Genomic DNA, 57,671 nt, shown 5'->3' on the forward strand with positions numbered 1-57,671 from the left:
TCGTCTTCTCCAGCCCCAGTTGATCTGCCGCCACCAGCCAGCGCCGCCAGCCCACCGCGAAGCCTGCGGCATGCAGCAGCGTCATGCCGGCCAAGTCCGCTGCCGTGGTCAGCTGCGCGCTCAGCGCCGGACTCGCCACGACGGTCATTCTCTCCTGCTCTGCCCCGACCTGGATCGCCTCCACCTGCGGCCAGTCGCCCTGACCGTAGCGCAGCTCGATATCCACCTGCTCGCCATCGAAGTCGCTCTGCCAGAAGGCACTGACCAGACGCAACGCGATCTCGGGCTGATCACGGTGGAAGTTCGCCAGCCGTGGCAACAGCCAGGCCTGCTGGCTCATCGGGGTCGCACGCAGGCTGACCGGCGCGGCGCGCGAGGGGCCGAAGACTTCCAGCGTGCCCTCCTGCAGGCGCTGGAAGCCATCCTGCAGCGCCGGCAGCCAGGCCTGACCGGCCGGCGTCAGATTGAGGCTGCGGGCATGCCGCACGAACAATGGCTGGCCAAGGCGGTCCTCCAGCTGGCGAATCCGCTGGCTAATGGCCGACTGGGTGACACTCAGCTCCTCGGCGGCACGCGTGAAGCTCATCAGGCGCGCAGCGGCTTCGAAGGCCTGCAACCAGGCCAGCGGCGGCAGGGGGCGCGGCAAGGCATTCGGCGTCGTGGGGGAAGGTTCGTGCATGGCTATCTCGCATCAGAGCATGAAGGTCAATCGCACACATTAGCTCAGCTAAGTCATGGCCGTCATATTTCGCGTTGGCCAGCCGTGATGACGAGGGGGACAATGGTCTCATTCTCGGGTCACGGCTCAGCGTCACAGCTCAGCCATACGACCCAGCACGCGACACGTGTTGACTCACCTGCTACTGCATACACGATATAGGACAGCACCCATGGAGACTCTCATCGCATCTGCCCCGGACACTCAAGACACTGAAGCGCCACAGGAACGCCATCATTGGGACATGAAGGAATACCTGCCCCATCACGAGGGCGCGCCGCTGGTGAAGGCAGACCACGACGAGACCCTGGCGTCACTGGCATGGGCCAGCGGTGAGCAGACCCAACTGCCGCTGATCTGGCTGCGCGATCACTGCGCCTGCGATCTCTGCCGTCACCCGCAGACCTTCGAGCGCACCTTCATGCTGATGGATGATGCGGCCCTGACAGTGCATCAGATGCGTGTCGAGCAAGGCAATCTCGTCGTCGTCTGGCAGGACGGCCACACCAGCCACTTCGATGCCGGCTGGTTGCTGCAACGTCGTCCGAGTGATGCGCCGCCAGCCACGCCGGTTCCCGCAAGCCAGGCTTGGCAGCAGGCCCATCAACCTCACGTCACCGCCTTTGCCGACTACATGGCCGGTGGGCAGGCGCGCCTGGGCTGGCTGGAAGCGCTGTGCCGCGACGGCTTCGCGATTCTGGATGCCGGCCCGACGGCAGGCGGCGAGATCGACCAGGTGGCCGCGACCATCGGCCCGATCCGCGCGACCAACTTCGGTGGCCGTTTCGAGGTCTTCTCCAAGCAGGCGCCCAACAACGCCGCCTACACGCCGATCGCGCTGGAACTGCACACCGACCTGCCCAACTGGCGTCAGCCGCCGGACATCCAGATGCTCTACTGCCTGGCCAACGAGGCCGAAGGCGGGGACTCCATCTTCGGAGACGGCATGGCGGTCGCCGAAGCCCTGCGCGAGCGAGACCCGCAGGCCTTCAGGCTGCTGGCCGAGACCCCGGTGGACTTCCGCTTTGCCGACGAAAATACGGACCTGGTAGTGCGCGAGCCGGTGATCCATCTGGATGCCAACGACAAGGTCATCGAGGTGCGCTTCAACAACTGGATCCGCGACAGCCTGCGCCTGCCGCTGGAACAGATGCAGGCCTGGTACAGCGCTTATCGCCAGTATTGGAGCATTCTGCGCGAACCGGCCTTCCGTCTGCACCTCAAGCTGGAAGCCGGCCAGATGGTGGCCTTCGACAACCGCCGCGTGATGCACGGCCGCAAGTCCTTCGACCCGACGACCGGTCGCCGCCACCTGCAGGGCTGCTATGTGGACTACGACATGGTGGAATCCGCACTGCGCGTCACGGCGCGCCAGCTGGCCAGTGCCGACCCCACTCAGTCGTGAGCACTACAGCCCGCATGCCGTCGAATGCCTGAAATAGCGTTGAACCGCACGCAAGGGTTGCGGCGGTTCCTCCAGGGCATACCACGCAAGGCAGTGGCATCCTGAGAGTCTGGCAACTCAGGTATCGCCCCATGAATCCCATGACACTCTGCTTTGCGGATGACACTCTGGAACGACGCTATCGTCGTCGACAGATCGAGACTTCGCACAAGCTCAGCCGGATCACCATCCCGCTGAGCTGTCTGCTGTTCGCGTCCTATGCGCTGATCGAGATCAGCACGGACGAGCACTACGAGCCCTTTCTGCTGCTACGCGCCGGTATTCTGGTCAGCGTGCTGAGCCTGTTTCTGCTGTCACGCCTCCCGCGCTTCAGACACCACGTCAACGGCATCCTGTGCCTCGCCTCACTGGTAGCAGCGCTGGGGACGCTGGCGATGTTCCATCTGGGAGATGGCCATGCCGGTGAGCACCTGGTGAGTGGTCATGCTGGAGAATTTCCGGGAGACAGCCACGCTGGTGGGCACCTGGTGGACGACCATGCCGGAGAACATCCAGAAGACAGCCACGCCGACGAGCATGGTGATTTCCCGGTCTATTTCGTCACTCTGTTGCTGCTGGTCTTCTGGACCTACACTCTGCTGGGACTGCAGTTCATCTATGCCATGGCTTGCGGCCTGCTGATATGGATGGGCTGCACCGCCAGCTGCGCGCTGATGCATCATGGCTCCCATGTACTGGTGGAAGCCAACGAGATTTTCTTCATGATGGCCGCCAATCTGCTGGCGGGCATGAGCGCCTACTCGCGCGAGCGCCAGAGCCGACAACTCTTCCTGCATGAATGCCATATCACCGGTGAGCGGGACGATCTGCGCGACCATGCGATGTGCGACTCACTCACCGGGCTGCTCAACCGGCGCGCCCTGCTGACACGCCTCGACCAGATACTCGACATCCAGACCCCCGGCACCGTGCAGGCCGCGTTGTTCATCGACCTCGATGGCTTCAAGCCCGTCAATGACCGCCACGGCCATGCCATCGGCGATGAGGTGCTGCGCATCACCGGCGAGCGCCTGGGCAACACCTTGCGCGGCAACGATATCGTCGGCCGCCTGGGGGGCGATGAGTTTCTGGTGCTGATCAGCCGTGAGGGCAACGGCCGCAAGGGCCCGGAGCAGCTGGCGGAACGTCTGATCGACGCCATCAGCCGCCCCATCACGCTGGAAGTCGATGGCGAGCCGCTGATCATCGCCGTCAGCGCCAGCATCGGCATCAGCCTGTTCCCCTTTTCGGGCGCCACGCCGGAAACGGTCATCGCGCGCGCCGACAGCGCCATGTACGAGGCCAAGCAACGCGGTCGGGGCGTCGTCGTCACCGGCAATCCGCTGCGTCTGGTACTATGACGCTCAACGCTCGACGCCTCAAGCATGTCGCCGCGCACCCTCCCTCTTGAGACAGCGGCAGACGCCCCAATGAGACAAGGATGCCATCTCGTCCTTTTCTCATGACCCGCATCACGCCAGGACGCCCCACGACTCATCAACGGGGCGTCCTGGCGCATGGAGCCTGCCAATGACACGCCTGCCGCATCTTGCCTTCTCTCTCATCGGTCTCGGCCTTCTCGGCGGCTGCGCCGGAGTCCCCTCTGGCACCCAGCCCGTCGAGGGTTTCGAGCTCGAACGTTACTACGGTGAATGGCGCGAGATCGCCCGCCTGCCCAATGGCTTCGAGGAGGGCTTGAGCTGCGTCAGCGCTGATTACTCGCCCCGCGAGGACGGCGGCGTGCGCGTCATCAATCGCGGCTACAACGCCGAGCAAGGGCAATGGAGTCAGGCCGAAGGTCGCGCCTACTTCACTCAGGGCAGCGAGACGGCGGCCCTCAAGGTCAGCTTCTTCGGCCCCTTCTATGGCGGCTACAACGTGCTGGCGCTGGATGAGGACTATCAGTGGTCGCTGGTGGCCGGTGCCGATCGCGACTACCTGTGGATACTGGCACGTAAGCCACAGCTGGATGACGACACCTATCAGGCGCTGGTCGATCAGGCCGCCGAGCTGGGCTTCGTCACCGACGCGCTGATCAAGGTCGAGCAGGGCGATGCCTGCCCTTCTCCTGATGACACCGAACGCTGACTCCGGTCGCTGACACCGAACCCGGTCCCAAGACCCAAGGCCTGACACCAAGGTCTAAACCGGCGCGTGACGTTTATATGGTGCGGACAGCCGCTTTCATCCAACCGACCTCGCCTCTTGTCACGCGCGTGTGGCTCGCCAATGGTGAGCTGACAATCTTCCGGGGTAGCGCCTCGCCGAGTTCGCCACCCTGATGCCAATCGTTTGATGCTGTCGCCCAGTGCCAGTGATGCCTCGCTGCACTGGGCTACTCAGTTCAGAGGGAGCCCGTGCCATGGATATCCAGCAGTTCTTCAGCGCCCTGTGGGATGACTACGTCGCCATGACGCCCCAGGCCCAAAAGATCCAGGATGCCTTCATCGCTGACGGCGAGACCATCGTCAACGACCACGTCGCCTTCCGCACCTTCGATCGCGGGCCGATCACCCTGAGCGCGCTGGAGCCTCACCTGCTGGCGCTGGGCTACACCCGCTTCGCACCCTATGATTTCCGCGAGAAGAAACTGCGCGCCTTCGGCTATCTACCGCCATCTCCCGACATGCCGCGCGTCTTTCTCTCCGAGCTGAAATGCCACGAGCTGTCCGAGCGCGCCCAGGCGATCATCGATGGCCTGGTCAGCCAGATCTCGCCGGATGCCGCCACCCAGCCCTCCGTGCTGTGGTCGGGCCGCCTGTGGAAGGCGCCCAGCTTCGAGCAGTATCAGCGTCTGATGGAAGAGAGCGAATATGCCGCCTGGCTATCGATCATCGGCCTGCGCGCCAACCACTTCACCATCAGCGTCAACGCGCTCGAACGTCACGACACCCTCGACAAGGTGCTGGCGCGTGTCGAGGCGCTTGGCCTTGGCATCAATCCGGCCGGAGGACGCATCAAGGGCTCGCCCGAGGTGCTGCTGGAGCAGGCCTCCACCCTTGCTGACCGCCAGACCTTCACCTTCGCCGGTGGCGAGGAGCATGAGATCTCCACCTGCTACTACGAGTTCGCGCGCCGCTACCCCGATGCCGATGGCGAGCTGTATCAGGGCTTCGTGGCCGCCAGCGCCGACAAGATCTTCGAATCCACCAATGTCCGCCAGGAGCCGACTGCCTCGTGATTGCCGACTGGCTAGACCTGACACTCGAAGGCCACGCCAGCGCCCGTGGCATGGGACGTATTCCCGGCGGCCGCTATGAGATCGTCGCGCCCGGCGTGCTGGAGATCACCCCCGACGTCATGGGGCCCGAGGCGCGCCCGTGCGTGATCTCCGCCGGCATCCACGGCAACGAGACCGCCCCCATCGAACTGCTCGGTGAACTGATCGCAGGCCTGGAGAGCGGTCATCTGATCGTCGGGGCGCCACTGCTGCTGATTCTGGGCAACCTGCCCGCCATCCGCAGTGGCGAGCGCTTCATCACCACCAATCTCAATCGGCTGTTCAAGCGCGCCGAGGCCAGCGTCACGGCCAACGACTGCCCGTCGGATGATGAGCCGGCGCGCGCGCGTCAGCTGATGGCGGCCGTGGACACCTTCTATGCTCGCTTCCCGCTGACCGAGGGCACGCGCCGTCTGCACTACGACATGCACACCGCCATCCGCGACAGCCTCTATCCGCGCTTCGCGGTGGTGCCCTTCAGTGATGGCGATGCCATCAGCGCAGCGCAGTGGCCGATATTGAGCGCCGCCGGCATCCAGGCCGTGCTGCACCAGCATCAGCACAGCTGGACCTTCTCGCACTATTCGCGCCACTACCATGATGCCGACGCCTTCACGCTGGAGCTGGGCCAGGTACGCCCGTTCGGCGCCAACGACATGGCGGCGCTCGCACCGATGAAAGCCCTGCTCGCGGCGCTGGCGACCGGCACGGCGCCCGCCGAAGCGGACCCGGAGGCCATCGACTACTTCACGGTGGAAGTGGAATTGATGCGTCAGTCAGCCGACTTCACGCTGTGCTTCAGCGAGGATGTCGCCAACTTCACCGCCTTCGCCCCCGGCAGCGTGGTGGCCGAAGACGCCGCTGCTGGCCCCTGCATCATCGGCGATACGCCACTGCGGGTAGTCTTCCCCAACGCGAAGGTGGAGATAGGCGCCCGCGCCGCCCTGCTGCTGGCCGAGAGTTCGACACCGACAGACTGAGTTCCCAGACACTGAACTACAAGCGCCGACATTCTGCCCGCCCACTTCCCGCAGGGCGCAGCACGACGGCGCGATTGCACTGACGAAAGCCTTGACTACAACGACAACAGGCGACCTTGATCATGAAGACTCCTCCCCCACTGCCGGACGGCATCCACGTGCGTCCTTGCACGCTCCACCAAAGTCGTAATATTCCTCCACGCCAGATAGCGGTGAACCCTGCGTTGAGCTGGTAGAATCGGCCCCCTTTCCCGTCCACGACATGCAAGCACAGGCATTCTTGGCCTGTTGTAGACGGTCACTGGCAGCGAGAACGACGATCAATCGGACTGATCGTGAGGAACTGGCCATGCCCCTGACGGCATTCTCCGCCACTCCTCCCATGCCACGCCTTGCCGCCTCACCACGTCTGCGTCGCGCAAGTCAGCGAGTGGCAGTGAAGGCAGTGCCAGGCAGCCGTGCCATGTCGGCAACGAACCTGTATCCCGAGCCCGACCGCCCCGCGGCGGACTCGTGGCGTGTCATTGCCCCCAGGGCTGGCAACGTCCGGATTGGAGTAACTGCATGACCATGAGATCTTCCGTGGCCGAGAGCCCGAGCAGCGACGCGCTGCCTCTCGAGGTCCGCAACATCACCAAGTCCTTCGGCACCAATCAGGTGCTCAAGGGCTTGTCGCTGCAAGCACACAAGGGTGATGTCATCACCCTGATCGGTGCGTCCGGTTCCGGCAAGAGCACCTTTCTGCGCTGCATGAACCTGCTGGAGCAGCCGGACGGTGGCGACATCTTCGTGCATGGCGAACAGATCGGCTTCAAGGAAAGCCGCCGTGGCCGTGAACCGATGGACTGGCGTCAGGTCGAGCGCATGCGCGCGCGCCTGTCGATGGTGTTCCAGGGCTTCAATCTGTGGTCGCACATGACGCTGCTGGAAAATGTCATCGAGGCGCCGATCCACGTGCTCGGCAAGCCGAAGAAGGAAGCCATCGCCCACGCACGCAGTCTGCTGGACCGCGTCGGCCTGCTCGAGCGCGCCGACTACTATCCGGCGCAGATGTCCGGTGGCCAGCAGCAGCGCGGCGCCATCGCGCGCGCGCTGGCGATGGAGCCGGAGGTGATGCTGTTCGACGAGCCGACCTCGGCCCTCGACCCGGAACTGGTCGGTGACGTGCTCAAGGTCATGCGTGACTTGGCCGAGGAAGGCCGCACCATGGTGGTGGTGACCCACGAGATGAGCTTTGCGCGGGATGTCTCGAGCCAGGTGGTCTACCTGCATCAGGGACTGGTCGAGGAAGCCGGCAAGCCGGAAGACGTGCTGGGCAATCCCCAGTCGGAGCGCCTCAAGCAGTTCCTGGCGCCCAAGTACTGAGAAAGCGCCCTGATCAGCAGCCCTGATCAGCAGTACTGATGAATGGCCCTTGGTCCATCGCTGAGCCAACCGCTCGGCCTGTGGCAGATCCGGCACGGTGATCCCGTGACCGGCACATGATTCAGCACCGCGAGCGCCACCCCAACGAAAGGCCTCGAGGTGTCCAAGACTTCAGGAATGACAAGCAATGAAACAGTTCGCGACACGTGCCCTGCTGGGCCTCACCCTCGGTCTCTCCAGCTTCGCCATCACCACCAGCGCCGTTCAGGCGGCCGATGTGCCGGACCCGCTGCGCCTGGGCATCGACGTGCCCTACGCGCCCTTCGGCTACAAGCTGCCCAGCGGTGAGCTGACTGGCTTCGAGATCGAACTGGGCAACGCCATCTGCGCCCAGCTCGCCACTCACTGCGAATGGACCGAGCAGGACTTCGACGGCATCATCCCGGGCCTGATGGCGCGCAAGTACGACGTCATCATGTCGGCGCTGACCATCAATCCGGAGCGTGAGCGTCAGGTGCTGTTCTCCGAACCCTACTTCACGCCGCCGTCCGGCTGGTTCGTCGAGGCGGACAGCCCGCTGGCGGGCGCGGACAGCCTCGATGCCGAGGCTCTCGAGGGCAAGGTGATCGGGGTGCAACGCGGCAACCTGCAGGATCACTACGTCACCGACCTCTACGGCCGTACGGCAGAAGTGCGCCGCTACACCAAGCTCGATGACCTGGCGCTGGACATGGACAGCGGCCGCGTCGATGTCGCCTTCCTGGACCTGCCGGTCGGTCAGGACACCCTGGTCAACGCCAATGACGGCAACTTCGTCAACACCGGCAGCGCCATCAGCGAGCCGAAGAAGTACTTCGGCGACGGCTTCGGCATCGCCATGAAAAAGCGCGACCGCGACCTCAAGAAGGCCATCGATGGTGCCCTGGAAGCGCTCAAGGCCGATGGCACGCTCAAGCGTCTCAACGACAAGTACTTCGCCAGCGCCGCCACCGCGTCCGACAACCACCAGTAAGCCGCTGAACGGGTGATTCGGCGCTTCACGGGAGATTTCCCATGATTGACCTACAAGGCTACGGGCCCAGCCTGCTGGAAGGTGCTTGGGTCACGGTGCAGCTGGCCGTGCTGGCCCAGCTGCTGGCCATCGCACTGGGGCTATTGACGGCGACGGCCAAGATGTCGCGCTCCACGCCTCTGCGCTGGCTCGCGATGCTCTATACCACCATCATCCGCGGCGTACCGGACATCGTGCTGATGCTGCTGCTGTTCTTCGGCGGCCAGATCGGCATCAACATGGTCACCGACTGGCTGTACGACAGCTACGACATCGACGTCTTCGTCAATGTCGATGAGTTCACTGCCGGCGTCGTCACCATCGGCTTCATCTTCGGTGCCTACATGGGCGAAACCTTCCGTGGCGCCTTCATGGCGGTGGATGCCGGTCAGATCGAAGCCGGGCGGGCCTATGGCATGAGCAACTGGAAGGTCTTCAAGCGAATTCGCTTCCCGTTGATGATGCGTCACGCCCTGCCGGGGCTGGGCAACAACTGGATGGTACTGCTCAAGACCACCGCCCTGGTGTCGGTGATCGGGCTGGTCGACATGGTGCGTGTCGCCAGTGAGGCCGCCAAGGCGACCCACGAGCCCTTCACCTTTCTGTTGCCGGTCGCGGCAGGCTATCTGCTGATCGCCACCGTGTCCGAGTGGGGGCTGGCACGTCTCAAGCAGCGCTATAACGCCGGATTCGGGGAGGCCAGCGCATGGAACAACTGAATGAGGCAGGCTCCTCAGGCGTCATCGCCCAGCTCGACCGGATGCTCGAGGATGCGCTGAGCGACAACTACATCTTCACCGCGACCACTCTCTGGCACTATTGGGAAGGACTGGTCACCACCGTACAGCTGGTGTGTCTGGCGCTGCTCATCGGCCTGATACTGGCCGTACCGCTGGCGATCATGCGCGGTTCGCGCCGTCGCTGGGTGAAGATGCCGGTCTATCTCTACACCTATGTCTTCCGTGGCACGCCGCTGCTGATCCAGCTCTATCTGATCTACTACGGCGTGGTGTTCTTCGATGGCTTCGACATCTCGCTGGGCGTGACCAGCGTGCATGTGCCCAGCATCCAGGAGACCTGGCTATGGGAGTACTTCCGTGATCCCTTCGTGCCGGCGCTGCTGGCCTTCGTGCTCAATACCGCGGCCTACACCACCGAGATCTTCCACGGTGCCATCCAGTCGACCCCCAAGGGCGAGATGGAAGCCGCCCGCGCCTACGGCATGTCACGCGGCAAGATGATGCGTCGCATCATTCTGCCCAGTGCCTTCCGTCGGGCACTACCGGCCTACGGCAATGAAGTCATCTTCATGCTGCATGCCAGTGCCATCTGCAGTGTGGTGACGCTGCTGGACCTCACCGGTGCCGCGCGTGACATCTACGCACGCTTCTACGCGCCCTTCGAAGCCTTCCTGTTCGTCGCCGCCATCTACCTGTGTCTGACCTTCGCCATCATTGCCATTTTCCGGCAATTGGAGAAACGCCTGCTGGCACACTTGAAACCATTAAGCTGAACGTCAAAAGCGCCCTTTGGAGGGCGCTTTTTTCATATCAGGAGATAACGGCAGGAATTCATCTCGTTTAACGACCGTTTGAATTTGTCCATTGCCCCTCTTCACCACAGCCTCGGTCTGGGCTAGTGTGGAGCCACTGGCATGACACACCCCCCTTATGTTCCCGACTCAGACGACTGGTGTTCAGGAGGGAGTGTGTGATGCCACTGATCAGCCAGTATGACCAACAACAATGATGGATGGGACTGACATGAAGAAGCTTCTGGGAATCTCCCTGCTGGGTGCAGCATTGATGGCCGGTGGCGCTCAGGCGGCCGAATCGCTGCGCATCGGCGTCGATGTGCCCTACGAGCCGATGGAGTACAAGACACCCGACGGTGAGCTGACCGGTTTCGATATCGAACTGGGTAATGCCATCTGCGCGAAGATCAACCGCGACTGCGAGTGGGTCATCCAGGCGTGGGACGGCATCATTCCCGGCCTGATGGCGCGCAAGTACGACGCCATCATGTCCTCGATGACCATCAATGAGGAACGCCGCGAGAAGGTGCTGTTCTCCGACACCTACATCACCCCGCCGTCCGCCTGGTTCGCCCCGTCCGACAGCGAGCTGAGCGCCACCTCCACCGAGGCCCTGGCCGGCAAGGCCATCGGCGTGCAGCGCGGTACCCTGCAGGACAACTACGTCACTGATCTCTATGGCAAGAATGCCGAGGTCAAGCGCTACACCACCGCCGATGACCTGGTGCTGGACATGGACGCGGGTCGCCTCGATATCGCCTTCCTCGATTTCCCGGTCGGCAAGTCCACCCTGATCGACGGCGGCAACGGCAACTACAAGGCCGTGGGTGAAGTGGTCACCGAGCCCAAGAAATACTTCGGCGACGGCTTCGGTATCGCCATGCGCAAGCGTGACAAGGACCTGGCCGAGCAGATCAACAGCGCCCTGGCCGAACTGAAGGCCGATGGCACCTACGACACCATCCATACCAAGTACTTCGGCGAGAAGCAGTAAACGCTCCCTGACAGGCTCATGATATGAGTGCTGACTGATACAGGTGACAGGCAAGACGACAAGCCCCGCAAGCCTCAGGCCGCGGGGCTTGTCGCATCACGCCAGTGCCGGGAAACGGACAGACGCCCCCCTGCGCCATCACCACGGGCGCAGAATGTCCCGTACTGGCACTCAACATTGCGCGTTGAATCACCGCCATCTGCACAATTGGTGCAATTTCAGCATCAAAGCAGTGTGTCTGATGGGACTTATCGATAATGCGCAGTCTCTCTAGGATGCCTTGCAACTCTTTCTGCAACGGTAGATTCCCATGTCGAGACTGAACTCACGTCCGGCGCGCCTTTCTCGTATCGCTTCTTCCCTGCTGCTTACCCTCGGCGGCCTGCTGACGCTCAGCGCCTGCAGTGAAGGCAGTGGTGAGGCGAACGACAGCGCGCAACAGACGCCCCCCACGATGGAAGTCGTCGCTGCCATCTCGCAGCCGGTGGCGGCCTGGCACACCTACACCACGCGCCTGGAATCTCCCCAGCGCGTACAACTGCGCCCACGCGTGAGCGGCGAAGTCGAAGAAGTGCTGTTCACCGAAGGTAGCCAGGTAAGCGCCGGCACGCCGCTGGTACGTCTTGATCAGCGCCCCTTCAAGGCTGAGGTCGAGCGACTGGAAGCCGATGTCGCGCGCTTCAAGGCCGAACTGGCCAACGCGCGCAGCGAGTCCGGTCGTGCCGCCAGCCTGGTCAAGCGCAACTTGATCTCCCGCGAGGAGGCCGATTCGCGCAGCACCAATGCCACCGGTCTGAACGCTCAACTCAAGGGTGCCATCGCTCAGCTGGAGCGTGCGCGCCTGGATCTGGACTACGCCACCATCCGCGCCCCGATCGACGGCCGCCTGTCCAATGCGCGCATCACGCGTGGCAACACGGTACAGGCGGGGGAAAGCGTGTTGACCACGCTGGTCGAGACCCGTCAGCTGGACGCCTATATCGACATCAGCGAGCTGACCTGGAACAAGGACTTCGCGCATGTCACCGCCGAGGACCATCTGCCGGTGGAACTGCAGCTGGCCGGACAGGAAGACTTCCCCTTCCACGGTGAGCTCGACTTCATCGACAACAGTGTCGACATCGATACCGGCACCCTGCGCATCGGCACCACCTTCAATGCCGATGATCCCGCTCTGCGTCCGGGTGCCTTCGCGCGCCTGCGTATCGCCTCACCCGAGATCCGAGATGCCGTACTGATTCCGGAACGCGCCATCGGCACCGACCTGGACCGTCAGTTCGTCCTGGTGGTCGATGAGAACGACACCCTCGCCTACCGTGGCATCAGCACCGGTCCGCGCTTCGGCACGCTGCGCGCCGTGACCGATGGCCTGGCCGCCGGTGACCGCGTGCTGGCGGCTGGCCCCGCCAAGGCAGGTCCGGGCATGCCGATCAGCCCCAAGCTGGTCGACATCGAGGATGGCGGTGCCCTCAAGTCACTGGCGGCGCGCGTCTCCCGACTGCAGGGGGAGCAAGCTGCCCGCCAGCTGAACCAGGACAACGACCAGAAGGCCGCGACTCTCGCCGAGGCTGACCGTCAGGCAGCCGGAGGTCGTTCGTGAACATCTCCGGTTTCTTCATCAAGCGCCCGGTCTTCGCCGCGGTGCTGTCGATCCTGATCGTCATCGGCGGCTTGCTGTCGCTGGTCAAGCTGCCCATCTCCGAGTATCCCGAAGTCGTGCCACCCACCGTGGTGGTGCGCGCCAACTATCCGGGCGCCAACCCGGAGGTCATCGGTTCCACCGTGGCCACGCCGCTGGAACAGGAAATCACCGGCGTCGAAGGCATGCTGTACATGGATTCCCAGGCGACCTCCGATGGCAACCTGACCCTGACCGCGACCTTCGCGCTGGGCACCGATCTCGACAAGGCTCAGGTCCAGGTGCAGAACCGCGTGGCTCGCGCCACGCCGCGTCTGCCGCAGGAAGTGCAGCAACTCGGCATCACCACCGAGAAGGCCTCGCCCAATCTGACGATGGTGGTCCACCTGACCTCCCCGGATGGCCGCTATGACCAGCTGTGGCTGTCCAACTATGCGCGCCTGAACCTCAAGGACAATCTCGCCCGTCTCGAGGGGGTCGGCGACGTACAGCTGTTCGGTGCCGGCGAGTACTCGATGCGCGTCTGGCTCGACCCGGACGCCGTGGCGGCGCGGGGCCTGGCTGCCGGTGACGTGATCAGTGCGCTGCGTGCGCAGAACCAGCAGGTCGCCGCCGGCTCCGTCGGTGCTCAGCCCTCGCCTGACGACAACCAGTTCCAGCGTCTTCTCAATGTACGTGGCCGTCTGGAAAGCACCGAGGAATTCGAGAACATCGTCATCCGTGTCGATGAAGACGGCCGTCTGACACGCCTGAAGGATGTCGCGCGTGTCGAACTGGGCGCCGACAGCTATTCGCTGCGCGCGCAGCTGGATGGCAAGGATGCCGTGGCGATGCCGATCTTCCAGCGTCCGGGGTCAAATGCCATCGCACTGTCGGATTCCGTACGTGAGCGCATGAGCGAGATGTCCGACGCCTTCCCGGATGGCGTCAGCTACGACATCGTCTATGACCCGACGGTCTTCGTGCGTGGCTCCATCGAGGCGGTCATCGACACCCTGTTCGAGGCCATCCTGCTGGTGGTGATCGTGGTGATCCTGTTCCTGCAGACCTGGCGTGCCTCGATCATTCCGTTGATCGCGGTGCCGGTCTCGCTGATCGGGACGTTTGCGGTCATGCAGATGATGGGCGTGTCGATCAATACGCTGTCACTGTTCGGACTGGTGCTAGCCATCGGTATCGTCGTCGATGACGCCATCGTGGTGGTGGAGAATGTCGAGCGCAACATCGAGCTGGGCCACTCGCCCATCGAGGCCACCCGGATCGCCATGCGCGAGGTGACCGGCCCGATCATTGCCATCGCGCTGGTGCTGACGGCGGTATTCGTGCCGACGGCCTTCATCAGCGGATTGAGCGGTCAGTTCTACAAGCAGTTCGCGCTGACCATCACCATCTCGACGATCATCTCGGCCTTCAACTCGCTGACGCTGTCACCGGCGCTCTCCGCCCTGCTGCTCAAGCCGCATGGCAGCAAGCCGGACTGGCTGACCCGTGTCATCGACGGCCTGTTCGGTCGCTGGCTGTTCGCGCCGTTCAACCGTGCCTTCAATGCGATGGCCAACGGCTATACCGGCCTGATCAAGAAGCTTCTGCGCTTCGGTGTCATCGTCGGCGTGATCTACCTGGCGCTGCTCGGTGCCACCGGCAAGCTGTTTGACAGCGTGCCCGGCGGCTTCATCCCGGGGCAGGACAAGCAGTATCTGGTCGCGATGGCCCAGCTGCCGGACGCCGCCAGCCTCGATCGCACCACCGAGGTCATCGACGAGATGCAGGCGCTGGCACTCGATACACCGGGCGTGGCGCACACCGTGGCCTTCCCGGGGCTCTCCGTGAATGGCTTCGTCAATGCTTCCAACTCGGGCATCGTGTTCGCGACCCTGGAAGACTTCGATCAGCGTCAGTCGCCCGAGCTTTCCGGTCAGGCGATCGCCGCCCAGCTGAACCAGAAATTCGCCGGTATCGACGAGGCCTTCGTCGCCGTCTTCCCGCCACCGCCGATTCTGGGTCTGGGCACCACGGGTGGCTTCAAGTTGCAGCTGCAGGACCGCGGCAACAAGGGCTTCGATGAGCTGTTCGCCGCCGTGCAGACCATCACCGCCAAGGGTAACGCTGACCCGCGTCTGAGCAGCGTCTACTCCAGCTTCCGCATCCAGGTGCCGCAGTACGACATCGATCTGGATCGCGAGCAGGCGATGATCATGGGCGTACCGGTGGAACGTGCCTTCGAAACCCTGCAGGTCTATATGGGCTCGCTGTACGTCAATGACTTCAACCGCTTCGGGCGTACCTATCAGGTACGCGCCCAGGCCGAGCAGTCGGCGCGTCTCGACCCGGATGACATCCGCAACCTCAAGGTGCGAAGCGACAACGGCCGCATGATTCCGCTGGGCAGCTTCGTCAAGGTGACACCGACCACCGGCCCGGACCGCGTGATGCACTACAACACCTTCGTCAGTGCCGACATCAACGGCTCACCGGCGCCGGGCGTCTCCAGTGATCAGGCCAAGGCCGCCATCGAGGAAGTGCTGGCCGACAACCTGCCACAGGGCATCGGCTATGAGTGGACGGAGGTGACCTATCAGCAGGTGCTGGCCGGCAACACCATGATCTACATCTTCCCGCTGGTGGTGCTGCTGGTATTCCTGGTGCTGGCCGCCCAGTACGAGAGCTGGTCGCTGCCGCTGGCGATCATCCTGATCGTGCCAATGACACTGCTGTCGGCGCTGGCCGGCGTGTGGCTGACGGGAGGCGACAACAACATCTTCACGCGGATCGGCTTGATCGTGCTGGTGGCGCTGGCGTGCAAGAACGCCATCCTGCTGGTCGAATTCGCTCGCGAGCAGCAGCATGAAGGCCAGAATCGCCTGGACGCCGTGCTGACGGCCTGCCGCCTGCGTCTGCGCCCTATCCTGATGACGTCGGTAGCCTTCACCGCCGGGGTGGTGCCGCTGGTACTCGCCAGCGGTGCCGGTAGCGAGATGCGTCAGGCGATGGGCGTGGCGGTATTCTCCGGCATGATCGGTGTCACCGTGTTCGGCCTGCTGCTGACACCGCTGTTCTATGTCGGCATCCGCCGCCTGGTCGAGAAGCGTGAGTCGGATCAGGACGCTGCCACACCGGACAGCGATGCCGAGTCTGCTCGCCAGGCTCACTGACGGCCTCAGCGTCGAAAAGGCAAGAACGGCAAGATGCCACGGGGCGTCGTGGCTTCAGCAACCGCTGAAGCATTGACTCCCCGTTGGCAACACTGCCATTCCGTTCGTGGCATATTTACTGCTCACGACTCTCGGCATAATCCCCCCTCAATCTTACCCACTCGGGAGCAGGTGCCATGTACGCCGATACCTTCAATGATCTGGCCCTCGAGGCCGAACTCGAAAACTTCGCGCACCGCTGGTTCTCCATGCTCAACCGCATGGCGCCTGCCATCGAACTGGCGGAGCTGCTGGGCGAGGAGGCTTCCATCCAGCTGCTGGATGAAACCCTGACCGGCAGCGAGTACCTGGCCAACTGGGAGCAGCGTCGCAGCGAGCTGCTGGTCAATGGCCATGCACTCGGCTGGGTGCGTGCACAGCGCAACAGCCTCGACAGCGCCACACTGCGCATGGGGGGTGAGCACCGCGCCGCCATGCGTGATGGCAGCGTGCTGCACACGCACTTCGACGCCGAGTGGGTGCTCGACCTGAGCTGGGGCGAGCCGCGTATCCAGAGCATCAAGCTGCTGGATATGCGTACGCTGTAACGCGATAGGCAGACAGCAAAAGGCCCCGTCACCATTGAGTGACGGGGCCTTTTGCTGTCTGGGAGCCTGTTTCCAGCGCACGTGACGTCTTTCAGTTTCAGCCTCTGAGTCTCAGTCCCTCTATCTAAGACCCTCTGTCTCAGTCTCTGATCTTAAGCATCGCTGGCGTGTCGATGTCGTGATGGATACCGACATCACCGACTGCCAACTGACGCAGCGCCTCGCGATGTCGCGTGATCACCTCACGCGCGCCCTCGCCGCCCTCAAGCGCCGCAAGCTCTGCCCACAGCGTCCGCCCGAACAGCACCGGATGCCCGGGCCTGCTGTCCTCGCCTTCAAGCCTCGGTCGCACGATATGCACGCCATCTGCCTGGGCCTCGGCCTGAAGGGCATGAAAGGTCTGCGCCGTGATCTGCGCCATGTCCGCCAGCCATACCGCCGCCACCTGCACATGCGCCAATCCAGCCTCATCACTGAGCTGACGGAAGGCATCGCCGAGACTCCCGCCGAGTCCGTTACCCGCCTGTGGCGCACGCCAGATTCGCCCGGCATGCTCACGTGCGAACGCCTCTCCCAGCAGTGCGGCGGGATCATCGTCCTCACGCAGTAGCAGACGCCAGCCCACCTCACAGGACATGACCCGCGACAGCGTCGCCATCAACAGTGTCTGGCCATTTCCCAGACGCGCCTGACGCTTGTCACTGCCGAAGCGACGACTCTTCCCTGCGGCCATGACCAGGATGATCGACTCATTCATGGACGGCCTCCCTGACTGTCTCCTGAGCGGCTTCACAGGCTCTCGCGAGCGCGGCCTCGGCGGATGCGCACGATATCGGCCATCACCGCCAGCGCGATCTCGGCCGGTGTCTTGCTGCCCAGATTCAGCCCGATCGGCATCACGATGCGCGCGATCTCCTCGGCGCTGAGCCCACCGCTGCGCGCCAGCCGCTCGGCGCGTGCCGTTGAGGTACGCAGCGAACCCATCACGCCGATATAGAACGCGGGCTGGCGTACCGCCTCGATCATCGCTAGATCATCGATACGCGGGTCGTGGGTCAGTGCGACCACGGCGGTGGCGGCATGACAGCCGCCGGCGGCGATGAAGCGTGACGGCAACTCGCGACACAGGCTGACGCCCTCGAGCGGCGCCTTGCGAGCCTCCCAGTCGGCCAGCACTTCCTCGCGTGGCTCACAGATGATCACCTCGAAACCGAGACTGACGGCGAAGGCGGCGCAGGCTTCCGCCACCGGCGAGAGGCCCGCCAGCAGCAGACGCGCCACCGGCCCGACCCGCAGCTGATAGCCGCACGTCTGCCCCGCATGACCCTTGAGCGGCTCGACCCGTTCCCCCAGCCCGCTGTCGCATTCAAGCGTACGCGCGCCATCCCCCTCCAGCATCACCTGCCGCAGACGCGGCGTCTGGCCCTCGAGTACCGCGCGCAGCGCCTCGAGGTGCGCGATGTCCGTATCACAGGCGGTGAAGCGCTCGACCAGTACGTCCAGAATACCGCCGCAGGGCAAGGCGATCCCTGCGCCCTGATGGCCGCCCTCGCCATAGCGGATCACCTGGGCGGACGCGGTGAATTCCCCGTCAGCCAGGCGCGCCAGAAAGTCCTCCTCGACACAGCCGCCGGACAGCGAACCACGATGTTGCCCATCGGCGCGCGCCACCAGCCAGGTGCCCGGCTCACGCGGTGAGGAACCGAAGGTGGCCAGCACCGTGCACAGCCAGATCGGGCGCGCGGATGGCTCGCCATCTGCGGGTGCCAGCCAGTCGATCGCCTGATGGATCACTTCAAGATCAAGGTGTTGCATCAACAATCTCTCATATCAGAAGCCAGCGCACGCTCTGAAGACTCGAAACCCGCCACCCGGGCATGCCGGAGTGGCGGGTTTCAGAGCCATTCGCTGGAGAAGGTCAGGCCTCGCTGAGCGCGGCCTTGAGCGCCGCCGGACGCATCGGCAGGTCACGCAGGCGCACGCCGACCGCATGATGAATGGCGTTGGCGATCGCCGGTGCGACCACCGTGGTGCCCGGCTCGCCGAGACCGACCGGCATCTCGGTGCTGTCGACGAATTCGAGATCCATCTGCGGCACCTGATGCATGCGCAGCGGCTGGTAGGCGCCCAGATTCTGCGCCACAGGACCACCCTCGCGGTATTCGGTGCCTTCGTGCAGCGCCATCGAGACGCCCCACAGGAGCGAGCCTTCCAGCTGCGCCATGGCACCATCCGGATGCGCCAGCGTGCCGGCATCGACCACGCTGGTCAGCTTCTCGAGCTTGACCTCGCCCGTGCCGCGATCGACCTTGACCTGCGCCACACAGGCCACCCAGGTCGGCATGCTGCGTTCCTGACCGAAGCTCAATGCCACGCCCATGCCGGTGTCTGCTGGCAGGCTGTCGCGCTCGCTCCAGCCAGACTTCTCCATCACGCGCGTGAGCACGTTGCGCAGACGGTCGGCGCCGCCGGTGCTGACCGGCGCCTTGCCGGCATTGCGGCCTTCGGCGTCCAGCAGCGCAAGACGGAATTCGGCCGGGTCCTGGCTGGCCGCCAGCGCCAGCTCATCGATATGCTGTTCAACCGCCCACAGCGTCCAGCCCGGTGCGACCGAGCGCAGGTAGCCGGGCACGAAGGCCTCGTGAGCGACCTTGTTCTGCTGCGCCCAGACACGCTGGGTGCCGACGTTGTACCAGTGATCCGCGCCGCTGATGGAGAAGGAGTCCAGCTTGCCGCCGCCCTCGACCGCCTCTGCCAGGAAGGCCGGTATCAGGGCTGCCGTCGGCCAGCCGGCGGCGGCGGCGTGCTCGGAGGCCACGACACGCCCCTCGGCATCGAGACCGGAGCGCAGGCGCTGCACCGAGGGCGAGCGCACGCAATCGAAGCGGCTGTCATCCGGGCGCGTGAAGATCATCTTCACCGGACGCCCCACGGCCTTGGCCGCCAGCGCTGCCGGCACGGCGTAGTCACCGTGCAGACGACGGCCGAAACCACCGCCCAGATACAGCTGGTGATGGGTGACCTTGCCTTCCTCGAGCTCCAGCGCCTTGGTGACCAGTGAGGTCAGCAGGGACTGCTGCTGGTTGCCGCAGTGGATGTGCCAGTGGCCATCCTCTTCGTAGGCCAGCGCATTGGCCGGCTCCAGCGTGAAGTGCAGCACGCTTGAGGTGGTGAAAGTGGATTCCACCGTGGTGGCGGCATTCTCGAGCAGCGGCGCAGGGTCGCCCTGATCCACCAGCAACGAGCCATTGTCACGGCTCGGCGAGCTGACCAGACGCTGGCCCTCGGCCTGGATCGCCGTCTCGTCGACCTGATAGCTGTCGCCCTTGCTCCACTCGACCTTGAGCAGATCGGTGGCACGCATCGCCGCCGAGAAATTGTCGGCGATGACCGCAAGCCAGCCCTGGCAGATGCCGGACGGGTCCTTGAGCTCGATGGTCTGGCGATAGCCGATGACCTTGCGGGCCTCGCTGTCATCGACGGCGGTGACCTTGCAGCCGAAGCGGCTCGGCGGCATTACCGGACGCGCATGCAATGTCTTGCCGACACGCGCCTCGATCTCTGCCGGCAGGGTGTAGTCGATGCCGTAGACGGCCTGACCGTTGGTCTTGGGCGGCACGTCCAGCGCGTTGCCTCTGGTGCCCAGCACGCGACGCTCGGAGGCCGGCTTGAGCTCGATGGCCGCAAGCTCCTCCTCGGAGAAGCTGCGCTCCAGCCCCGCCGCAACGATCTCGCCATAGCCCAGCGACTGATCGCCACTGATGACGTGCCCCTTGCGCGCCTTGCAGCTCTCGACCGCCACGCCCATCTGCCGAGCGCCCGCCTCGATCAGCGCGATACGTCCCGCCGCACCGGCCTGTGACAGCGGCTGGTAGCTCTGGTGAACCGACCAGCTGCCGCCGGTGATCATGTAGCCCCACTTGGGGGCGCTGTCGACGTAATCGACCTTGACGCTGTCCCAGTCGGCCTCCAGCTCCTCGACCACCAGGCGCGCGAGGCTGGTAGCGACGTGCTGACCCATCTCGGACTTGGTGATATGCACGGTGACGGTGCCATCAGTGGCAATGGCGTACCACATGGTCGGCTCGAAGGCCCCGGCGGACAGCGTCTCGCTGGCCGAGCCCTTGCCGTCTGCCCCAGCGGCCAGCGCCGCGCCTGACACGCCGAAGGCCAGCATGGTGGAACCCGCCACACTGCCGATCAGGAAGCCACGCCGCGTGATACCGCCGCGACTGGAGGAAGTCTTGTGCGCGGCAGCAAGCTCGCGCTGATGCGCGGCCAGCTTGTCATCAAACCTTGCCATGAGACGTCTCCTCGACAGCAGAATGGGACACGGTGCCTGCCGTGGCGCGCGGATCGAAGATGCCGACGCCGGCAGTCGTAGCCGTGGCATCGGTCTGCTGACCGTTCACCTGGCTGGTGGCACGCTCACTGGCGATGGTGGCGGCACGTTTCACGGCGCGATGGATGCGCACGTAGGCCATGCAGCGACAAAGATTGCCGGCCATGGCGGCGGTGACCTGCTCATCGGTGGGGTCGGGCGTGTTCTTGAGGAAGTCGGCGGCCTGCATGATCTGGCCGGACTGGCAGTAACCGCATTGCGGTACCTGCTCCTCGACCCAGGCCTGCTGCAGCGGGTGGTCATCGTTCTCGGCCAGCCCCTCGATGGTGACGATGTCACCACCCTCGGCTGCCAGTACCGGCAGGACACAGGTGCGCGCCGCTGTGCCATTCAGGTGTACGGTACAGGCACCGCACTGGGCGATCCCGCAACCGAACTTGGTGCCGGTCAGACCCAGGTGCTCACGCAGCACCCATAACAGCGGGGTCTGCGGATCGACCTCGAGACTGACGGCCTTGCCGTTCAGAGTGAAGTTGGCCAAGGGCTTCTCCTCAGGAGCATGAAGCAGGGGGCAGGGTTCGGACAACGCGTGCAGGCAGTCGTGGCCAGCCATGGCGTCAGCTGACTGACGTGGCGTGGGTTCGGCGTCAGGGACCGACCCCGGGCTGTGGACCTGGCACGATTCGAACCAGTGAATTCTACAGGTCACGATCAGGCATCATGGTGCCATCAAGGAAACAGTGTGGTGTCGCTGAGCTCATCATGACCATGCAGATGCTGTCTTGCATGCGACACAGTATAGCGTTTCACGCCTTGTCATCGGCAGATGTTTGCATGACATCGGTCCGCCTCGGGACAGGGGCGGTAGCGGTAGCGGTAGCGGTCGAGGACGATGGCAACGCCCCAGCACGAGGGCTCCCGCGAAGGCATATGACTGGCTGGTATGGATGAGAGTGTCGCAGACGCGTCTGACAGTGGCGTTTCCGGCATCTGTACTTTTATGAGAATAAAGTGAAATGTAGCGAGAGCCCTAATGTAGCGAGAGCCCTAATGTAGCGAGAGTCCTCAAGCAGGACGTCCCGCCCATGGCCAGCACAGGGTGCAGGAACCGCAAGAACCGCAAGAACAACGACAATAACGATTGCCGGCATGAGGATCTGACATGCAACTGAACTGGAAGGCAGCGATCGCGTTGGCAGCGCTGATTCTCGCCATCAATACCGGGGCGCGCCAGGCGATGGGCTTCATGCTGCCACCGATGGCCAGCGAACTCACCTGGGGCATGGGGAGTCTGTCTTTTGCGCTGGCCATCCAGAATCTGGTCTTCGGGCTGGCCGCGCCCATCGCCAGCAAGCTGTCAGAGCGCGTCGGCACCCTCAGCGTCTTTCTGGTCGGTAGCCTGTGCTACGCGGTCGGCATGGGCGTCACCGCCCTCTGGCCGACCCCGACGGCGTGGATGCTGGGCGCCGGCGTGCTGGCCGGTATCGGCATCGGGGCGACCACCTTCCCGCTGGTGCTGGCCGCCGTCACGCGCGTGGTTCCCCTTCGGCATCGTGGCATCGGGCTGGGTATCGCCTCGGCCGGCGGCTCCTTCGGGCAGCTGATCTACTCGGTCGCGACCCCGATGCTGGTGCTGATCGACTGGAAGATCGCCATGCTGGCGCTCGGCGCCAGCTGTCTGCTGCTGATTCCCATGGCCCTGCCGTTGCTGCGTCGCCCGTCGGCCGGCAGTGAGACACCGGCGGAGGATGTCCCGAGCCAGGGTCCACTGCTGCAGGACCGGCGCTTTCTGGCGCTCGCGGGTGGCTTCTTCGTCTGCGGCGTGCACGTCGCCTTCATTGCTACCCACTTGCCCAATTTCGTGGTCGCCTGCGGCCTGCCCCTGAACGTGGCCGGCAACACGCTGGCGATCATCGGCGCGCTCAATATCGCGGGCACCATCCTGTTCGGGGCCTGGGGCGGCCGCCGCCACCCGCCACAGCTTCTGATACTGATCTACATGTGTCGCGCTGCGCTGGTGATGGCGATGGTGGTCATTCCGCCCAGCAGCGCCCTGCTCTACGCCTTCGGCGCGATCATGGGGGTGCTGTGGCTGTCGACGGTACCGCTGACCAGCCAGGCCGTCGCACTCTACTTCGGTCAGAAGCGCCAGGCCTTCGTGTTCGGCATGGTGCTGGCCGCCCACCAGGTCGGTGCCTTCCTGGGGGCCTGGGGCGGTGGTGTGGTCTATCAGCTGACCGGCAGCTACGACCTGTTGTGGATCACCAGCGCTATCTTCGGCCTGCTGGCCGCGCTCGTGCACTGGCCGGTGCGCCGCGAGCCCACGCGCGTGATCCAGCCACAGCTGGCCTGAGTCGCACCACGGCATCCGCCTCTCACATCTCAGACTTCAGATCTCAACTCTCAGACCACCTATCCACAACGACACAGCCCCCACCGGCGAGACCGATGGGGGCTGTGTCGTTGTGGACTTCAGCAAGGGCGATCAGCGCTGGAAGGCGTAGACATTGCCGACCTTCAACAGCCGCGTCAGCTCATCCAGTGCCACCAAGGTTTCCTCGGCCAGCTGCGGATCGGCAAGATCCGCCGGCGTCAGGCTGTCACGGTAGTGACGCTTGACCCAGTCACCCAGCTCGGCATGCAGCGTATCGCTCATCATCACGCGCCCGGACAGCGCGGCGCGCTCGGCGTCGCTGAGCACCACGCGCAGACGCAGACAGGCTGGGCCACCGCCATTGCGCATGCTCTGCTTCACGTCCTTGACCAGCACTTCACCGATCGGGTTCGGGCCGGCCAGAATCGCATTCTGCAGTGCACTCCATACCGCCTCGTTCTCCTGACACTCGCCCGGCACCACCAGCGTCATGCTGCCATCGTCGTTGGAGAGCAGCTGCGAATTGAACAGATAGGAGGAGACGGCATCCTCGAGACTGACGGCTTCCAACGGCACGCGGATCGGGATCAGCGGCGTGGACAGCTTGGCGCGAATCTCGTCGAGCACCGCCTCCTCATTGCGGAAGGCCAGCTCGTGATAGAACAGCACCGGGCCATTGCCCACCGCGATGACGTCGTTGTGGAAGACACCGGCATCGATGGCCTCCGGATGCTGCTGGGCGAACACCACCTGGTCTTCGCTCAGACCATGCTGACGCGCGACGGCCTGACTGGCTTCCAGCGTCTGACGCGCCGGATAGCGACGCGGTTCGACGCCATCACCGCCGAAGGCCTGGCGGCCGTAGACGTAGAGATGCACGCCAGGACCGCCGTGGCCATCGCACAGCCGCGTATGGTTGGCCGCCCCCTCATCGGAGAAGGCCGGCGTCGCGGGCAGCGCGGGGTGATGCGCGAAGTGGCCATCGTCGGCGAAGATGGCGCCCAGGATGCGCCCGGTGGTCGCGGGTTCCAGGTAACGGTGGAAGCTGGATTGCAGGTTGGCCGGCGTGAAGTGCACGCGGCCATCACCGCTGTCACGCGACGGCGTGACGGTGGCGGCGTTGGCTGTCCACATGCTGGAGGCGGAACACACCGCGCGCAGCAGCTGCGGAGCCTGCTCGCTGGCCGCCTTCAACACCTGGGCGTTGCTGCCGGTGAAGCCGAGGTCGCGCAGTGCGCCGAGGTCCGGGCGTTGCTGCGGCAGCAGAATCCCCTGTGCATACCCCAGGTCCGCCAGCGACTTCATCTTGTCGAGGCCCTGCAGCGCGGCTTCGCGTGGGTTGGAGGCCAGCCCGCCGTGGCGCATCGAGGCCACGTTGCCATGCGCCAGACCGGCGTAGTTGTGGGTCGGGCCGACCAGGCCATCGAAATTGATCTCTTGATACGAAGTGTCGGACATGAAGGTCTCCTGCCACGACGCCTTGCCAGCTCAGCAAACAGGCACGGCGGGCGTCGTGGTCAACAATGGGTAAGCGGCAGCGGTGCCCGAATGGACGGCCTTACAGGCGGATACCGGCCGGCAGGTTCGCGGGCAGCGCCAGCTCCTCGGCTTCCATCGAGGCGACCGGATAGCTGACATAGTCGGCGGCGTAATAGGCACTGGGGCGATGGTTGCCGCTGTCGCCGATGCCACCGAAGGGCGCATCGCCGGAGGCGCCGGTGGTCTGGCGGTTCCAGTTGACGATGCCCGCGCGAATGCGCAGCAGGAAGTCGTCCCAGTCAGCACGATCGCCCCCGATCAGCCCGGCCGAGAGGCCGTAGCGGGTGTCGTTGGCCAGCGCGATGGCGTCGTCCCAATCGGCGTAGCGGTGGATCTTGAGCAGCGGGCCGAAGAACTCCTCGTCCTCGAGCGCAAGGCCGGTGACATCGATCAGCGCCGGGCTGAGCAGACTGGTGCCCTCTTCCACCTGCTGCATACGCACGATGACGTTGCCGCCCAGCGCTTCGAGATCGTCCTGCGCCTTGAGCAGCCCCTCGGCCGCGGCGACGCTTGCCAGGCCGCCATAGAAGGGGGCGTCCTGGGCGAACTGCCCCGCCACCCGCAGCTCACGCAGCGCCGTGGCCAATGTCTCGATCAGACGATCACCGACCTCGCCCTGCGGCACGATCAGGCGCCGCGCACAGGTACAGCGCTGACCGCCCGAGGCGAAGGCCGACTGGATGATCGCCAGTACCGCTGCGGCTTCATCCTGCACATCGCGCACCACCAGCGGGTTGTTGCCGCCCAGCTCCAGCGCCAGCAGCTTGCCGACCTGACCGGCGAACTGGCGGTGCAGCAGCTTGCCGATCTTGGCACTGCCGGTGAACAGCAGCCCATCGATGCCCTCGGACTGGGACAGGGCCTGGCCGACTTCCGCTGCGCCCTGCACCAGATTGATCACGCCGGCCGGCAGGCCCGCGGCCTCCCAGCATTGCAAGGTGAGATCGGCGGTGGCCGGGGTCAGCTCGGAGGGCTTGAACACGCAGACATTGCCCGCCAGCAGCGCCGGTACCATGTGGCCGTTGGGCAGATGGCCCGGGAAGTTGTAGGGGCCGAAGACCGCCATCACGCCGTGCGGGCGGTGGCGCAGGACCGCCTGGGTGCCCGCGACATCCTTGGCGCGCTCGCCGGTGCGCTCGTGATAGGCCTTCACCGAGATCGCGATCTTGCCGATCATCGCCCCGACCTCGGTACGCGCTTCCCACAGCGGCTTGCCGGTTTCGCTGGCGATGCTGACCGCCAGCGCTTCACGATGCTGCTCCAGCTGATCGCGGAAGCGCTCCACCACCGCCAGACGCGCCTCGAAGCCCAGACGCGCCCAGGCCGGGAAGGCCTGACGCGCTGCCGCGACGGCCTGCTCGACCTGCTCGGCCGTAGCCGCGGCGCCCTGCCACAGACGTGCGTGGGAGACGGGGTCGGTCTTGGTGAAGGCCACGGCCTCACCCGCTTGCCACACGCCGTCGATGAAGAGCTGTTGACGCACGTTGAGTGTGGCGGGAGTCGAATTCGTAGTGGTCATGGCATGCCTCATCGAAAGGGCGCGCCGCGCGAGCGACGCTGAGCAAGGTGTAACGGGACAGTTGGCGATCTGCCCCGCTGATGGCAAAAGGACGCAAGGCGGTATACGCCTGCGAGTTGGCACGAGCAAGCAGATGCCCGTGGCGGACGCTTCAGCCGGCCAGCACGCGCAGGGTGTCGCCGCCGGTGACGCCCAGGCGTTCGGCCTCATCACGGTGCAGACGCACATGGCAGGCGCCGGAGTCGTCCCGGGTGACGTCATGGCTGATCCAGCTGGCACGGAAGTCGGCCATGCCGGTGGTAGCGGCCATCACAGAGGGACGCTCGCAGGCCGGGGCATCAGATGCGATCACCTCGACACTCGCCAGCTGGCTGTCACGCACGGCGCGCACATCATCGATATAGGCCTCGACCGTCGGGCCGCCATCGAAGATGTCGACGTAGCCTTCCCAGCGCAGCCCTTCCTTCTTGAGCATCGCCACCGCCGGCCGGGTGTGCTCATGCACCTGCCCGATGGCGGCCCGCGCGGGCTCGGAGAGAAACGGCGTATAGATCGGGAACTTGGGCATCAGCTCGCCGATGAAGCTCTTCTGGCCCATGCCGGTGAGGCGGTCGGCCTCATTGAAGTCCATCGGGAAGAAGTGGCTGCCCAGACACTCCCAGAACGGGCTGCGCCCTTCGGGCGTGAAGACACCGCGCATCTCGGCCAGCACCTTGTCGGGGAAGGCCGCGCGGAACTGGGCCATGAACAGCCAGCGCACCTTGGAGAGCAGCGCGCCGTTGCGGTCCTTGCGCCAGCCCTCACGCAGGAACAGCGAGCAGACCTCGGCATCACCGGTGTGGTCGGAACACAGCGTCAGCGTATCCAGGGTGCGATGCAGATCGAGCTGCACCGAGGAATGCGCCAGCGAACCGAGGCGATAATGATAGAACGGCGCATCGGTGCCCACGCAGGCCTCGATGGCGCAGCAGCCCGCGATGCTGCCATCGCGATCATCTTCGAGCACGAAGAAGTACAGGCGATCATCGCCGGGTTCGCGGCCCTCGAAGGCGGCCAGGGTGCGCTCTATCTTGGCGCTGAGAAACTCATGATTGTCCGGCAGCGAGGTGAAGCCGACACCGGTTTCCCGCGCCAGTACCTTGAGGCCTTCGATATCGTGTCGAGCGATAGGACGAATGCGCATTACAACTCTCCCTCATCCATCGTCGGCAATGGCATCGGCACGGCAAGCACCGCACGCCCCTCTTCCACGCCCAGTACCTCGGCCTGCTGCGGCGTCAGCATCAGCTGGCCGGTTGGCGTCAGGGCGTAGCGCGCCAGCACGCAGCGGAAATCGCCGAGACGCTGGTTGGCTACCATCGCCGGCACCGCATCCGGCAGGCTTTCCTGCGGACGGATACGCACCGGATGCCAACCGCACTGCTTGAAGGTGTGCAGACGCTCGCACTCCGCCAGCAGCAAGGGGCCGGCATCGAAGATGTCGACATGACGCGAGCGCGAGAAGCCCTCGGCGAGCATCTCCTGCATGGCGTACTCATGGCGCGGATTCTCACGCCCGATGGCGGCGCGCGCCTGGGGCGTCAGCAGCGGCAGATAGAGCGGGAACGGCGGCATGACCTCGGCGATGAAGCTCTTGGAGCGCACCCCCGCCATCTGATTGATTTCATTGAAATCACGATCAAAGAAGTGCTGGCCGACGCTGTCCCAGAACGGGCTGACCTGACGCTCGTCGCGCGTTTCCAGATAGCCCGGGAAGGCCACCGCCAGTTCAGTGGCGAAGCGTTCCGGGTACTGGGCGATGAACATCAGGCGTGCGCGGCGCAACAGGCTGTCCGCATCCGTCTCGCGGTAGCGGGCATCCAGTGACAGCGCGCACAGCAGCGTGGCATCCGACACCTCATGCGACAGCGACAGCGTCTGCACTTCGTGGCGCACGTTGAGCTGCTGCGAGGCGTGGATCAGCGTCTCCTGACGATAGGTGTAGTAGGCCTCCCGCGCGCCAGCCTCGGCGCGCAGTGAGGCGGTACCGACCACTTCACCGGTATCGAGATCTTCCAGCACGAAGCAGTAGATCTCGTCGCCCGGGAAGTCGATCTCGGCACGCAGGCTGCGCTGGGAGCGAAGAATGCGCTCCTCGAGGCGGTCACGATGTGCCGGTAGATTGGTCAGGCGCGGCGTGGCCGTGGCCGCGAGCCGCTCGAGAGCGAGCAGATCGCGGCTTTCGGCAGGCCGCACCACCAGCATCGGGGCACTGCTCATGGCGCTGCTCATGCAGATGCAGAGGTGGCGACGAAGTTCGCCACGGCGCGGTCGAGCTTGTCGAGACCGCTCTGGATCTCCTCTTCACTGATCACCAGCGACGGCGCCAGACGCAGCACGTCAGGACCGGCGATCAACACCATCAGGCCTTCTTCCATCGCCAGGTTGAGAATGTCCTTGGCACGCCCCGCGTAGTCCGGCGCCATCTGGGCACCGATCAACAGACCCATGCCGCGCACTTCCTTGAAGACACCGTGACGCTTGGCGATGCCTTCCAGACCGTTGCGCAGCAGCTGGTGGCGGTGGGCGACGCCCTCGAGCACTTCCGGCGTGTCGATGGTCTCGAGCGCCGCCAGACCCACGGCACACGCCAGCGGGTTGCCGCCGTAGGTGGAACCGTGAGTGCCGATGGCCATGGCCGGCGCGATGCGATCGGTGGTCAGCATGGCGCCCAGCGGGAAGCCGCCGCCGATGCCCTTGGCGGTGGTCAGGATGTCCGGCACCACACCGAAGTGCTGGTAGGCGTACAGGTGGCCGGTACGCCCGGCGCCGCTCTGGACTTCATCGAAGATCAGCAGCGCATCGTGCTGGTCGCACAGTTCACGCAGTCCTTCCAGGAAAGCCTGCTCGCCCGGGATGATGCCGCCCTCGCCCTGCAGCGGCTCGACGATGATCGCGCAGGTGTCATCGCCCATCAGCTCGCGCACGGAGTCGAGATTGTTGAATTCGGCGTGCTGGATACCGCCCGGAATCGGTCCGAAGCCCTGGGAATACTTGGGCTGACCACCGACGCTGACGGTGAAGAAGGTGCGGCCATGGAAGGACTGACGGAAGGAGATGATCTTGTCCTTCTTCTCGCCATGGGTGTCGTGGGCGAAACGACGCGCCAGCTTGAGGGCGGCCTCGTTGGCCTCACCACCGGAGGAGCAGAAGTAGACCTTGTCGGCGAAGGTGCGCTCGGTCAGCGCCTTGGCCAGCGCCAGTGCCGGCTCGTTGGTGTAGACGTTGGACAGGTGCCAGACCTTGTCGGCCTGGTCCTTGAGCGCCTTGACCAGCGCCGGGTGGCAGTGGCCCAGCGAGGTGACGGCGATGCCACCGGCGAAGTCGATGTACTCGCGCCCTTCCTGATCCCACAGACGGCTACCCTCGCCGCGTACCGGAATGGCAGCCTGGGGTGCGTAGTTGGGCACCATGGCATGGTCGAAATCGGCACGGGTCAGCTGGGTCATCGTCTCTTCCTCATCGCGGGGTCTTGGCGTGGCCGGCCGATGATCGGCAAGCCACGGGTCATGACACTCGAGTATAGGGAGGCGAGATGACAAAGACTTTCAGCGAAAGGACGACGACTTATGTCAGGAGGCGACTTTTGTCATCCAGGGAAGGTGTCAGGCCTGCAGCATGAGACGTTCGTCGCGGGGGCTGCGTCCGAAATGGTTGCGAAACGCCGTGGAGAAGTGAGCCGCACTGGAAAAGCCGGTGGCCAGCGCGATCTCGCCGATCGGCTGATCGCTCTCGCGCAGTAGCTGGCGCGAACGCGCCAGGCGGAGATCCAGATAGTAGCGGCTGGGCACCGCCTGCAGATGCTTCTTGAACAGCCGCTCCAGCTGACGCCGCGAGATGCCGAGGTGCTCGCCGATCTCGTGGGTAGAGAGCGGCTCCTCGATATTGGCCTCCATCAGCGTCACGGCCTCCACCAGCGGCTGCGGCGCATGGGCGAAACGGTTCTTGAGCGGCACGTGCTGTGGCTCGTCCGCCAGCCGGATGCGCTCGCAGACGAAGTGCTCGGAAACCTTCTCGGCCAGCGCGCGGCCATGCTGCTGGGCGATCAGCGTCATCATCATGTCCATCGCTGCGGTACCACCGCCGCAGGTGACACGATCACGGTCCAGCTCATAAAGCTGATGGGAGACGTTGACCTGCGGAAAGTCGCGGCGGAAGGATTCGGCGCGCTGCCAGTGAATCGTCGCACGATAACCATCGAGCAACCCAGCGCGGGCCAGCTCGCGGGTGCCGGTAGAGATGCCGCCCAGCATCACGCCACGCTCGGCCAGACGCTTGAGCCAGGCCAGCAGCGCGGAATTCGAGGTCACCTCCTGCAGGCTCGCCCCGCTCGCCGGCTGAGCACCGCACACGAACAGGGCGTCCAGATGACGCGAATCACTGGCGACCAGGCTGTCTGGCGAGAGACTCAAGCCCGCCGCGGACGCCACGCCGCGCCCGTCAAGCGCGAAGGTGACGGCCCGATAGAGTGTCTGCCCGGCGAGCTGATTGGCCACCTGCAGGGGCTCCAGCGCACAGGCCTGGGACAACAACGAGAAGCCGGGCAACAGCACGAAACCTATCTGGCGTTGCTGTGCCTGAGGAGTAACCAGTGAATCCACGGGCATGAGTATGGCGCTGAATCCGTTGGGTAGAAGGTGAGTCAAACGAGCGGTGGATGTCGGTGGATATAAAAGTCATGCCACCAGAATGCCATCAGAGTGCCGCCATATTGTGCCATGCCTGCTGCGCCAATGCCTGACCAGCGCCCCAGAGACAGCACCACAAAGGCTGTGCAAACGACAACGCCACCCCGAAGGATGGCGTCGTCGTGTGTGGCGGTCAGTGCTCAGCGGTCAGCTGGCAGCGAGCTGCCCTGACCTCTGCGTGCTTGCTGAAGCGCTCTTACATCTGAACGACATCGAATTCGACGTCGGTGGCGACATCGGCGTCGTAGTCGACGTCGTCACGCGTGAAGCCGAACAGCTTCAGGAATTCCTGCTTGTAGCTGGCGTAATCAGTGATGTCGAACAGGTTATCGCTGGTGACCTGCGGCCACAGTTCCTGACAGGCCTGCTGGACGTCGTCCTTCAGCTCCCAGTCATCAAGACGAAGACGGCCGGACTCGTCGGTGGCGATCTCGCCTTCGCCGTAGAAGCGCTCGGCGTAGAAGCGGTTGAGCTGCTCGATGGTCCCTTCGTGCAGGCCCTTCTCCTTCATGATCTTGTAGACCATGGAGATGTAGAGCGGCATGACCGGGATCGCGGCGCTGGCCTGGGTGACCACGGACTTGAGCACGGCCACGTGGGCACGACCGCCCTTGGCGGACAGCTTCTCGTGGATGCTGCCGGCGGCGCGATCCAGATCTTCCTTGGCGCGACCCAGCGCACCGTGCCAGTAGATCGGCCAGGTGATCTCGGTGCCGATGTAGCTGAAGGCGACGGAGCGGGCGCCCTCCGCCAGCACGCCGGCGTCGTCCAGCGCCTGCATCCACAGCTCCCAATCCTGACCACCCATCACGGTGACGGTATCTTCGATTTCCTGCTCGGTGGCCGGCTCGACCTCCGCTTCGATGATGGTGTCCTTGTTGGTGTCGATGGCGGTCGCGCGATAGGTCTCGCCGATCGGCTTGAGCACGGAGCGCTTCACTTCACCGCTGTCCGGCAGCTTGCGCACCGGAGAGGCCAGCGAGTAGACGACGAGGTCGACTTCACCCATGTTGGCCTTGATCAGCTCGATGGCCTTGGCGCGTGTCTCATGCGAGAAGGCATCGCCGTTGATGGCCTGGCTGTAGAGGCCTTCCTGCTTGGCGAACTTGTCGAAGGCAGCAGAGTTGTACCAGCCTGCGGTGCCGGCCTTCTTCTCGGTGCCCGGCTTCTCGAAGAACACGCCCAGGGTGTCCGCGCCGTAACCGAAGGCTGCCGTGATGCGTGCCGCGAGGCCATAGCCGCTGGAAGAACCGATCACCAGTACCTTCTTCGGACCACCGTCACGCTTGTCACCGACTGTCTTGCGGGTGATGGCGATCTGCTCGGCGACATTCTGCTCGCAGCCCTTGGGATGTGTGGTGGTGCAGATGAAGCCACGAACCTTGGGTTTGATGATCACGTAAAGAACCTCGTTTGCTGTTGGCCCGGCGTGTACCCGCCGATGCGATACTCGCTTCACGCTGATAGCAGGCGATGGCCGTCTCTGGATGGTGAAGCGTATCGTGAAATAGGGCGTTCGAATCCCGTAAAGCAGGCTCAGTGCCAGCTCATGGGCGCTATTCTAGCGGCTGTCGGCGACGCTGTCCGCCCTGCCGTCATGATCCGCCATCTGCCTGCATATCACTGGAGCCGGCCGCGGCGGCTGCCGTATCATATAGGCCTTTTCACGTACTGCCATTCCACTGCCGTCCTGCATTCGCCGCTGGTTGCCAGCCGCACTGTCCGACAGGCTCTGCCCAGGATGTTTTCATGAACGAACAGAACGCTCACCTCGCCCCCGATGTGGCCGCCCTGCTCGAGCGCCGACAGGACATCTGGCTGGCGCTGTCTCCACTGTGGCTGGAACGCGAACCGCGTGAAGCCGAGTATCAGCACATGGCAGAAGTCGTCGAAGCCCAGGGGTTGAGCTTCCAGGAACTGGAAAAGCTCTATCGCCTGGAGATGGCGCCGGTACTGGTGCGAGAACAGGTCAGCATGACACCCAACTTCAAGGGCTTCGATGACAGCCAGCTGCTGTCACGCCTGCTGCAGCATACGCATCGTCTGACGCGTGGCCGGCGCATGTTCTGGCTGCTGTTTTCGGGGCTGGCCACGATGCCGAGTCGCCATCGCTACGGCAATCTGCTCGAGATCCTGCACCTGCGCGGCAATACGCCCCGCTAGCGCCCCGCAATCTGCACGGCGCAGCCTGACGAGAGCGCTGGCCTGCAACGCCCGGATGGCAAGACACCCCGCGACCGGAAGGTCACGGGGTGTCTTGTCGTGCTGTCGTCGTGCTGTCGTCGTGCTTAAGAGTGCTTAGCAGTGCTTGGCAGAGCTCAACCGCCATTCCTCGAGGGGCTGACGCCGCCAGGCTCATGGCCGTTGGTGGCGCGGCACTCTCAGCACCCCTTGTGCGCGGCGCTTCTGCCAGTCAGACAGACTTGAAAGGCCTCGGCTGTCGCTGATGCGCTTGCCCCCTTCCAGACGTTTGCTCATCCACAGCGCACTGCCATTGAAGCTGTAGATAGGCAGCAGGTCCGTGCGCTCACTGGCCGGCAGGATGGAACTGTTCAGGTTGTCCAGTACATCAGGATTGCGCGTATTGGCGCTCTGATAGGTCACGACCATGTGGAACTGATTGAGACTGAGCGCCTTGACGTAGTGCAGACGCAGGCGGTCTTCCGGTACGCCAAGCTCGCGCAGGGTCAGATACTTGGCCATGGCGAAGTCATCGCAATCACCGGCCCCTGCCCCCAGAAACTCCTGCGGCGTCGCCCAGTAATCGGTCGCTCCCCAGACGCTGAGATCATCGGTGAAGTTGAGACGATTGAAGAAATCGTTCACTTCGCTCAACTGACGCCTGACCGGCGCGCCCTCCAGACGCTGCAACAGTTGCTGCCATTGCTGCACACGATTCCAGCCACCTGTCCCGTAGATCTGGATGAACTGGCGGGAATCCAACGCCTGTGCCAGACCCGCACCGAGTGACAACGCCAGCAGCACCCCGACCGCAAGACCCTCCCACCAGCGGCGATGATTCATGTCGAGGCACCCTGAATGTCACTTAGCGAGGCATATCTTCTGCTGGACTGGCAAGCCTTGCCATGACATCGACTGCCGGTGACACGAAGCCCTGATAGCCATCTGCGCCCAGCGACATCGCCCGCTCCTGATCCGCCTCGGACTCGACGCGGGTCACGATGACCTGCGACTCGACCTGATGCGCCGTCATGCACAGACTCTGCAACAGCTCGGTGTCGACATCTTCGCGCTTGAAGAACGCCTGGTCGATCTTGACGTAATCAGGCCGCAGTGCCGACAGATAGCTGAGCTCCTTCAGCTCTCGGGCGAAGCGGTCGATACCGCCCCGCGCACCCAGTCGACGAGCATGTCGGAACAGCATCTTGATACGCTCCTGATGCCTGAGGGCGATGCTTTCGGACACCTCGATATCCAGACGCTTGCTCAGGCGCGGATGCGCCGCCAACCAGTTGAGCAGACCAATATAACTGGCTTCATCGTCGAAGGTTTCTTCGGTCAGGTTGAGCGCCAGTCTTGGCACTTCAATCCTGTCGATATAAGAGGCCAGCCACTCCAGAGCGCGCAGATCGAACTGCGCCCCCATGCGGAAATGGCGGATCACGGGCAGGAAGTCACCCGCGCGATGCAGTTCATTGCCATCGCGCAGACGGGCAAACAGCTCGCGGTGAAGCTCGCCACCATCATTGAGCAACACCGGCTGAGCAACGAAATCGAGCCCCTTGGGGGCATCCAGAGCCTTTTCGATGATCTCGCGCCATTCGCCTCGCGGACGTGCACGTCCACCCGCAGGGGCCAGCTCGACGCCAGATCCTTGCTCGATGGCCTGACGAAGCGTGGCATCTGCAACGGCAAACATCTGGGTACGCTGCATGCCCGGCTCACGCCGAACGGCACCAAGGGCACAGTTCTCCGGCGGAATATCCACCAACGGATTGGCATCCAGCAGGTGGTCGATATCCTCCGCCAGTAGCGTGAGAAATTCCTGAAGTCGAGTCTCATCAGTTTCCGGCAGCAACAGACCGAAATCACTATTGGCCAAGCGCGCGGCGATGATCGCCTCACCCGCCAGTTCACGATCTTCCAGCTTGCGCGCAATGGCTTTCACCAGGGCATCACGCCCCTTGTAGCCCTGCTCGCGATACACCACCTCGATATGCGACACACGCAGCAGCGCGAAGCTGCCGCCCATCGGCTCGCTCAGCCACTCATCGACCGCTCGGTTCAAATAGCCGCGGTTGCCAAGCCCCGATACCGAGTCTTCTTCCGCCTGGCGCTGCAGACGCGCCAGCTGCGCGGCCTGAGCCTCGAACTGGGTCTGAAGGCGCTGTCCCAGACGATTGACCGCCGAGGTAATGCCCTTGAGCTCCGCCACGCTGGTCTCCTCCAGCGGCGCGTCGAAGCGCTGCGTCTCCATCTCATTGAGGCGAGACGAAAGGCGCTCCAGCGGGCGCAGCAGACGGCGCATGACCAACGAGGCAACCAGCAGCGTGATCAGGCCGCCCAGCAGCAGCCACAGCGCCAGACGCTTGGCCAGCTGCCAGAGCTGGTCATAGCCCTGGGCAGATTCGCCGGTCAGGCTGATCGTGCCCAGCGACGCCCAACCACCGGGCAGCTCGCGGCTCGCCGATTCCACCGGCATGGGGATCAGGTCACGAAACCACTCAGGTGCCAGGCTCTCGCGCACGACATTGAAAACGATGGGCGTCGCGACGGCCACGCTCTCCAGCCTGGCATCGCGCACATGGCCACCATCCACCGTGGCACGTATCAAGGCTTCGGCACTGGCGGCATCGCCAAGCTCTACATGTGGCACCAGCGCGAGACTCAAGCTCTGGGCGAGATTCGAGAGTTCGACGCGTTGTCGTTCGGCCAGTGCATCACGGGTGTTGTTGACCTGGATGAAGAAGATACCGAGGGAGAACCCCAACAATACCAGCAACATCAAGGTAAACAGGCGGCGCGAAAGACTCATCTGATTTCCTCATCAACCATCAGCATGGCAACGACGCATCCAGGGTGCGGGAGCGCCGTGGGTGGCTTAGCCCTGTTGTTGGACGGGGACGGCAACACTCATGGAATCCAGCAGAGCACCGGTCGCCGACAGCAGGCGATAGTTGGCGGTTTCCAGATCAAAACGGGCGCGAATCAGGTTCTGTTGAGAGGTGAACAGCTCACTCTCACTATCCAGAAGGTCCAGCAATGTGCGGCGCCCGATATCGAATTGCTTGCGATAACTCTCGCGGGTATCGGTCGCGGCACGCACATAACTTTCCAGGTAATCGATCTGGCGCTTGAGGTTCTCGCGGGCATTCCATGCCAGACGAATCTCGTCACGCACATCGCGTATCACGCGATCATTGTCGTGCTCGACCGCTTCCAGCGCTGCCTGACGACCGCGGATCTCGGATTGATCGCGGCCACCACGATACAGGTTGTAGCGCATGACCAGTTCGACGCTCCAGTCGTCTGACTTGCTCTTGTCCTGGTCATAATCATTGTCCAGCGTGCGATTGCCCTCGAGACTGAACTCGGGGTAGTTATCGCCCTTCTCGGCATTCACTTCATGGCGCGCAGCGTCAATGGAGACCCGTGCCGCCGCCAACAGCGGGTTGCGCTGATTGGCCTGCACGTAGGCGCTCTCGACATCCTCGCTGAGCAGGCTGGTGTCGATACCCGGCATGCTGAGGTCCGACGGCATCTCGCCCACCAGACGCAGATAGGCAGAGCGGGAATCCTCGAGATTGTTGATCGATGACAGTACGCTGGCTTCGGCATTGGCCAGACGACCATCCACCTGACGCACGTCACTGCGCGCACCAAGGCCGGATTCCGCACGCCGCCCGATATCATTCGAGATGCGACGGTGAGCCTCGAGATTGGCTTGTGCATACTTGAGAATCAGCTCATCACGCATGACCTGCAGATAGGCACCGGCCGTATCCAGCGCGATGTCATTGGCCTCGGCCGCGACCTGCAGGCGCTGGTAGTCCGCTTCTGTCTCGGCCTGGCGGATGCGCTCGATTGTCGTGTTGCCGTCCCAGAGCAGCTGACGGATGGTCAGGTCAAGGCGCGTGTAATCGTGCCAGTCGTCATCATCATTGATGCCGTCATCTTCCGAGTCGAACTTTCCATAACCCAGGCGGCCAGTCAGATCCACCGTCGGGCGATACGCCCCGCGCTGGGTTTCCGCTTCTTCGAGTCGCTGGATGTGACGTGAAACCTGAACGCGCGTGCGCGGGTTTTCCATTACCGCTCGGGATACGGCTTCTTCAAGAGTCGCAGCCGAAGCCTGAACGCCAAACCCCATCCCTGCGGCGATGCTCAACGCCAAGAGTGTCTTTTTCATTATGAGTTACCCTCGAATCCATCAAATCCTTGATCAACGTTCACGCAAGGCACCTTGCCTGGCGCGCAGAATCGGCTTCATCAAATATTGCAGTACGGTCTGATTGCCAGTGATCACATCGACGCTGGCCTGCATGCCCGGGATGATCGTGAGCGGATCCGAGTCACTGCCAAGGTGGTTCTGCTCCGTCAGCACCTTGATCTCGTAGAAACTGTTGCCTTCTTCATCCTGCACAGTATCCGCACTGATCTGATCGACCTTGCCTTCCAGCCCACCGTAAATGGTGAAGTCGTAGGCAGATAACTTGACGACGGCCGGCTGCCCGATTCTCAAGAAGCCGATGTCCTTGGGAGCGACTCGCGCCTGAACCAGCAGCTGATCCTCGATGGGAACGATCTCCATCAGGTCTTCCCCGGGCTCGATGACGCCGCCTATGGTATTGATATTCAGCGTCTTGATGGCGCCCTGAACCGGAGATGTCACCAAAGTACGATCGAGTCGGTCCTGAAGACTGGTGCGCCCCTCACGCAAGCGCCCCAGATCCGCCTGGGTCTTGGCGAGCTCTTCCGCGGCACGCGAGCGGAATTCCTGCGCGACGCCGACCCTGTTCGAGATGGCCTCATCCAGCTCCGATTGCTTGCCCGGCACCGCCAGGCGCGCCGACTCAAGATCACCCCGCAAGTCGTTGACCTCACGCTGGATCTTGAGAAGGTCTACCTGAGAGACCACGCCTTCACGCACCAGCGGGGCCGTCATGCCGAGCTCGCGACGTGACAGTTGATAGCTGCGCTCGAGGCTGTTGATGCGCGATCTCAACTCACGCAATTCCTGCTCCTTCTGCAGAATCTGTTCGCGCGCGCCATTGAGGCCACTGTTGAGCTGATTCAGATGCGTGCGATAGGCCGTCATCGCACGCGAGACCAGAGCGGGACTGCGCGCCTTGAATTCTTCATCGAAGGGCAACTCGATATTCTTCACGATCACCTGATCCTTCCAGGCATCCGCGGAGGCGTTGACCTCGATGGACTCAAGCTCGGTGTCGTACTGCATGATGGTGGCCTGCAGGCCATCGAGGGTCGAGACACGCTCACGCAGATCGGAACCTGCACTGGTATCGTCGATACGCAGCAGTGGCTCCCCCGCCGAGACGACCTGACCTTCCTTGATATAGATCTCGCGCACGATACCGCCTTCCAGGTTCTGTACAACCTGCAGGTGCGTCGAGGGTACGACCTTGCCGGAGCCGCGCGTGACGACCTCCAGACTCGCCTGACTGGCCCAGATGATGAAGATGACCACGAATGCGAGCACCATCCAGATCAGGATGCGCGACTTCCAGGGGGTCGCCAGCAAGACGGCTGAACTGACATCGTCGAGATGATGAAGATCACGCTGCTCAATCGGTGCCTTAGCCACGATTCACCTCCTGCTTGCGCCCGGCGACTCGGCCTTCATTCAGGGCGCTCAGCACCTGCTGCTTGGGGCCATCGGCGACGATGCGCCCTCCTTCCATGACGATGACGCGGTCTACCACGTCGAGCATGCTGCTCTTGTGGGTGACCAGCACCAGCGTCTGGCTGCGTGGCAAGGACTTGAGCATTCTGCGCAGCCGCAGCTCGGCGCGGTTATCCATGTGCGAACCGGGCTCATCGAGCAGCAAGAGCGGAGGACGCATCAAGAGTGCGCGTGCCAGCAAGACCGTCTGACGCTGACCGCTGGAGAGCATGCGCCCACCCTCGCCCACCTGACGATCCAGTCCTTCAGGGTGATGACGAGTGAATTCGGTCACACCGGAGGCATCAGCCGCGAGTTCGACCTGTACATCACTGGCGTGTGGTTGGCCGAGGGTGATGTTGTCGCGAATGGAGCCGAAGAACAGTGCACTGTCCTGGCCCGCATGGCCGATATGCCGACGTACGTCGGCGGGATGCAGCTGATTGAGATCCAGCCCATCAATGCGAACACTGCCAGTTGTGGCACGATACAGACCAGAGACAAGGCGCTGCAAAGTGCTCTTGCCAGCGCCGATACGCCCGATGATCGCGATCCTCTCACCTGGTTCGATGGTCAGTGAGATATCCGACACGGCAGGCGGCGTATTCGGCGCATAGGCAAAGCCGACGCGATCGAATTCGATACGCATCTGCAGGTGCTCGCGGTGAACGTAACGACGATCTTCCGACTCTTCCGGCAATGCCATGATCTGCTCAAGCGCACTCATCGCACTGCGAGTCTGGCCGATGCGCGTGATCAACAACGCCAACTGTCCCAGCGGCTGCAACGCACGCCCGGACAGCATGACCGCGGCGATCAAACCACCGACAGACAGGCGTGCATCCGCAATCAGATAGACTCCGAACACGACCAGCGCCACGGTAGTGGCCTGTGTCAGCGACATGCTCAGCGAGCTGACAGAGGTCGTCAGGTTGCGGCTTTTCACTCCCCAATGCGCGATCTGCCCGACGGCGCGTTCATATCGGCGCTGGGTTTCCCCCTGGGCATTGGCCAGCTTGAGGCTCTCGAGGCCGGAAACGGCTTCGACGAGGCGCGCATTGCGCTCCGTCGCCAGGCGCGACCCTTGCTCGATGCTGCTGCGCAGCGGTTTCTGGATCGCCAGACTGTAGACAAGCAGGATCACGAGCGCGACGAATGGCACCAGAACCAGTGGCCCCGCCACGATCCAGATCACCAGCAGGAACAGCAGGGCAAACGGCAGATCGACCAGGGTGGTCAGGGTCGCGGAGGTGAAGAACTCGCGAATCGAATCGAACTCCTGCAGGTGCTTCACATAGCCACCGACGGAGCCGGGTCGCGCTTCCATCCGCAGGTTCATGGTCTTGGAGAAGAGCTTCGAGGTCAGCAACACTTCGGACTTCTTGCCGGCCGTGTCCATGAAGTAGGCACGTGTCTGGCGCATCACGAAGTCGAACACCATGATGATCGCCATGCCCGTCGCCAGGACCCACAGCGTGTTGAAGGCCAGATTGGGCACGACCTTGTCATAGGCGTTCATCACGAACAGTGGCGATGCCACGGCAAACAGGTTGATCAATATCGACGCCAGAATCACGTCACGATAGATCGGCCGCGACAGCTTCAGCGTTGACCAGAACCAATGACCATCACTCTGCTTGAGCGTTTCCGGGGCGCGTTCATCAAAGCGGTGCTCCTGCTTGAGATAGACGACACGCCCATCATGACGCTCAACCAGTGACTCGATGTCCACCAGCTCATCACCATCGGCCTCAGGCTGATGAATCCTGGCCTTGCCTGCGTCGTTGTCGACCTCCAGCAAGACGACAGCACGCTCTTCCTTGAGTATGAGAATGCACGGCATCAGCATGTCACTGATGGCCGTGATCTGCTGGTTGACCAGTTTGGCACTCAGATTGGCACGTGCCGCGGCACGACTGACAAGCGCCAGGGGAAGACGGCCTTCCTCCATGGGAAGACCATCGACCAGCACTGCTGCAGATCTGGGATTGCCGTGGTAACGCGCCATGAAGACCAGCGCATTGAGAAGGGGGTCGCCCTCCCTCTCGCCAACGGGCTCCGGTCTTAATGGCGTGGGTTGATCGCTCAACCTGTCCTCCTTAGTAGGGCACTTCGCAGATGTCTCTACGGCAAAGTCTAATACAGCAAGGGGAGACAGCCTAAGCCACCTCCCCTATCACATCGATTCAGCCATCAACGTTCGTCTTGAGACTGTTGCTGTCGAGCAGAGATTGAATGATCTGCGTGTCCGTGTCGCCACCTGATGTCAGGTCGACATCCTGCAGATTGATCTCTTGCGTGATATTGCTGCCGTTGGATCCATCGACACTGATCTCGATATTGGTGCCCCCTTCTCCGTCTGACTCGAAGTGCAGGAAGCTCGAGAGCGTATCGGCATCCTCATCAGCCTCCAGCAGATCAGACAGATCGATGACATCGCCATCCGCGACACTGAAGTCGGTGATGGTATCCGTCGCCATGCCGCCTTCGCTATTGATGTCATCACCACTCAGCCACTGGAAGGTGTCAGCACCATCGCCGCCGGTCAGGATGTCATTGCCGGTACCTCCGACCAGAAGGTCATCACCCTCACCACCAGAGAGGATATCGTTGCCGGTGCCGCCTCTCAGCGTATCGTTGCCACTGCCGCCTTCCAGACGATCACTGCCTACACCTCCACTCAAGGTGTCATCGCCGCCTTGGCCAATCAGATAGTCCGCATAGAACGGGCCATCGCCATCGCCTGTTAGAGTTTCGTTACCAGAGGTCCCGATCAGGACCGACAGCTTGTCGACATCGATGCTGACACTTGAGGCGTTGGTATCCCCATCATTGTCGACTGTGACGTAATCGAAGCTGTCCGTGGAACGCTCACTGACATTGTCCGGCGGCGTATAGGAAAAATCACCGGTCCCCAGATTGAACAGCATGCTGCCACCCAGTTCCGTCGAGATGGTCAACTCCAGGCTGCCTGCATCGTAGCTGCTGTTGTCGGTGCCGGTGGCAGAAACAGCATTGGTATCCGGGTCATAACTGTAGGTCGTGCCATCCACAGTGACCGACTGCAGATAACCGCCATCCGCTCCCAACAGACTGCCGTCCACGGAACTGCCTGATACCAGCTGACCGCTGACAGGTGATTGGACCGTGGCAGCAAGCGTATCGTCCAGATCCTCGAAGCTGGTCACGACTGTGCTGTCGAGGTTCTCAACTGCAGAGCCATCATAGGCGATCGGATCAAGATTGGACTCGGTGACACCGTCACCCAAACCTATTGCGTAAGACTTGATACCATTTTCAACCAGGAAGTCAGTCCAGATTTCCTCTTCTTGCGGAGAAATTCCTCTATCGCTGTAGTAGACGGTGTTTCCGACGAGAACATCGAGCTGGTTGGAGTCGCCATCGCCATAGTTGGGGCTACCATCAGAGAAGAAGTAGGAAATGCTTTGCGCATTTTCCAATGCCCCATCTTGTGAATAGTTTTCCATAGCTGCAGCCAAAGCGGAGTCATAGTTAGTGACACCAGCCGCCACAAGATCGTCCAGGATCTCCACGACTTCATCGACACTCAGCCAAGCATCTTGCGCTGTAGCCACTGTCGAGAACGTCACGAGATTGATACGAACATCACCGAAATCGTCGTATGCCCCGATCAAGGTCTTGATCGAGTCGATAGCGCTCTGAAGGCGAGTCTCACCATTTATGCCATCGTCCTCCCCCATGGAGCCGGACACATCCAGCACGATAGTGAGATTGGTATCCACCAGGGTGGACGAGAAGCTCTGCGCTTCCTGTTGCTCGGGGGCATCATCCTCGATGTCGATGGTCAGCGTGCCGGTGGAGCTTGCGCCTTCGCTATCCGTTGCGAGCACACCGAAGTCCAGAGACAGGACATCTTCCCCATCACCCGAGTGATCGACCGCCTGACTCAGAGTGAAGGTATAGGCACCGCTATCATCGATGGTCACCGTCGCGACTTCATTGCCATCAACATCGGTTGCCACCATTGACTGGGTACCGCTGCCGGACCAGGCCACCGCACTGCCACCGGAGGTGATGGCCGTGGCAGGAGCCGTCAATACCAGCGACACGCTGTCACTATCGACGTCCTTGACGGAAACCGTACCGGTGACTGTGGTGGCATCGGTGGTATCCGTGAAGCCATCAGCCGCATCACTGTCGGCGATACCGCCTTCGAGCCCTTCTTCACTGACACGGCCTTCAGTCGCCGTCACCACCGGGGCATCGTTCGTCCCCTGGATGGTAATGGTGACATCCTGGGTAGCTGTCGCTCCTGCCGTATCCGTGACAGTGACGGTGTAGGTCAGGACCAGTGACTCGCCTGCAGACAGGTAGTCGAAGCTTTCCCCGGCAGCACTGCTGTCGAAGGACCAGTTGAGCGTCCCTTCAGTGCTCTCATCATCGATGATGGCGCCGGTATCCACGCCCAGCAGCGCAAGCAGATCATCGTTGTCCAGCGTACCGGTGTCTCCAGCACTGGAGACGCCGGTGACGCTCGGCGTCACGCTGTTGCTGAGATCCACGTCATCCACCGACAGAGTCCCGCTGGCACTCAGCGGTGAATCCGTCTCCGTCAGGCTGGCGGCGGTACTGTCGCCACTGCTGACACTGATCGCCGGGCCGTCGTTGCGACCATTGATGGTGATCGTCAGAGTGGTGCTGGAGGTATCACCGTCAGCATCCGTGATCACGTAGGTATAGACGTCCGTGACCGACTCACCGACCGCTAGGTACTGCAGGTCGTCGCGTGCTGACTGGTAGCTGTAGGAGCCATCCGCCGCCAGGGTCAGCTCGCCGTGCTCACCCGTTATCACGGCCGCCGCGCCATCGCTCACCGTGACGGTTTCTGATCCAGAAGTGACGGCGGTGACGGTGACCGCATCGGCCCCCAGGGTGTCCGCCGTCGCAAATGAGCCGTCCACCACGTTGCCGGTAACGGCAGCACTACGATTCTCGTTCATGCTGCGGGTATCAGCGTTGGCGATCGGCGCGGTGTCCAGAACGGTGACATCCAGACTGGATGTGGTGCTCTGACCGGCAAGATCCGTCACCACGACAGCGAAGTCGTCAATGACACTGTCATCGCCACCGGCATGATCAGCCGCAGTGCCATCTTCCACATAGCTGTAGGAGACCACCCCGGTGTCGGCATCATAGCCAGTAACGGTCAGCGTTCCTTCGCCATCTGGCTTGGAGATCACTACCGGTGCGGTGTTGGCGTCCGTGATATCCACACCAGCGATTGTCACTGCCGCAATACCTGCCGCAGCTTTCACGATGAAGGTATCGGTGACAGTACCTCCTGTCGCTTCGGTGACCGACTGATCTTCCAGTGAACTGATGACTGGCACAGCATCATCAGTACCGGTGATCACGATATCCACTGTCGTGGTGGAACCATCGCTGAGCTGCACGATGTACTGCTCATTGATCGTGTCGGCAGATGTCAGCCCCTGCACAGCGGCAGTGTCGTTATCCAGCGTATAGGTCCAGCTACCGTCGGCATCGACAGCGAAGGTACCGTAGAGACTGCTGTCGTCAGTGGCCGGCGTGAACGTCGGGGCGTCACTATCGACATCGGTTGCGGTCAGCGTACCTGAAGCTTGTGTCACACCATCTTCGGCCACTGCCCCATCATCTGCACTGATGACAACCGGATCATCGACCGCCGTGACATCCTGGAAGCTGAGAATGGCTTCATCAACTTCGGTGCCATCCGTGATCATATAGGTGGTGTCAGGTACCGGACCGTTGTAATTCTCGCCGGGCGTGAAGGTGAAGGTACCATCGGCATTGATAAGCAGTGTGCCGACTTCGCCAAGATCCGCTGTCTCGCCCGGGTCGTATGTATCGCCGTCAACAGTGAAGCTGACGACGCTCAACTCATCACCATCGGCGTCGACGTCATTGCTCAGGACGTTGCCGCTGACCGGAGTATCTTCCTCGACCAGAATCGGGCCATCGTCATAGGCCACTGGCTTGTCGTTCAAGCCCTGGACATTGATGGTGATGACAGCGGTATCCGAATCCCCATCCGCATCGAGGATGGTGTACTCGAACTCCTCCTTGACCAGATCACCCGCTCCCAACGCCTGGGCACGTACATCATCCAGGTCATAGCTGAAGGTGCCATCGGTATTGAGGGTCAAGCTACCATAGCTGCCATCGACGGTAACGCTGCCCTCATTGTCTACCAGTGAAGTGCCATCGAGATGCGTGATGGTCACGCCATCAGCGCCCAGCTCATCCTGTCCGCCGCCGACAACACTCGAAATGACATTGGTGTTGATCACCGGTTCACCATCCGGAGACGTATCATCTTCGCGAATGGTGTAGGTATCGTCATTGGCGACAGGCGCGGTATCCAGAATCTTGACATCAAGACTGTCACTGGTGCTCTGCCCAGCCAGGTCAGTGACGACCACGGCGTAGTTGTCGAACACGCTATCGTCACCAGCCGAGTGATCCGCAGCCGTACCATCCTCCACATAGGTGTAGGACACGGTGCCGTAATCGTAGCCCGTGATGGTCAGCGTGCCTTCGTCATCAGTCGCGCCCGGAATCACGATGGGGTTATCCACTGACGCCGTAGTGATATCCGTGCCATTGATGGTGACGCTGGCGATGCCGGCATCCGCTTCCACCTGGAAGGTGTCAGTGACCGTCTCCCCCGTGGCCTCGGTCACTTCCTTGTCAGCCAGCGTGATGACCGGCACGCCATCGGTCGAGCCCGTGACGGTGATGGTCAGCGTGGTGCGCGAGGCATCGCCATCGGCATCGGTGATGCCGTAGGTGAAGATGTCGGCCAGCGGGTCGCTGTCATCGTTCAGCGACTGGACGTCTGCATTGCTGTTGTCCAGCACGTAGCTGTAGCTGCCGTCACTGTTGAGGGTCAGCGTGCCGTAGTCGCCGATGATCTCGGTGCCGGTCGTGCCGCTGACGTTTGCCGCAAGCGCGTCACCGTCCTCCAGAGTGCCTTTCACGACACCGGTGACCAGGGTCGGCGTGTCGCTGCCCAGGGCATCGGCGGCCGCATCGGCATCCGTGCTGTCGCCCTCGCCGCTGATGACATTGCCGGTCAGGGCATCAGAGGTGTCTTCGGCGATGGTGCCGGTGTCCTCGTTGGCCGTCGGGACGGTGTCGACGATCGCGATGTCGAGACTGTCGGTGGTGCTCTGCCCGGTGATGTCGGTGACCACGACCGCGAAGCTGTCAGTGATGTCGCCGCCCGAGTGATCCTCGGTCTCGCCATCCTCGACGTAAGAGTAGGTAACCTCACCGGTCCCGGCGTTGTAACCGGTCACGCTCAGGGTGCCTTCGCTCCCCTCGATGACCACCGGATCGGCCTCGGTCGCACCCGTGATGTCGACCGACGTATCCGCATCGACGCCAGCAATGGTGACCGTGGCAATCCCGGCAGTGGCGGCGACCGTGAAGCTGCCGGTGATGGTGTCGCCGGTGGCTTCGGTGACGCTGTTGTCGTCCGTGCCGCTGATGCCGCTGATGGTCGGCACGCCATCGGTCGAGCCCGTGACGGTGATGGTCAGCGTGGTGCGCGAGGCATCGCCATCGGCATCGGTGATGCCGTAGGTGAAGATGTCGGCCAGCGGGTCGCTGTCATCGTTCAGCGACTGGACGTCTGCATTGCTGTTGTCCAGCACGTAGGTATAGCTGCCGTCACTGTTGAGGGTCAGCGTGCCGTAGTCGCCGATGATCTCGGTGCCGGTCGTGCCGCTGACGTTTGCCGCAAGCGCGTCACCGTCCTCCAGAGTGCCTTTCACGACACCGGTGACCAGGGTCGGCGTGTCGCTGCCCAGGGCATCGGCGGCCGCATCGGCATCCGTGCTGTCGCCCTCGCCGCTGATGACATTGCCGGTCAGGGCATCAGAGGTGTCTTCGGCGATGGTGCCGGTGTCCTCGTTGGCCGTCGGGACGGTGTCGACGATCGCGATGTCGAGACTGTCGGTGCTGCTCTGCCCGGTGATGTCGGTGACCACGACCGCGAAGCTGTCAGTGATGTCGCCGCCCGAGTGATCCTCGGTCTCGCCATCCTCGACGTAAGAGTAGGTAACCTCACCGGTCCCGGCGTTGTAACCGGTCACGCTCAGGGTGCCTTCGCTCCCCTCGATGACCACCGGATCGGCCTCGGTCGCACCCGTGATGTCGACCGACGTATCCGCATCGACGCCAGCAATGGTGACCGTGGCAATCCCGGCAGTGGCGGCGACCGTGAAGCTGCCGGTGACGGTGTCGCCGGTGGCTTCGGTGACGCTGTTGTCGTCCGTGCCGCTGATGCCGCTGATGGTCGGCACGCCATCGGTCGAGCCCGTGACGGTGATGGTCAGCGTGGTGCGCGAGGCATCGCCATCGGCATCGGTGATGCCGTAGGTGAAGATGTCGGCCAGCGGGTCGCTGTCATCGTTCAGCGACTGGACGTCTGCATTGCTGTTGTCCAGCACGTAGCTGTAGCTGCCGTCACTGTTGAGGGTCAGCGTGCCGTAGTCGCCGATGATCTCGGTGCCGGTCGTGCCGCTGACGTTTGCCGCAAGCGCGTCACCGTCTTCCAGAGTGCCTTTCACGACACCGGTGACCAGGGTCGGCGTGTCGCTGCCCAGGGCATCGGCGGCCGCATCGGCATCCGTGCTGTCGCCCTCGCCGCTGATGACATTGCCGGTCAGGGCATCAGAGGTGTCTTCGGCGATGGTGCCGGTGTCCTCGTTGGCCGTCGGGACGGTGTCGACGATCGCGATGTCGAGACTGTCGGTGGTGCTCTGCCCGGTGATGTCGGTGACCACGACCGCGAAGCTGTCAGTGATGTCGCCGCCCGAGTGATCCTCGGTCTCGCCATCCTCGACGTAAGAGTAGGTAACCTCACCGGTCCCGGCGTTGTAACCGGTCACGCTCAGGGTGCCTTCGCTCCCCTCGATGACCACCGGATCGGCCTCGGTCGCACCCGTGATGTCGACCGACGTATCCGCATCGACGCCAGCAATGGTGACCGTGGCAATCCCGGCAGTGGCGGCGACCGTGAAGCTGCCGGTGATGGTGTCGCCGGTGGCTTCGGTGACGCTGTTGTCGTCCGTGCCGCTGATGCCGCTGATGGTCGGCACGCCATCGGTCGAGCCCGTGACGGTGATGGTCAGCGTGGTGCGCGAGGCATCGCCATCGGCATCGGTGATGCCGTAGGTGAAGATGTCGGCCAGCGGGTCGCTGTCATCGTTCAGCGACTGGACGTCTGCATTGCTGTTGTCCAGCACGTAGGTATAGCTGCCGTCACTGTTGAGGGTCAGCGTGCCGTAGTCGCCGATGATCTCGGTGCCGGTCGTGCCGCTGACGTTTGCCGCAAGCGCGTCACCGTCCTCCAGAGTGCCTTTCACGACACCGGTGACCAGGGTCGGCGTGTCGCTGCCCAGGGCATCGGCGGCCGCATCGGCATCCGTGCTGTCGCCCTCGCCGCTGATGACATTGCCGGTCAGGGCATCAGAGGTGTCTTCGGCGATGGTGCCGGTGTCCTCGTTGGCCGTCGGGACGGTGTCGACGATCGCGATGTCGAGACTGTCGGTGCTGCTCTGCCCGGTGATGTCGGTGACCACGACCGCGAAGCTGTCGGTGATGTCGCCGCCCGAGTGATCCTCGGTCTCGCCATCCTCGACGTAAGAGTAGGTAACCTCACCGGTCCCGGCGTTGTAACCGGTCACGCTCAGGGTGCCTTCGCTCCCCTCGATGACCACCGGATCGGCCTCGGTCGCACCCGTGATGTCGACCGACGTATCCGCATCGACGCCAGCAATGGTGACCGTGGCAATCCCGGCAGTGGCGGCGACCGTGAAGCTGCCGGTGACGGTGTCGCCGGTGGCTTCGGTGACGCTGTTGTCGTCCGTGCCGCTGATGCCGCTGATGGTCGGCACGCCATCGGTCGAGCCCGTGACGGTGATGGTCAGCGTGGTGCGCGAGGCATCGCCATCGGCATCGGTGATGCCGTAGGTGAAGATGTCGGCCAGCGGGTCGCTGTCATCGTTCAGCGACTGGACGTCTGCATTGCTGTTGTCCAGCACGTAGGTATAGCTGCCGTCACTGTTGAGGGTCAGCGTGCCGTAGTCGCCGATGATCTCGGTGCCGGTCGTGCCGCTGACGTTTGCCGCAAGCGCGTCACCGTCCTCCAGAGTGCCTTTCACGACACCGGTGACCAGGGTCGGCGTGTCGCTGCCCAGGGCATCGGCGGCCGCATCGGCATCCGTGCTGTCGCCCTCGCCGCTGATGACATTGCCGGTCAGGGCATCAGAGGTGTCTTCGGCGATGGTGCCGGTGTCCTCGTTGGCCGTCGGGACGGTGTCGACGATCGCGATGTCGAGACTGTCGGTGCTGCTCTGCCCGGTGATGTCGGTGACCACGACCGCGAAGCTGTCGGTGATGTCGCCGCCCGAGTGATCCTCGGTCTCGCCATCCTCGACGTAAGAGTAGGTAACCTCACCGGTCCCGGCGTTGTAACCGGTCACGCTCAGGGTGCCTTCGCTCCCCTCGATGACCACCGGATCGGCCTCGGTCGCACCCGTGATGTCGACCGACGTATCCGCATCGACGCCAGCAATGGTGACCGTGGCAATCCCGGCAGTGGCGGCGACCGTGAAGCTGCCGGTGACGGTGTCGCCGGTGGCTTCGGTAACGCTGTTGTCGTCCGTGCCGCTGATGCCGCTGATGGTCGGCACGCCATCGGTCGAGCCCGTGACGGTGATGGTCAGCGTGGTGCGCGAGGCATCGCCATCGGCATCGGTGATGCCGTAGGTGAAGATGTCGGCCAGCGGGTCGCTGTCATCGTTCAGCGACTGGACGTCTGCATTGCTGTTGTCCAGCACGTAGCTGTAGCTGCCGTCACTGTTGAGGGTCAGCGTGCCGTAGTCGCCGATGATCTCGGTGCCGGTCGTGCCGCTGACGTTTGCCGCAAGCGCGTCACCGTCCTCCAGAGTGCCTTTCACGACACCGGTGACCAGGGTCGGCGTGTCGCTGCCCAGGGCATCGGCGGCCGCATCGGCATCCGTGCTGTCGCCCTCGCCGCTGATGACATTGCCGGTCAGGGCATCAGAGGTGTCTTCGGCGATGGTGCCGGTGTCCTCGTTGGCCGTCGGGACGGTGTCGACGATCGCGATGTCGAGACTGTCGGTGCTGCTCTGCCCGGTGATGTCGGTGACCACGACCGCGAAGCTGTCGGTGATGTCGCCGCCCGAGTGATCCTCGGTCTCGCCATCCTCGACGTAAGAGTAGGTAACCTCACCGGTCCCGGCGTTGTAACCGGTCACGCTCAGGGTGCCTTCGCTCCCCTCGATGACCACCGGATCGGCCTCGGTCGCACCCGTGATGTCGACCGACGTATCCGCATCGACGCCAGCAATGGTGACCGTGGCAATCCCGGCAGTGGCGGCGACCGTGAAGCTGCCGGTGACGGTGTCGCCGGTGGCTTCGGTAACGCTGTTGTCGTCCGTGCCGCTGATGCCGCTGATGGTCGGCACGCCATCGGTCGAGCCCGTGACGGTGATGGTCAGCGTGGTGCGCGAGGCATCGCCATCGGCATCGGTGATGCCGTAGGTGAAGATGTCGGCCAGCGGGTCGCTGTCATCGTTCAGCGACTGGACGTCTGCATTGCTGTTGTCCAGCACGTAGCTGTAGCTGCCGTCACTGTTGAGGGTCAGCGTGCCGTAGTCGCCGATGATCTCGGTGCCGGTCGTGCCGCTGACGTTTGCCGCAAGCGCGTCACCGTCTTCCAGAGTGCCTTTCACGACACCGGTGACCAGGGTCGGCGTGTCGCTGCCCAGGGCATCGGCGGCCGCATCGGCATCCGTGCTGTCGCCCTCGCCGCTGATGACATTGCCGGTCAGGGCATCAGAGGTGTCTTCGGCGATGGTGCCGGTGTCCTCGTTGGCCGTCGGGACGGTGTCGACGATCGCGATGTCGAGACTGTCGGTGCTGCTCTGCCCGGTGATGTCGGTGACCACGACCGCGAAGCTGTCAGTGATGTCGCCGCCCGAGTGATCCTCGGTCTCGCCATCCTCGACGTAAGAGTAGGTAACCTCACCGGTCCCGGCGTTGTAACCGGTCACGCTCAGGGTGCCTTCGCTCCCCTCGATGACCACCGGATCGGCCTCGGTCGCACCCGTGATGTCGACCGACGTATCCGCATCGACGCCAGCAATGGTGACCGTGGCAATCCCGGCAGTGGCGGCGACCGTGAAGCTGCCGGTGATGGTGTCGCCGGTGGCTTCGGTGACGCTGTTGTCGTCCGTGCCGCTGATGCCGCTGATGGTCGGCACGCCATCGGTCGAGCCCGTGACGGTGATGGTCAGCGTGGTGCGCGAGGCATCGCCATCGGCATCGGTGATGCCGTAGGTGAAGATGTCGGCCAGCGGGTCGCTGTCATCGTTCAGCGACTGGACGTCTGCATTGCTGTTGTCCAGCACGTAGCTGTAGCTGCCGTCACTGTTGAGGGTCAGCGTGCCGTAGTCGCCGATGATCTCGGTGCCGGTCGTGCCGCTGACGTTTGCCGCAAGCGCGTCACCGTCTTCCAGAGTGCCTTTCACGACACCGGTGACCAGGGTCGGCGTGTCGCTGCCCAGGGCATCGGCGGCCGCATCGGCATCCGTGCTGTCGCCCTCGCCGCTGATGACATTGCCGGTCAGGGCATCAGAGGTGTCTTCGGCGATGGTGCCGGTGTCCTCGTTGGCCGTCGGGACGGTGTCGACGATCGCGATGTCGAGACTGTCGGTGGTGCTCTGCCCGGTGATGTCGGTGACCACGACCGCGAAGCTGTCAGTGATGTCGCCGCCCGAGTGATCCTCGGTCTCGCCATCCTCGACGTAAGAGTAGGTAACCTCACCGGTCCCGGCGTTGTAACCGGTCACGCTCAGGGTGCCTTCGCTCCCCTCGATGACCACCGGATCGGCCTCGGTCGCACCCGTGATGTCGACCGACGTATCCGCATCGACGCCAGCAATGGTGACCGTGGCAATCCCGGCAGTGGCGGCGACCGTGAAGCTGCCGGTGACGGTGTCGCCGGTGGCTTCGGTAACGCTGTTGTCGTCCGTGCCGCTGATGCCGCTGATGGTCGGCACGCCATCGGTCGAGCCCGTGACGGTGATGGTCAGCGTGGTGCGCGAGGCATCGCCATCGGCATCGGTGATGCCGTAGGTGAAGATGTCGGCCAGCGGGTCGCTGTCATCGTTCAGCGACTGGACGTCTGCATTGCTGTTGTCCAGCACGTAGCTGTAGCTGCCGTCACTGTTGAGGGTCAGCGTGCCGTAGTCGCCGATGATCTCGGTGCCGGTCGTGCCGCTGACGTTTGCCGCAAGCGCGTCACCGTCTTCCAGAGTGCCTTTCACGACACCGGTGACCAGGGTCGGCGTGTCGCTGCCCAGGGCATCGGCGGCCGCATCGGCATCCGTGCTGTCGCCCTCGCCGCTGATGACATTGCCGGTCAGGGCATCAGAGGTGTCTTCGGCGATGGTGCCGGTGTCCTCGTTGGCCGTCGGGACGGTGTCGACGATCGCGATGTCGAGACTGTCGGTGGTGCTCTGCCCGGTGATGTCGGTGACCACGACCGCGAAGCTGTCAGTGATGTCGCCGCCCGAGTGATCCTCGGTCTCGCCATCCTCGACGTAAGAGTAGGTAACCTCACCGGTCCCGGCGTTGTAACCGGTCACGCTCAGGGTGCCTTCGCTCCCCTCGATGACCACCGGATCGGCCTCGGTCGCACCCGTGATGTCGACCGACGTATCCGCATCGACGCCAGCAATGGTGACCGTGGCAATCCCGGCAGTGGCGGCGACCGTGAAGCTGCCGGTGATGGTGTCGCCGGTGGCTTCGGTGACGCTGTTGTCGTCCGTGCCGCTGATGCCGCTGATGGTCGGCACGCCATCGGTCGAGCCCGTGACGGTGATGGTCAGCGTGGTGCGCGAGGCATCGCCATCGGCATCGGTGATGCCGTAGGTGAAGATGTCGGCCAGCGGGTCGCTGTCATCGTTCAGCGACTGGACGTCTGCATTGCTGTTGTCCAGCACGTAGCTGTAGCTGCCGTCACTGTTGAGGGTCAGCGTGCCGTAGTCGCCGATGATCTCGGTGCCGGTCGTGCCGCTGACGTTTGCCGCAAGCGCGTCACCGTCTTCCAGAGTGCCTTTCACGACACCGGTGACCAGGGTCGGCGTGTCGCTGCCCAGGGCATCGGCGGCCGCATCGGCATCCGTGCTGTCGCCCTCGCCGCTGATGACATTGCCGGTCAGGGCATCAGAGGTGTCTTCGGCGATGGTGCCGGTGTCCTCGTTGGCCGTCGGGACGGTGTCGACGATCGCGATGTCGAGACTGTCGGTGGTGCTCTGCCCGGTGATGTCGGTGACCACGACCGCGAAGCTGTCAGTGATGTCGCCGCCCGAGTGATCCTCGGTCTCGCCATCCTCGACGTAAGAGTAGGTAACCTCACCGGTCCCGGCGTTGTAACCGGTCACGCTCAGGGTGCCTTCGCTCCCCTCGATGACCACCGGATCGGCCTCGGTCGCACCCGTGATGTCGACCGACGTATCCGCATCGACGCCAGCAATGGTGACCGTGGCAATCCCGGCAGTGGCGGCGACCGTGAAGCTGCCGGTGACGGTGTCGCCGGTGGCTTCGGTAACGCTGTTGTCGTCCGTGCCGCTGATGCCGCTGATGGTCGGCACGCCATCGGTCGAGCCCGTGACGGTGATGGTCAGCGTGGTGCGCGAGGCATCGCCATCGGCATCGGTGATGCCGTAGGTGAAGATGTCGGCCAGCGGGTCGCTGTCATCGTTCAGCGACTGGACGTCTGCATTGCTGTTGTCCAGCACGTAGCTGTAGCTGCCGTCACTGTTGAGGGTCAGCGTGCCGTAGTCGCCGATGATCTCGGTGCCGGTCGTGCCGCTGACGTTTGCCGCAAGCGCGTCACCGTCCTCCAGAGTGCCTTTCACGACACCGGTGACCAGGGTCGGCGTGTCGCTGCCCAGGGCATCGGCGGCCGCATCGGCATCCGTGCTGTCGCCCTCGCCGCTGATGACATTGCCGGTCAGGGCATCAGAGGTGTCTTCGGCGATGGTGCCGGTGTCCTCGTTGGCCGTCGGGACGGTGTCGACGATCGCGATGTCGAGACTGTCGGTGGTGCTCTGCCCGGTGATGTCGGTGACCACGACCGCGAAGCTGTCAGTGATGTCGCCGCCCGAGTGATCCTCGGTCTCGCCATCCTCGACGTAAGAGTAGGTAACCTCACCGGTCCCGGCGTTGTAACCGGTCACGCTCAGGGTGCCTTCGCTCCCCTCGATGACCACCGGATCGGCCTCGGTCGCACCCGTGATGTCGACCGACGTATCCGCATCGACGCCAGCAATGGTGACCGTGGCAATCCCGGCAGTGGCGGCGACCGTGAAGCTGCCGGTGACGGTGTCGCCGGTGGCTTCGGTGACGCTGTTGTCGTCCGTGCCGCTGATGCCGCTGATGGTCGGCACGCCATCGGTCGAGCCCGTGACGGTGATGGTCAGCGTGGTGCGCGAGGCATCGCCATCGGCATCGGTGATGCCGTAGGTGAAGATGTCGGCCAGCGGGTCGCTGTCATCGTTCAGCGACTGGACGTCTGCATTGCTGTTGTCCAGCACGTAGCTGTAGCTGCCGTCACTGTTGAGGGTCAGCGTGCCGTAGTCGCCGATGATCTCGGTGCCGGTCGTGCCGCTGACGTTTGCCGCAAGCGCGTCACCGTCCTCCAGAGTGCCTTTCACGACACCGGTGACCAGGGTCGGCGTGTCGCTGCCCAGGGCATCGGCGGCCGCATCGGCATCCGTGCTGTCGCCCTCGCCGCTGATGACATTGCCGGTCAGGGCATCAGAGGTGTCTTCGGCGATGGTGCCGGTGTCCTCGTTGGCCGTCGGGACGGTGTCGACGATCGCGATGTCGAGACTGTCGGTGGTGCTCTGCCCGGTGATGTCGGTGACCACGACCGCGAAGCTGTCGGTGATGTCGCCGCCCGAGTGATCCTCGGTCTCGCCATCCTCGACGTAAGAGTAGGTAACCTCACCGGTCCCGGCGTTGTAACCGGTCACGCTCAGGGTGCCTTCGCTCCCCTCGATGACCACCGGATCGGCCTCGGTCGCACCCGTGATGTCGACCGACGTATCCGCATCGACGCCAGCAATGGTGACCGTGGCAATCCCGGCAGTGGCGGCGACCGTGAAGCTGCCGGTGACGGTGTCGCCGGTGGCTTCGGTGACGCTGTTGTCGTCCGTGCCGCTGATGCCGCTGATGGTCGGCACGCCATCGGTCGAGCCCGTGACGGTGATGGTCAGCGTGGTGCGCGAGGCATCGCCATCGGCATCGGTGATGCCGTAGGTGAAGATGTCGGCCAGCGGGTCGCTGTCATCGTTCAGCGACTGGACGTCTGCATTGCTGTTGTCCAGCACGTAGCTGTAGCTGCCGTCACTGTTGAGGGTCAGCGTGCCGTAGTCGCCGATGATCTCGGTGCCGGTCGTGCCGCTGACGTTTGCCGCAAGCGCGTCACCGTCCTCCAGAGTGCCTTTCACGACACCGGTGACCAGGGTCGGCGTGTCGCTGCCCAGGGCATCGGCGGCCGCATCGGCATCCGTGCTGTCGCCCTCGCCGCTGATGACATTGCCGGTCAGGGCATCAGAGGTGTCTTCGGCGATGGTGCCGGTGTCCTCGTTGGCCGTCGGGACGGTGTCGACGATCGCGATGTCGAGACTGTCGGTGCTGCTCTGCCCGGTGATGTCGGTGACCACGACCGCGAAGCTGTCGGTGATGTCGCCGCCCGAGTGATCCTCGGTCTCGCCATCCTCGACGTAAGAGTAGGTAACCTCACCGGTCCCGGCGTTGTAACCGGTCACGCTCAGGGTGCCTTCGCTCCCCTCGATGACCACCGGATCGGCCTCGGTCGCACCCGTGATGTCGACCGACGTATCCGCATCGACGCCAGCAATGGTGACCGTGGCAATCCCGGCAGTGGCGGCGACCGTGAAGCTGCCGGTGACGGTGTCGCCGGTGGCTTCGGTGACGCTGTTGTCGTCCGTGCCGCTGATGCCGCTGATGGTCGGCACGCCATCGGTCGAGCCCGTGACGGTGATGGTCAGCGTGGTGCGCGAGGCATCGCCATCGGCATCGGTGATGCCGTAGGTGAAGATGTCGGCCAGCGGGTCGCTGTCATCGTTCAGCGACTGGACGTCTGCATTGCTGTTGTCCAGCACGTAGCTGTAGCTGCCGTCACTGTTGAGGGTCAGCGTGCCGTAGTCGCCGATGATCTCGGTGCCGGTCGTGCCGCTGACGTTTGCCGCAAGCGCGTCACCGTCTTCCAGAGTGCCTTTCACGACACCGGTGACCAGGGTCGGCGTGTCGCTGCCCAGGGCATCGGCGGCCGCATCGGCATCCGTGCTGTCGCCCTCGCCGCTGATGACATTGCCGGTCAGGGCATCAGAGGTGTCTTCGGCGATGGTGCCGGTGTCCTCGTTGGCCGTCGGGACGGTGTCGACGATCGCGATGTCGAGACTGTCGGTGGTGCTCTGCCCGGTGATGTCGGTGACCACGACCGCGAAGCTGTCAGTGATGTCGCCGCCCGAGTGATCCTCGGTCTCGCCATCCTCGACGTAAGAGTAGGTAACCTCACCGGTCCCGGCGTTGTAACCGGTCACGCTCAGGGTGCCTTCGCTCCCCTCGATGACCACCGGATCGGCCTCGGTCGCACCCGTGATGTCGACCGACGTATCCGCATCGACGCCAGCAATGGTGACCGTGGCAATCCCGGCAGTGGCGGCGACCGTGAAGCTGCCGGTGACGGTGTCGCCGGTGGCTTCGGTAACGCTGTTGTCGTCCGTGCCGCTGATGCCGCTGATGGTCGGCACGCCATCGGTCGAGCCCGTGACGGTGATGGTCAGCGTGGTGCGCGAGGCATCGCCATCGGCATCGGTGATGCCGTAGGTGAAGATGTCGGCCAGCGGGTCGCTGTCATCGTTCAGCGACTGGACGTCTGCATTGCTGTTGTCCAGCACGTAGCTGTAGCTGCCGTCACTGTTGAGGGTCAGCGTGCCGTAGTCGCCGATGATCTCGGTGCCGGTCGTGCCGCTGACGTTTGCCGCAAGCGCGTCACCGTCTTCCAGAGTGCCTTTCACGACACCGGTGACCAGGGTCGGCGTGTCGCTGCCCAGGGCATCGGCGGCCGCATCGGCATCCGTGCTGTCGCCCTCGCCGCTGATGACATTGCCGGTCAGGGCATCAGAGGTGTCTTCGGCGATGGTGCCGGTGTCCTCGTTGGCCGTCGGGACGGTGTCGACGATCGCGATGTCGAGACTGTCGGTGGTGCTCTGCCCGGTGATGTCGGTGACCACGACCGCGAAGCTGTCAGTGATGTCGCCGCCCGAGTGATCCTCGGTCTCGCCATCCTCGACGTAAGAGTAGGTAACCTCACCGGTCCCGGCGTTGTAACCGGTCACGCTCAGGGTGCCTTCGCTCCCCTCGATGACCACCGGATCGGCCTCGGTCGCACCCGTGATGTCGACCGACGTATCCGCATCGACGCCAGCAATGGTGACCGTGGCAATCCCGGCAGTGGCGGCGA

The 57,671-nt window shown here is 63.5% G+C and carries 33 protein-coding genes (2 of these 33 cut by a window edge); 15 read left to right on the plus strand and 18 right to left on the minus strand.

Annotation, left to right across the window (positions count from 1 at the left end; translation table 11 throughout):
* On the minus strand, positions 1-679 hold the 5' portion of the coding sequence (locus AC5WNJ_RS13385; protein ID WP_176677823.1) for a LysR family transcriptional regulator. It extends 245 nt beyond the left edge of the window; only the first 679 of its 924 coding nucleotides appear in the window; it begins with the start codon at positions 677-679; its stop codon lies off the left edge, out of view.
* 211 nt (positions 680-890) lie between these two features.
* Here AC5WNJ_RS13385 and AC5WNJ_RS13390 point away from each other — a divergent pair, with 211 nt between their 5' ends.
* The 13 genes from AC5WNJ_RS13390 (at position 891) to AC5WNJ_RS13450 (ending at position 16,684) form a co-directional block, all read left to right on the plus strand.
* Positions 891-2,123 (plus strand): TauD/TfdA family dioxygenase, encoded by a 1,233-nt coding sequence (locus AC5WNJ_RS13390; RefSeq protein ID WP_253064923.1) that lies wholly within the window; start codon positions 891-893, stop codon positions 2,121-2,123.
* A gap of 131 nt (positions 2,124-2,254) precedes the next feature.
* Positions 2,255-3,523 carry a GGDEF domain-containing protein gene (locus AC5WNJ_RS13395; protein WP_495929925.1) on the plus strand — a complete coding sequence of 423 codons (1,269 nt, stop codon included), beginning with the start codon at positions 2,255-2,257 and terminating at the stop codon, positions 3,521-3,523.
* Positions 3,524-3,692: 169 nt separating this feature from the next.
* On the plus strand, positions 3,693-4,250 hold the full coding sequence (locus AC5WNJ_RS13400) for a lipocalin family protein (protein WP_495929926.1): 558 nt from the start codon (positions 3,693-3,695) through the stop codon (positions 4,248-4,250).
* Between the two features lie 274 nt (positions 4,251-4,524).
* Entirely contained in the window at positions 4,525-5,343 is an 819-nt protein-coding gene (locus AC5WNJ_RS13405) for a DUF1338 domain-containing protein (protein ID WP_253064917.1), read from the plus strand.
* On the plus strand, positions 5,340-6,362 hold the full coding sequence (locus AC5WNJ_RS13410; protein ID WP_495929927.1) for a succinylglutamate desuccinylase: 1,023 nt from the start codon (positions 5,340-5,342) through the stop codon (positions 6,360-6,362). Before AC5WNJ_RS13405 ends, AC5WNJ_RS13410 begins: the two co-directional genes overlap by 4 nt.
* 570 nt (positions 6,363-6,932) lie before the next feature.
* Entirely contained in the window at positions 6,933-7,727 is a 795-nt protein-coding gene (locus AC5WNJ_RS13415) for an ABC transporter ATP-binding protein (RefSeq protein WP_176678458.1), read from the plus strand.
* Between the two features lie 187 nt (positions 7,728-7,914).
* Positions 7,915-8,739, plus strand: coding sequence for a transporter substrate-binding domain-containing protein (locus AC5WNJ_RS13420; RefSeq protein WP_495929928.1), 825 nt, complete (start codon positions 7,915-7,917; stop codon positions 8,737-8,739).
* Positions 8,740-8,780: 41 nt separating this feature from the next.
* On the plus strand, positions 8,781-9,497 hold the full coding sequence (locus AC5WNJ_RS13425; RefSeq protein WP_176677830.1) for an ABC transporter permease: 717 nt from the start codon (positions 8,781-8,783) through the stop codon (positions 9,495-9,497).
* A gap of 41 nt (positions 9,498-9,538) precedes the next feature.
* Positions 9,539-10,291 (plus strand): ABC transporter permease, encoded by a 753-nt coding sequence (locus tag AC5WNJ_RS13430; RefSeq protein WP_495931055.1) that lies wholly within the window; start codon positions 9,539-9,541, stop codon positions 10,289-10,291.
* Positions 10,292-10,541: 250 nt separating this feature from the next.
* Positions 10,542-11,306: a transporter substrate-binding domain-containing protein gene (locus AC5WNJ_RS13435; protein ID WP_495929929.1), complete on the plus strand. Its 765-nt coding sequence runs from the start codon at positions 10,542-10,544 to the stop codon at positions 11,304-11,306.
* A 310-nt stretch (positions 11,307-11,616) separates the two neighbouring features.
* On the plus strand, positions 11,617-12,906 hold the full coding sequence (locus AC5WNJ_RS13440) for an efflux RND transporter periplasmic adaptor subunit (RefSeq protein ID WP_495929930.1): 1,290 nt from the start codon (positions 11,617-11,619) through the stop codon (positions 12,904-12,906).
* A complete protein-coding gene (locus tag AC5WNJ_RS13445; protein WP_495929931.1) occupies positions 12,903-16,097 on the plus strand; it encodes an efflux RND transporter permease subunit in 3,195 nt (1,064 codons plus the stop codon). Before AC5WNJ_RS13440 ends, AC5WNJ_RS13445 begins: the two co-directional genes overlap by 4 nt.
* 176 nt (positions 16,098-16,273) lie before the next feature.
* On the plus strand, positions 16,274-16,684 hold the full coding sequence (locus AC5WNJ_RS13450; protein ID WP_054555691.1) for a hypothetical protein: 411 nt from the start codon (positions 16,274-16,276) through the stop codon (positions 16,682-16,684).
* A gap of 139 nt (positions 16,685-16,823) precedes the next feature.
* On the opposite strand, the gene AC5WNJ_RS13455 is transcribed toward AC5WNJ_RS13450, so the two are convergent.
* From AC5WNJ_RS13455 to AC5WNJ_RS13470, 4 genes are all read right to left on the minus strand, one after another.
* Entirely contained in the window at positions 16,824-17,441 is a 618-nt protein-coding gene (locus AC5WNJ_RS13455; protein ID WP_495929932.1) for a nucleotidyltransferase family protein, read from the minus strand.
* A 32-nt stretch (positions 17,442-17,473) separates the two neighbouring features.
* Positions 17,474-18,499, minus strand: a complete 1,026-nt coding sequence (locus AC5WNJ_RS13460) for an XdhC family protein (RefSeq protein WP_495929933.1) — start codon at positions 18,497-18,499, stop codon at positions 17,474-17,476.
* A 103-nt stretch (positions 18,500-18,602) separates the two neighbouring features.
* Positions 18,603-20,987: a xanthine dehydrogenase family protein molybdopterin-binding subunit gene (locus AC5WNJ_RS13465; protein ID WP_495929934.1), complete on the minus strand. Its 2,385-nt coding sequence runs from the start codon at positions 20,985-20,987 to the stop codon at positions 18,603-18,605.
* Entirely contained in the window at positions 20,974-21,567 is a 594-nt protein-coding gene (locus tag AC5WNJ_RS13470) for a (2Fe-2S)-binding protein (RefSeq protein ID WP_495929935.1), read from the minus strand. The genes AC5WNJ_RS13465 and AC5WNJ_RS13470 overlap by 14 nt, the downstream gene beginning before the upstream one ends.
* Positions 21,568-22,188: 621 nt before the next feature.
* On the opposite strand from AC5WNJ_RS13470, the gene AC5WNJ_RS13475 reads away from it, so the two are divergent.
* Entirely contained in the window at positions 22,189-23,379 is a 1,191-nt protein-coding gene (locus AC5WNJ_RS13475) for an MFS transporter (protein WP_495929936.1), read from the plus strand.
* 132 nt (positions 23,380-23,511) lie between these two features.
* Here the strand turns inward: AC5WNJ_RS13475 and astB are convergent, their stop codons facing one another.
* From astB to fabV, 7 genes are all read right to left on the minus strand, one after another.
* Positions 23,512-24,858 (minus strand): N-succinylarginine dihydrolase, encoded by a 1,347-nt coding sequence (astB, locus tag AC5WNJ_RS13480; protein WP_495929937.1) that lies wholly within the window; start codon positions 24,856-24,858, stop codon positions 23,512-23,514.
* A 100-nt stretch (positions 24,859-24,958) separates the two neighbouring features.
* Positions 24,959-26,458: a succinylglutamate-semialdehyde dehydrogenase gene (gene astD, locus AC5WNJ_RS13485; RefSeq protein WP_495929938.1), complete on the minus strand. Its 1,500-nt coding sequence runs from the start codon at positions 26,456-26,458 to the stop codon at positions 24,959-24,961.
* A 151-nt stretch (positions 26,459-26,609) separates the two neighbouring features.
* Positions 26,610-27,641 carry an arginine N-succinyltransferase gene (astA, locus tag AC5WNJ_RS13490; RefSeq protein WP_495929939.1) on the minus strand — a complete coding sequence of 344 codons (1,032 nt, stop codon included), beginning with the start codon at positions 27,639-27,641 and terminating at the stop codon, positions 26,610-26,612.
* Complete coding sequence (locus tag AC5WNJ_RS13495) at positions 27,641-28,702, minus strand: arginine N-succinyltransferase (RefSeq protein WP_043334469.1); 1,062 nt, start codon at positions 28,700-28,702, stop codon at positions 27,641-27,643. The genes astA and AC5WNJ_RS13495 overlap by 1 nt, the downstream gene beginning before the upstream one ends.
* A 23-nt stretch (positions 28,703-28,725) precedes the next feature.
* Positions 28,726-29,946, minus strand: a complete 1,221-nt coding sequence (locus AC5WNJ_RS13500; protein ID WP_253064889.1) for an aspartate aminotransferase family protein — start codon at positions 29,944-29,946, stop codon at positions 28,726-28,728.
* 156 nt (positions 29,947-30,102) lie between these two features.
* A complete protein-coding gene (locus tag AC5WNJ_RS13505) occupies positions 30,103-31,104 on the minus strand; it encodes a GlxA family transcriptional regulator (protein WP_495929940.1) in 1,002 nt (333 codons plus the stop codon).
* A 277-nt stretch (positions 31,105-31,381) separates the two neighbouring features.
* Positions 31,382-32,584, minus strand: coding sequence for an enoyl-ACP reductase FabV (fabV, locus tag AC5WNJ_RS13510; protein ID WP_043334421.1), 1,203 nt, complete (start codon positions 32,582-32,584; stop codon positions 31,382-31,384).
* Between the two features lie 350 nt (positions 32,585-32,934).
* Between fabV and AC5WNJ_RS13515 the strand changes: the two genes are divergently transcribed.
* A complete protein-coding gene (locus AC5WNJ_RS13515) occupies positions 32,935-33,348 on the plus strand; it encodes a DUF7079 family protein (protein WP_495929941.1) in 414 nt (137 codons plus the stop codon).
* A gap of 192 nt (positions 33,349-33,540) precedes the next feature.
* Here AC5WNJ_RS13515 and AC5WNJ_RS13520 read toward each other — a convergent pair whose 3' ends face one another.
* From AC5WNJ_RS13520 to AC5WNJ_RS13545, 6 genes are all read right to left on the minus strand, one after another.
* Positions 33,541-34,209, minus strand: a complete 669-nt coding sequence (locus tag AC5WNJ_RS13520) for a transglutaminase-like cysteine peptidase (RefSeq protein WP_495929942.1) — start codon at positions 34,207-34,209, stop codon at positions 33,541-33,543.
* 22 nt (positions 34,210-34,231) lie between these two features.
* Positions 34,232-36,181 (minus strand): bifunctional diguanylate cyclase/phosphodiesterase, encoded by a 1,950-nt coding sequence (locus AC5WNJ_RS13525; RefSeq protein ID WP_495929943.1) that lies wholly within the window; start codon positions 36,179-36,181, stop codon positions 34,232-34,234.
* Positions 36,182-36,247: 66 nt separating this feature from the next.
* Positions 36,248-37,555 carry a TolC family outer membrane protein gene (locus AC5WNJ_RS13530; protein ID WP_253064885.1) on the minus strand — a complete coding sequence of 436 codons (1,308 nt, stop codon included), beginning with the start codon at positions 37,553-37,555 and terminating at the stop codon, positions 36,248-36,250.
* Positions 37,556-37,588: 33 nt separating this feature from the next.
* Complete coding sequence (locus AC5WNJ_RS13535) at positions 37,589-38,971, minus strand: HlyD family type I secretion periplasmic adaptor subunit (RefSeq protein WP_495929944.1); 1,383 nt, start codon at positions 38,969-38,971, stop codon at positions 37,589-37,591.
* Positions 38,964-41,138, minus strand: a complete 2,175-nt coding sequence (locus tag AC5WNJ_RS13540) for a type I secretion system permease/ATPase (protein ID WP_495929945.1) — start codon at positions 41,136-41,138, stop codon at positions 38,964-38,966. The genes AC5WNJ_RS13535 and AC5WNJ_RS13540 overlap by 8 nt, the downstream gene beginning before the upstream one ends.
* A gap of 97 nt (positions 41,139-41,235) precedes the next feature.
* Positions 41,236-57,671: the 3' portion of a cadherin-like domain-containing protein gene (locus tag AC5WNJ_RS13545; protein ID WP_495929946.1), read on the minus strand. Its footprint extends 6,727 nt past the window's final position; only the last 16,436 of its 23,163 coding nucleotides appear in the window; its start codon lies beyond the right edge, outside the window — the gene reads right to left on this strand; its stop codon occupies positions 41,236-41,238.

It is taken from the genome of Cobetia sp. PDI-23MA, assembly GCF_059507735.1.

Excerpts from the sequence above, each read along its gene's own strand:
- AC5WNJ_RS13450 (WP_054555691.1), top strand. The coding sequence starts at position 16,274 with ATGTACGCCGATACCTTCAATGATCTGGCCCTCGAGGCCGAACTCGAA.
- astD (WP_495929938.1), bottom strand. The coding sequence starts at position 26,458 with ATGACCACTACGAATTCGACTCCCGCCACACTCAACGTGCGTCAACAG.
- AC5WNJ_RS13495 (WP_043334469.1), bottom strand. The coding sequence starts at position 28,702 with ATGCTGGTGGTGCGGCCTGCCGAAAGCCGCGATCTGCTCGCTCTCGAG.
- AC5WNJ_RS13400 (WP_495929926.1), top strand. The coding sequence starts at position 3,693 with ATGACACGCCTGCCGCATCTTGCCTTCTCTCTCATCGGTCTCGGCCTT.
- AC5WNJ_RS13435 (WP_495929929.1), top strand. The coding sequence starts at position 10,542 with ATGAAGAAGCTTCTGGGAATCTCCCTGCTGGGTGCAGCATTGATGGCC.
- AC5WNJ_RS13460 (WP_495929933.1), bottom strand. The coding sequence starts at position 18,499 with ATGCAACACCTTGATCTTGAAGTGATCCATCAGGCGATCGACTGGCTG.
- AC5WNJ_RS13395 (WP_495929925.1), top strand. The coding sequence starts at position 2,255 with ATGAATCCCATGACACTCTGCTTTGCGGATGACACTCTGGAACGACGC.
- astA (WP_495929939.1), bottom strand. The coding sequence starts at position 27,641 with ATGCGCATTCGTCCTATCGCTCGACACGATATCGAAGGCCTCAAGGTA.
- AC5WNJ_RS13415 (WP_176678458.1), top strand. The coding sequence starts at position 6,933 with ATGAGATCTTCCGTGGCCGAGAGCCCGAGCAGCGACGCGCTGCCTCTC.
- AC5WNJ_RS13515 (WP_495929941.1), top strand. The coding sequence starts at position 32,935 with ATGAACGAACAGAACGCTCACCTCGCCCCCGATGTGGCCGCCCTGCTC.
- AC5WNJ_RS13455 (WP_495929932.1), bottom strand. The coding sequence starts at position 17,441 with ATGAATGAGTCGATCATCCTGGTCATGGCCGCAGGGAAGAGTCGTCGC.
- AC5WNJ_RS13440 (WP_495929930.1), top strand. The coding sequence starts at position 11,617 with ATGTCGAGACTGAACTCACGTCCGGCGCGCCTTTCTCGTATCGCTTCT.
- AC5WNJ_RS13430 (WP_495931055.1), top strand. The coding sequence starts at position 9,539 with ATGCTCGAGGATGCGCTGAGCGACAACTACATCTTCACCGCGACCACT.
- AC5WNJ_RS13475 (WP_495929936.1), top strand. The coding sequence starts at position 22,189 with ATGCAACTGAACTGGAAGGCAGCGATCGCGTTGGCAGCGCTGATTCTC.
- AC5WNJ_RS13405 (WP_253064917.1), top strand. The coding sequence starts at position 4,525 with ATGGATATCCAGCAGTTCTTCAGCGCCCTGTGGGATGACTACGTCGCC.
- AC5WNJ_RS13505 (WP_495929940.1), bottom strand. The coding sequence starts at position 31,104 with ATGCCCGTGGATTCACTGGTTACTCCTCAGGCACAGCAACGCCAGATA.
- AC5WNJ_RS13390 (WP_253064923.1), top strand. The coding sequence starts at position 891 with ATGGAGACTCTCATCGCATCTGCCCCGGACACTCAAGACACTGAAGCG.
- AC5WNJ_RS13500 (WP_253064889.1), bottom strand. The coding sequence starts at position 29,946 with ATGACCCAGCTGACCCGTGCCGATTTCGACCATGCCATGGTGCCCAAC.
- AC5WNJ_RS13420 (WP_495929928.1), top strand. The coding sequence starts at position 7,915 with ATGAAACAGTTCGCGACACGTGCCCTGCTGGGCCTCACCCTCGGTCTC.
- AC5WNJ_RS13520 (WP_495929942.1), bottom strand. The coding sequence starts at position 34,209 with ATGAATCATCGCCGCTGGTGGGAGGGTCTTGCGGTCGGGGTGCTGCTG.
- AC5WNJ_RS13525 (WP_495929943.1), bottom strand. The coding sequence starts at position 36,181 with ATGAGTCTTTCGCGCCGCCTGTTTACCTTGATGTTGCTGGTATTGTTG.
- astB (WP_495929937.1), bottom strand. The coding sequence starts at position 24,858 with ATGTCCGACACTTCGTATCAAGAGATCAATTTCGATGGCCTGGTCGGC.
- AC5WNJ_RS13425 (WP_176677830.1), top strand. The coding sequence starts at position 8,781 with ATGATTGACCTACAAGGCTACGGGCCCAGCCTGCTGGAAGGTGCTTGG.
- AC5WNJ_RS13530 (WP_253064885.1), bottom strand. The coding sequence starts at position 37,555 with ATGAAAAAGACACTCTTGGCGTTGAGCATCGCCGCAGGGATGGGGTTT.
- AC5WNJ_RS13465 (WP_495929934.1), bottom strand. The coding sequence starts at position 20,987 with ATGGCAAGGTTTGATGACAAGCTGGCCGCGCATCAGCGCGAGCTTGCT.